This is a genomic window from Pseudomonas sp. R3.Fl, assembly GCF_023516765.1.
Taxonomy (GTDB): Bacteria; Pseudomonadota; Gammaproteobacteria; order Pseudomonadales; family Pseudomonadaceae; genus Pseudomonas; species Pseudomonas citronellolis.
In genome coordinates this window covers 5,743,206-5,798,441 of sequence record NZ_JAMGSO010000001.1, presented here as the reverse complement: position 1 = coordinate 5,798,441, position 55,236 = coordinate 5,743,206, and the positions used below count along the sequence as shown (strand labels likewise).

Annotated in this window: 56 protein-coding genes (1 of these 56 cut by a window edge); 10 read left to right on the top strand and 46 right to left on the bottom strand. The window is 67.4% G+C overall.

The genetic code is table 11. The features are described 5' to 3' along the window. Positions 1-193 precede the first annotated feature (193 nt). A complete protein-coding gene (locus M8R19_RS25630; protein WP_249919294.1) occupies positions 194-2,020 on the top strand; it encodes a long-chain-acyl-CoA synthetase in 1,827 nt (608 codons plus the stop codon). 317 nt (positions 2,021-2,337) lie between these two features. Here the strand turns inward: M8R19_RS25630 and M8R19_RS25625 are convergent, their stop codons facing one another. From M8R19_RS25625 to M8R19_RS25585, 9 genes are all read right to left on the bottom strand, one after another. Then, entirely contained in the window at positions 2,338-2,871 is a 534-nt protein-coding gene (locus M8R19_RS25625; protein ID WP_249919293.1) for a hypothetical protein, read from the bottom strand. A 108-nt stretch (positions 2,872-2,979) separates the two neighbouring features. Next, complete coding sequence (locus M8R19_RS25620) at positions 2,980-3,612, bottom strand: hypothetical protein (RefSeq protein ID WP_249919292.1); 633 nt, start codon at positions 3,610-3,612, stop codon at positions 2,980-2,982. Continuing rightward, on the bottom strand, positions 3,609-4,193 hold the full coding sequence (locus M8R19_RS25615; protein ID WP_249919291.1) for an RNA polymerase sigma factor: 585 nt from the start codon (positions 4,191-4,193) through the stop codon (positions 3,609-3,611). Before M8R19_RS25615 ends, M8R19_RS25620 begins: the two co-directional genes overlap by 4 nt. 1 nt (position 4,194) lies before the next feature. Further along, complete coding sequence (locus tag M8R19_RS25610) at positions 4,195-5,847, bottom strand: vWA domain-containing protein (RefSeq protein WP_249919290.1); 1,653 nt, start codon at positions 5,845-5,847, stop codon at positions 4,195-4,197. A gap of 206 nt (positions 5,848-6,053) precedes the next feature. Beyond that, entirely contained in the window at positions 6,054-7,493 is a 1,440-nt protein-coding gene (locus M8R19_RS25605) for an aminotransferase-like domain-containing protein (RefSeq protein ID WP_043267229.1), read from the bottom strand. A 129-nt stretch (positions 7,494-7,622) separates the two neighbouring features. Continuing rightward, positions 7,623-8,258, bottom strand: a complete 636-nt coding sequence (locus tag M8R19_RS25600) for a response regulator (RefSeq protein ID WP_074979806.1) — start codon at positions 8,256-8,258, stop codon at positions 7,623-7,625. 140 nt (positions 8,259-8,398) lie between these two features. Further along, positions 8,399-9,211 carry an OmpA family protein gene (locus M8R19_RS25595; RefSeq protein WP_074979808.1) on the bottom strand — a complete coding sequence of 271 codons (813 nt, stop codon included), beginning with the start codon at positions 9,209-9,211 and terminating at the stop codon, positions 8,399-8,401. Then, a complete protein-coding gene (locus M8R19_RS25590; RefSeq protein WP_074979810.1) occupies positions 9,208-9,549 on the bottom strand; it encodes a DUF4398 domain-containing protein in 342 nt (113 codons plus the stop codon). The genes M8R19_RS25595 and M8R19_RS25590 overlap by 4 nt, the downstream gene beginning before the upstream one ends. A 25-nt stretch (positions 9,550-9,574) precedes the next feature. Continuing rightward, a complete protein-coding gene (locus M8R19_RS25585) occupies positions 9,575-10,393 on the bottom strand; it encodes a substrate-binding periplasmic protein (RefSeq protein ID WP_116424851.1) in 819 nt (272 codons plus the stop codon). A 212-nt stretch (positions 10,394-10,605) separates the two neighbouring features. Here M8R19_RS25585 and M8R19_RS25580 point away from each other — a divergent pair, with 212 nt between their 5' ends. Beyond that, positions 10,606-11,556, top strand: coding sequence for an alpha/beta fold hydrolase (locus tag M8R19_RS25580; RefSeq protein ID WP_249919289.1), 951 nt, complete (start codon positions 10,606-10,608; stop codon positions 11,554-11,556). A 58-nt stretch (positions 11,557-11,614) separates the two neighbouring features. Here M8R19_RS25580 and fabV read toward each other — a convergent pair whose 3' ends face one another. From fabV to M8R19_RS25565, 3 genes are all read right to left on the bottom strand, one after another. Continuing rightward, on the bottom strand, positions 11,615-12,811 hold the full coding sequence (gene fabV / locus M8R19_RS25575; protein WP_249919288.1) for an enoyl-ACP reductase FabV: 1,197 nt from the start codon (positions 12,809-12,811) through the stop codon (positions 11,615-11,617). A 203-nt stretch (positions 12,812-13,014) separates the two neighbouring features. After that, positions 13,015-13,944 carry an electron transfer flavoprotein subunit alpha/FixB family protein gene (locus M8R19_RS25570; protein WP_058071006.1) on the bottom strand — a complete coding sequence of 310 codons (930 nt, stop codon included), beginning with the start codon at positions 13,942-13,944 and terminating at the stop codon, positions 13,015-13,017. Next, on the bottom strand, positions 13,944-14,693 hold the full coding sequence (locus M8R19_RS25565; protein WP_249919287.1) for an electron transfer flavoprotein subunit beta/FixA family protein: 750 nt from the start codon (positions 14,691-14,693) through the stop codon (positions 13,944-13,946). The genes M8R19_RS25570 and M8R19_RS25565 overlap by 1 nt, the downstream gene beginning before the upstream one ends. A gap of 346 nt (positions 14,694-15,039) precedes the next feature. Here M8R19_RS25565 and M8R19_RS25560 point away from each other — a divergent pair, with 346 nt between their 5' ends. Continuing rightward, entirely contained in the window at positions 15,040-16,695 is a 1,656-nt protein-coding gene (locus tag M8R19_RS25560; RefSeq protein ID WP_249919286.1) for an electron transfer flavoprotein-ubiquinone oxidoreductase, read from the top strand. 361 nt (positions 16,696-17,056) lie between these two features. On the opposite strand, the gene M8R19_RS25555 is transcribed toward M8R19_RS25560, so the two are convergent. The 5 genes from M8R19_RS25555 to M8R19_RS25535 form a co-directional block, all read right to left on the bottom strand. After that, positions 17,057-17,617, bottom strand: a complete 561-nt coding sequence (locus M8R19_RS25555) for a DUF1285 domain-containing protein (protein WP_249919285.1) — start codon at positions 17,615-17,617, stop codon at positions 17,057-17,059. Continuing rightward, positions 17,614-18,225, bottom strand: a complete 612-nt coding sequence (locus M8R19_RS25550; RefSeq protein ID WP_058071007.1) for a DUF4823 domain-containing protein — start codon at positions 18,223-18,225, stop codon at positions 17,614-17,616. The genes M8R19_RS25555 and M8R19_RS25550 overlap by 4 nt, the downstream gene beginning before the upstream one ends. A 64-nt stretch (positions 18,226-18,289) precedes the next feature. Then, positions 18,290-19,180 (bottom strand): radical SAM protein, encoded by an 891-nt coding sequence (locus M8R19_RS25545; protein ID WP_249919284.1) that lies wholly within the window; start codon positions 19,178-19,180, stop codon positions 18,290-18,292. Positions 19,181-19,209: 29 nt separating this feature from the next. Continuing rightward, positions 19,210-20,178 carry a GTP 3',8-cyclase MoaA gene (locus M8R19_RS25540; RefSeq protein ID WP_116424858.1) on the bottom strand — a complete coding sequence of 323 codons (969 nt, stop codon included), beginning with the start codon at positions 20,176-20,178 and terminating at the stop codon, positions 19,210-19,212. An 83-nt stretch (positions 20,179-20,261) separates the two neighbouring features. Then, positions 20,262-20,900, bottom strand: coding sequence for a TetR/AcrR family transcriptional regulator (locus M8R19_RS25535; RefSeq protein WP_009621451.1), 639 nt, complete (start codon positions 20,898-20,900; stop codon positions 20,262-20,264). Positions 20,901-20,984: 84 nt separating this feature from the next. Between M8R19_RS25535 and M8R19_RS25530 the strand changes: the two genes are divergently transcribed. Beyond that, the gene (locus M8R19_RS25530; protein ID WP_249919283.1) at positions 20,985-22,118 is read left to right on the top strand and encodes an aminotransferase class V-fold PLP-dependent enzyme; all 1,134 of its coding nucleotides are present in this window, start codon (positions 20,985-20,987) and stop codon (positions 22,116-22,118) included. Between the two features lie 575 nt (positions 22,119-22,693). Here M8R19_RS25530 and M8R19_RS25525 read toward each other — a convergent pair. The 13 genes from M8R19_RS25525 to M8R19_RS25465 form a co-directional block, all read right to left on the bottom strand. Continuing rightward, positions 22,694-23,470 (bottom strand): TatD family hydrolase, encoded by a 777-nt coding sequence (locus tag M8R19_RS25525; protein ID WP_074979834.1) that lies wholly within the window; start codon positions 23,468-23,470, stop codon positions 22,694-22,696. Between the two features lie 73 nt (positions 23,471-23,543). Next, a complete protein-coding gene (locus tag M8R19_RS25520; protein ID WP_009621447.1) occupies positions 23,544-23,900 on the bottom strand; it encodes a PilZ domain-containing protein in 357 nt (118 codons plus the stop codon). 34 nt (positions 23,901-23,934) lie between these two features. Beyond that, positions 23,935-24,921, bottom strand: a complete 987-nt coding sequence (locus tag M8R19_RS25515) for a DNA polymerase III subunit delta' (RefSeq protein WP_249919282.1) — start codon at positions 24,919-24,921, stop codon at positions 23,935-23,937. Further along, a complete protein-coding gene (gene tmk, locus M8R19_RS25510) occupies positions 24,914-25,546 on the bottom strand; it encodes a dTMP kinase (RefSeq protein WP_249919281.1) in 633 nt (210 codons plus the stop codon). Before tmk ends, M8R19_RS25515 begins: the two co-directional genes overlap by 8 nt. 21 nt (positions 25,547-25,567) lie before the next feature. After that, the gene (mltG, locus tag M8R19_RS25505; RefSeq protein WP_249919280.1) at positions 25,568-26,650 is read right to left on the bottom strand and encodes an endolytic transglycosylase MltG; all 1,083 of its coding nucleotides are present in this window, start codon (positions 26,648-26,650) and stop codon (positions 25,568-25,570) included. Positions 26,651-26,656: 6 nt separating this feature from the next. Next, on the bottom strand, positions 26,657-27,472 hold the full coding sequence (gene pabC, locus M8R19_RS25500; RefSeq protein WP_074979844.1) for an aminodeoxychorismate lyase: 816 nt from the start codon (positions 27,470-27,472) through the stop codon (positions 26,657-26,659). After that, complete coding sequence (gene fabF, locus M8R19_RS25495; RefSeq protein ID WP_074979846.1) at positions 27,472-28,716, bottom strand: beta-ketoacyl-ACP synthase II; 1,245 nt, start codon at positions 28,714-28,716, stop codon at positions 27,472-27,474. The genes pabC and fabF overlap by 1 nt, the downstream gene beginning before the upstream one ends. Before the next feature lie 128 nt (positions 28,717-28,844). Next, positions 28,845-29,081, bottom strand: coding sequence for an acyl carrier protein (gene acpP / locus M8R19_RS25490; RefSeq protein ID WP_007160597.1), 237 nt, complete (start codon positions 29,079-29,081; stop codon positions 28,845-28,847). A 194-nt stretch (positions 29,082-29,275) separates the two neighbouring features. Further along, positions 29,276-30,019, bottom strand: a complete 744-nt coding sequence (gene fabG / locus M8R19_RS25485; protein ID WP_009621431.1) for a 3-oxoacyl-ACP reductase FabG — start codon at positions 30,017-30,019, stop codon at positions 29,276-29,278. 15 nt (positions 30,020-30,034) lie between these two features. Then, positions 30,035-30,973 carry an ACP S-malonyltransferase gene (gene fabD, locus M8R19_RS25480; RefSeq protein WP_249919279.1) on the bottom strand — a complete coding sequence of 313 codons (939 nt, stop codon included), beginning with the start codon at positions 30,971-30,973 and terminating at the stop codon, positions 30,035-30,037. A gap of 205 nt (positions 30,974-31,178) precedes the next feature. Next, positions 31,179-32,186 carry a phosphate acyltransferase PlsX gene (gene plsX / locus M8R19_RS25475; protein WP_283939503.1) on the bottom strand — a complete coding sequence of 336 codons (1,008 nt, stop codon included), beginning with the start codon at positions 32,184-32,186 and terminating at the stop codon, positions 31,179-31,181. 3 nt (positions 32,187-32,189) lie between these two features. Then, on the bottom strand, positions 32,190-32,372 hold the full coding sequence (gene rpmF / locus M8R19_RS25470; protein WP_009621425.1) for a 50S ribosomal protein L32: 183 nt from the start codon (positions 32,370-32,372) through the stop codon (positions 32,190-32,192). A gap of 13 nt (positions 32,373-32,385) precedes the next feature. Then, a complete protein-coding gene (locus M8R19_RS25465; RefSeq protein ID WP_058488940.1) occupies positions 32,386-32,916 on the bottom strand; it encodes a YceD family protein in 531 nt (176 codons plus the stop codon). Positions 32,917-33,026: 110 nt separating this feature from the next. On the opposite strand from M8R19_RS25465, the gene M8R19_RS25460 reads away from it, so the two are divergent. Next, positions 33,027-33,605 carry a Maf family protein gene (locus M8R19_RS25460; RefSeq protein ID WP_074979855.1) on the top strand — a complete coding sequence of 193 codons (579 nt, stop codon included), beginning with the start codon at positions 33,027-33,029 and terminating at the stop codon, positions 33,603-33,605. Between the two features lie 195 nt (positions 33,606-33,800). On the opposite strand, the gene sppA is transcribed toward M8R19_RS25460, so the two are convergent. The 3 genes from sppA to rluC are packed head-to-tail and all read right to left on the bottom strand — an operon-like array spanning position 33,801 to position 36,415. Next, positions 33,801-34,781 (bottom strand): signal peptide peptidase SppA, encoded by a 981-nt coding sequence (gene sppA, locus M8R19_RS25455; RefSeq protein WP_061561118.1) that lies wholly within the window; start codon positions 34,779-34,781, stop codon positions 33,801-33,803. Beyond that, complete coding sequence (locus tag M8R19_RS25450; protein ID WP_249919277.1) at positions 34,771-35,466, bottom strand: HAD-IA family hydrolase; 696 nt, start codon at positions 35,464-35,466, stop codon at positions 34,771-34,773. The genes sppA and M8R19_RS25450 overlap by 11 nt, the downstream gene beginning before the upstream one ends. Beyond that, positions 35,459-36,415: a 23S rRNA pseudouridine(955/2504/2580) synthase RluC gene (rluC, locus tag M8R19_RS25445; protein ID WP_074979860.1), complete on the bottom strand. Its 957-nt coding sequence runs from the start codon at positions 36,413-36,415 to the stop codon at positions 35,459-35,461. The genes M8R19_RS25450 and rluC overlap by 8 nt, the downstream gene beginning before the upstream one ends. A 579-nt stretch (positions 36,416-36,994) precedes the next feature. On the opposite strand from rluC, the gene rne reads away from it, so the two are divergent. Further along, entirely contained in the window at positions 36,995-40,267 is a 3,273-nt protein-coding gene (rne, locus tag M8R19_RS25440) for a ribonuclease E (RefSeq protein ID WP_249919276.1), read from the top strand. 238 nt (positions 40,268-40,505) lie between these two features. Here the strand turns inward: rne and M8R19_RS25435 are convergent, their stop codons facing one another. From M8R19_RS25435 to M8R19_RS25395, 9 genes are all read right to left on the bottom strand, one after another. Beyond that, positions 40,506-41,708 carry an ISL3 family transposase gene (locus tag M8R19_RS25435; protein WP_249916914.1) on the bottom strand — a complete coding sequence of 401 codons (1,203 nt, stop codon included), beginning with the start codon at positions 41,706-41,708 and terminating at the stop codon, positions 40,506-40,508. Between the two features lie 152 nt (positions 41,709-41,860). Further along, positions 41,861-42,880 (bottom strand): UDP-N-acetylmuramate dehydrogenase, encoded by a 1,020-nt coding sequence (murB, locus tag M8R19_RS25430; protein WP_249919275.1) that lies wholly within the window; start codon positions 42,878-42,880, stop codon positions 41,861-41,863. After that, positions 42,877-43,338 (bottom strand): low molecular weight protein-tyrosine-phosphatase, encoded by a 462-nt coding sequence (locus tag M8R19_RS25425; protein WP_074979864.1) that lies wholly within the window; start codon positions 43,336-43,338, stop codon positions 42,877-42,879. Before M8R19_RS25425 ends, murB begins: the two co-directional genes overlap by 4 nt. Continuing rightward, positions 43,338-44,102: a 3-deoxy-manno-octulosonate cytidylyltransferase gene (kdsB, locus tag M8R19_RS25420; RefSeq protein ID WP_074979865.1), complete on the bottom strand. Its 765-nt coding sequence runs from the start codon at positions 44,100-44,102 to the stop codon at positions 43,338-43,340. Before kdsB ends, M8R19_RS25425 begins: the two co-directional genes overlap by 1 nt. Positions 44,103-44,115: 13 nt before the next feature. Beyond that, complete coding sequence (locus tag M8R19_RS25415; protein ID WP_009621404.1) at positions 44,116-44,301, bottom strand: Trm112 family protein; 186 nt, start codon at positions 44,299-44,301, stop codon at positions 44,116-44,118. A gap of 40 nt (positions 44,302-44,341) precedes the next feature. Next, positions 44,342-45,340, bottom strand: a complete 999-nt coding sequence (gene lpxK / locus M8R19_RS25410; protein WP_249919274.1) for a tetraacyldisaccharide 4'-kinase — start codon at positions 45,338-45,340, stop codon at positions 44,342-44,344. Continuing rightward, a complete protein-coding gene (pocB, locus tag M8R19_RS25405) occupies positions 45,340-45,786 on the bottom strand; it encodes a flagellar polar localization protein PocB (RefSeq protein WP_249919273.1) in 447 nt (148 codons plus the stop codon). Before pocB ends, lpxK begins: the two co-directional genes overlap by 1 nt. Further along, positions 45,783-46,418: a flagellar polar localization protein PocA gene (gene pocA / locus M8R19_RS25400; protein ID WP_074979868.1), complete on the bottom strand. Its 636-nt coding sequence runs from the start codon at positions 46,416-46,418 to the stop codon at positions 45,783-45,785. Before pocA ends, pocB begins: the two co-directional genes overlap by 4 nt. Positions 46,419-46,490: 72 nt before the next feature. Next, the gene (locus M8R19_RS25395; protein WP_249920227.1) at positions 46,491-48,698 is read right to left on the bottom strand and encodes a DNA internalization-related competence protein ComEC/Rec2; all 2,208 of its coding nucleotides are present in this window, start codon (positions 48,696-48,698) and stop codon (positions 46,491-46,493) included. A gap of 136 nt (positions 48,699-48,834) precedes the next feature. On the opposite strand from M8R19_RS25395, the gene M8R19_RS25390 reads away from it, so the two are divergent. Further along, a complete protein-coding gene (locus M8R19_RS25390; RefSeq protein ID WP_249919272.1) occupies positions 48,835-49,365 on the top strand; it encodes a DUF2062 domain-containing protein in 531 nt (176 codons plus the stop codon). A gap of 432 nt (positions 49,366-49,797) precedes the next feature. Here M8R19_RS25390 and M8R19_RS25385 read toward each other — a convergent pair whose 3' ends face one another. The 3 genes from M8R19_RS25385 to M8R19_RS25375 are packed head-to-tail and all read right to left on the bottom strand — an operon-like array spanning position 49,798 to position 52,994. Beyond that, positions 49,798-51,048: a lipoprotein-releasing ABC transporter permease subunit gene (locus M8R19_RS25385; protein WP_249919271.1), complete on the bottom strand. Its 1,251-nt coding sequence runs from the start codon at positions 51,046-51,048 to the stop codon at positions 49,798-49,800. 16 nt (positions 51,049-51,064) lie between these two features. Beyond that, positions 51,065-51,748, bottom strand: a complete 684-nt coding sequence (gene lolD / locus M8R19_RS25380; protein WP_064582523.1) for a lipoprotein-releasing ABC transporter ATP-binding protein LolD — start codon at positions 51,746-51,748, stop codon at positions 51,065-51,067. Further along, positions 51,741-52,994 (bottom strand): lipoprotein-releasing ABC transporter permease subunit, encoded by a 1,254-nt coding sequence (locus tag M8R19_RS25375; protein ID WP_249919270.1) that lies wholly within the window; start codon positions 52,992-52,994, stop codon positions 51,741-51,743. Before M8R19_RS25375 ends, lolD begins: the two co-directional genes overlap by 8 nt. Before the next feature lie 135 nt (positions 52,995-53,129). Here M8R19_RS25375 and M8R19_RS25370 point away from each other — a divergent pair, with 135 nt between their 5' ends. From M8R19_RS25370 to M8R19_RS25360, 3 genes are read left to right on the top strand one after another with little or no spacing between them, the layout of a single operon-like run. Next, positions 53,130-53,708: a PilZ domain-containing protein gene (locus M8R19_RS25370; protein ID WP_249919269.1), complete on the top strand. Its 579-nt coding sequence runs from the start codon at positions 53,130-53,132 to the stop codon at positions 53,706-53,708. After that, positions 53,705-54,022 carry a phosphodiesterase gene (locus M8R19_RS25365; RefSeq protein ID WP_249919268.1) on the top strand — a complete coding sequence of 106 codons (318 nt, stop codon included), beginning with the start codon at positions 53,705-53,707 and terminating at the stop codon, positions 54,020-54,022. Before M8R19_RS25370 ends, M8R19_RS25365 begins: the two co-directional genes overlap by 4 nt. Continuing rightward, complete coding sequence (locus M8R19_RS25360; protein ID WP_009621382.1) at positions 54,019-54,741, top strand: glycerophosphodiester phosphodiesterase; 723 nt, start codon at positions 54,019-54,021, stop codon at positions 54,739-54,741. Before M8R19_RS25365 ends, M8R19_RS25360 begins: the two co-directional genes overlap by 4 nt. Positions 54,742-54,783: 42 nt before the next feature. Here the strand turns inward: M8R19_RS25360 and sthA are convergent, their stop codons facing one another. Further along, positions 54,784-55,236: the 3' portion of a Si-specific NAD(P)(+) transhydrogenase gene (gene sthA, locus M8R19_RS25355; protein ID WP_074979879.1), read on the bottom strand. The gene runs 942 nt beyond the window's last position; the window shows 453 of its 1,395 coding nt (coding positions 943-1,395); the start codon falls outside the window, past its right edge; its stop codon occupies positions 54,784-54,786.

The window sequence follows — 55,236 nt, the reverse complement described above, 5'->3', positions numbered from 1 at the left end:
GCGAGCTTGCTCGCGAACCCATTCCGCAGCGGGGCTTGTTCGCGAGCAAGCTCGCTCCTACGAAGAGCCCTGCCCGGTTTGCCGAACTGCCCGGCCGTGCGCGCGCCAAGGTCATAGCCCCAGCCTCGCCAGCGTCCTAGAGTCGAACGGGCGTGCACACGCCAGACAACAACGACAACAAGGGCCCGCGTCAATGAGCCATGCCGACCTGATCACCCCCACCCGCTTCATCGCCCACCTGCCCGCCACCCTCGGGCGCGTGCCGCGTATGCTGCGCGGGCTCTACTACACCGGCATCCGCAACCGCGAGAAGAACCTGTCCCTGGGCTGGGCCCTGGAGCGCGCGGCGCGCCTGTACCCGGACGCCCCGGCCCTGCTGGAAGGCCCGCGGCGCCTGTCCTACGCCCTGTTCAACGGCTGGGCCAACCGCCTGGCGCGCGCCTTCCAGGCCGAGGGCGTGAAGCACGGCAGCGTGGTCGCGGTGATGCTGGAGAACCGCGCCGAACTGCTGGTGACCCTCGCCGCCCTGGCCAAGCTCGGCGCCGTGGGCGCGCTGATCAACACCACCCAGCGCGGCCAGGTGCTGGCCCACAGCCTGAACCTGGTCAGCCCCGGCCACTTCGTGGTCGGCGAGGAACTGCGCGAGGCCTTCGACGAAGTCCGCGCCAGCCTGCAGGGCGGCGCCGAACGCCTGTACTGGGTGGCCGACGACGACACCCTGCGCGACCCCGGCCAGGCCCCGGCGGGCTGGGCCAACCTGATGCGCCTGGCGCAGTCCCAGGCCTCCGACAACCTGGCCGAGACCACCCAGGTGCGCCTGAAGGACGCCTGCTTCTACATCTACACCTCCGGCACCACCGGCCTGCCGAAGGCCTCGATCATGAGCCACGGGCGCTGGATCAAGGCCTACGGCGGCTTCGGCCACTCCGGCCTGGGCCTGGGCCGCGACGACGTGCTCTACCTGACCCTGCCCTGCTACCACAACAACGCCGTCACCGTGTGCTGGAGCGCGGTGCTGGCCGGCGGCGCGGCCATCGCCCTGCGCCGCAAGTTCTCCGCCAAGGCCTTCTGGAAGGACGTACGCCATTACAACGCGACCTGCTTCGGCTATATCGGCGAACTGTGCCGCTACCTGCTCAACCAGCCGGCCTGCGAGGAAGAGCGCGACAACAGCCTGACCTGCATGATCGGCAACGGCCTGCGCCCGTCCATCTGGGGCGAGTTCAAGGCGCGCTTCGGCATCGAGCGGATCACCGAGTTCTATGCCGCAAGCGAAGGCAACATCGGCTTCACCAACGTCTTCAATTTCGACAACACCGTGGGCTTCTCCCCGGCCACCTACGCCATCGTCCGCTACGACCTGGAGAACGACCACCCGCTGCGCGACGCCAAGGGCTTCATGGAGAAGGTCGGCAAGGGCGAGTCGGGCCTGCTGATCAGCGAGATCAGCGACAAGTGGCCGTTCGACGGCTACACCGACCCGGCCAAGACCCAGGCGGTGATCTACCGCGACGTGTTCAAGCAGGGCGACGCCTGGTTCAACACCGGCGACCTGATGCGCGACCTGGGCTTCAAGCACACCCAGTTCGTCGACCGCCTGGGCGACACCTTCCGCTGGAAGGGCGAGAACGTCTCCACCACCGAGGTGGAAAACGTCCTCGGCGCCTTCCCCGGCGTGGAAGACGCGGTGGTCTACGGCGTGGAGATCCCCGGCACCGACGGCCGCTGCGGCATGGCCGCGCTACGCCTGGCCCCCGGCCAGGCGCTGGACGGCCAGGCCCTGGCCGAACACCTGGACCGCGAACTACCGGCCTACGCCGTGCCGCTGTTCCTGCGGCTGCTGCAGCAGGTGGAGACCACGGGGACCTTCAAGTACAAGAAGGCCGACCTGAAGAGCGCCGGGTTCGATCCGCGGCAGGTTGGCGAGGCGCTGTTCGTGCGGTTGCCGGGGGAAGTGGATTATCGGCTGCTGGATGAGGGGGTGTTCGGGGCGATCCAGCGCGGGGAACATCGGTTCTGACGGTCTTTTCTTTCGTAGGAGCGAGCTTGCTCGCGAACAACCGAGTCAAGCCCGACTCCGGAGCGATGTCGAAGTCCGTCCCCTCTCCCCAACCCTCTCCCTGAAGGGAGAGGGGGCTAGTCCGTGCCGAGAGGAGGCCAGGTTTCAGCCAGTAACTTTCAATGCTGCCGGCTGACTCCAGAACATCAGCCTCTGCCCAACGGTCCCCTCTCCCTTCAGGGAGAGGGTTAGGGAGAGGGCGCTCTCCAGGCCCAGCACCAGAACCGCCGGGAAACACCATTCGCGAGCAAGCTCGCTCCTACGAAAAGCCCCCCGACTCAATTCCGAAACTGAAACTGCACCTCCGCCCCACGAATCTCCGAATGCCAGCTGTCATCACTGGGATCGCTACGCTCCCCCCGCTCCCGCTGGATCAACCGGCCACCCACCTGGAACGGGCTCTCCTTCTCCTCGAACATCGGCGGCAGCAGCGGCTTGTCCAGGTCCTCGCGCAGGGCACGGCCCGGCTCCAGGCCGTGCAGCACGTCCCTGGGCAGGCGCAGGTCGAGCTTGGAGGGCGGCAGCGGCTTGTTCACGCTGGGTTCGGCGGCTTTCTTCGGCTTGGCGTCGGCCACCGGCAGGCGCTCGGGGGCCAGGGGCTTGCCCAGTTCCGCCTTGGGCGCAACTGGCTTCGCGCTGGCGGCGGGCGCCGGCCTGGGCTGCGCCGCGGGTTCGGGCGGCGGGGCCTTTTCCGCCGGGGCGGCAGGCGCCACCGCGGGCGCCTCGGCCTTGGCCCGTGGCGTCTTGTCGGCATCGCCGCAGGCGCTCAGCAACAGCGGCAGGAGGGTCAGCAGAACGAAGCGTCGCAACATCACGGGGCAGGCAAATGGCCAGGGGCGCGTCATCCTCGCCTTAGTTGATCTGTAAGACAAGAGGCTCAGATCAATCCGAAGGCAATTCCGATAGACGCGCTCAGGCTCTCAAGGGCGGGCCTCCAGGCGCCGCAGCTCGGCGTCGATATCCAGTCGCGGATAGCGCCGCTGCAGGTCCTCGCGCAGCCTCGTGGCGGCCGCCTGGTCGCCCTGCCGCCGCAGCTCGGCCAGGCGCCGCAGGCTGGCCTGCGGTTCCGCCGGGACCGGCTCGGCGCTGCGCTTGGCCATGGGCGCGGCCGCGTCGGCTGCTACCGCGCTTTCCGCCATCTGCTTGCGTTGCTCCAGTTGCGGAGCCGGCGCCGCGGCGGGGGCGGCCGGCGCCGAGTACAGCGCCGGGGCGGCCTGGCGGGCGGAGCGGGCCATGGATTCGGCCTTGGGCGCCGGGGCCATGGCCGGTGCGACGGCATCGTAGTGCGGGGCTTCTTCGAAGGTGCGCAAGGTCAGGCTCAGGCCGATGCCCAGGGTCGCCACCCCGGCCAGGGCCACCGACCAGCGCTGTGGCCGGCCGAACAGCCAGCGGCCCAGGCGTTGCCAGGCACTCGCGCGCGGCTGCACGGCGGCGCGGGCCGCAGCCAGGATGCGGGCGTCCAGCTGCGCCGGGGGCTGCTCGCCACCGTGCCGGCGGAAATGTTCGAGCAGCTCGGCTTCCTCGGCGTCCGGCCGCTGCGGATGGCGGGTCATGGGGCTACCTCCTGGGTCGCCGCCGGGTCGGCGAGCAACCGGCGCAGTTTCTGCAACGCGTAGCGCAGGCGGCTCTTCACCGTCTCGGCGGGCGTGCGGGTCAGTTCGGCGATCTCCTGCAGCTCCAGGTCACCGTGGGCGCGCAGCAGGAACACTTCGCGCTGCTCGCCGGGCAATGCCTCCAGGGCCTGTTGCAGACGCTCGCGGTCGCGGCTCAGGCTCAGTTGCCGCAGCGGGTCCTCGGCCTCGCCGGGTAGAGCCTCGCCGTGCAACTGCTCGTCGAAGGCCTCGTGCTGCGCGCTGCGCCGGCCGTTGCGCCGCCAGTGGTCGATCAGCCGGTTGCGGGCGATCCGGTACAGCCAGGTGCGGAAGCTGGCCCGGCCCTCGGGCTCGCTGTCGCTGCGGATCAGGCTCAGCCAGGTTTCCTGGAACACTTCCTCGGCCTGCGCGATGTCGCCGCCCAGGCCGCAGAGGAAGCGGTACAAGCCCAGGCGATGGCGCGCGTAGAGCGTGGCGAAGGCCTCGGCATCGCCTTTGCGGTAGCGCCGCAGCAGCGCGGCGTCGTCTTCGTCCGTGGTCAAGTCAGGGGTTCCGTGCCAAAGGGGTTTGCAGGCTGCGCGCCAGCTCGACGAGCTGGAGGAATTCGCCGCGCAGGCCGAACGGGTCCTCGCCGCGCGCGCTTCGGGCCAGGGCCAGAGTATCGCCCAGGTCGAAGCCGCCGGTGTAGCGCGCGCCGTCGAGTTGCTGGGCGAAGGCCGCCACCGCCGCGGCGAAGCGCAGGTCGTCGCTGGCCCGGGCCAGATCGGTAGCGCCGGTTGTGGCTATCGGGCGTTCGACGAGCTGGCTGGGCCCGCCCTCCGGCTTCTGCCAGCGCACCCGCAGCCAGGCCAGTTCGTCGCCCTTGCCGGCGGGCTTGGCCTCGGCCTGGTAGCGCAGCGGCTCGAGCCAGCCCCTCTGCCCTTTCGGGACGATCTCGTAGAGCGCGGTGACCGTATGCCCGGCGCCGATCTCGCCGGCGTCGACCTGGTCGTTGTTGAAGTCCTCGCGCTTCAGCGCGCGGTTCTCGCAGCCCAGCAGGCGGTACTCGCTGACCTGCGCGGGATTGAATTCCAACTGGAGCTTCACGTTCTTCGCCAGCACCGCGAGGGTCGAGCTGAGCTGTTCCACTAGCACCTTGCGCGCCTCGCGCAGGTTGTCGATGTAGGCGTAGTTGCCGTCGCCGGCGTCGGCCAGCTGCTCCATCAGGCGCTCGTTGTAGTTGTCCACGCCAAAGCCCAGGGTGGTCAGCGACACCCCGCTGCGGCGCTTCTCGGCGGCCATGGCCTTGAGCGTCTCGAAGTCGCTGACGCCGACGTTGAAGTCACCGTCGGTGGCCAGCAGGATGCGGTTGATGCCCTTGTCGATGAAGCCCTGCTGCGCCATGCGGTAGGCCAGTTCGATGCCTGCCGCGCCAGCGGTGGAGCCACCGGCCTGCAATTGCTCGATGGCGGCGCGGATCTTCGCCTTGTCCTTGCCGGAAGTGGGTTCCAGCACCACCCGCGAGTCGCCGGCATAGACCACCAGCGACACCTTGTCCTGCGGCCGCAACTGGTCCACCAGCAGCTTGAGGGTGCCCTTCACCAGCGGCAGGCCTTCGCGGCGGTCCATGGAGCCGGAGACGTCCACCAGGAACACCAGGTTGGCCGGCGGCAGTTGCTCGACGCTGCGCTCCGAAGCCTTGATGCCGATGCGCAGCAGCCGGGTGTGCGGGTTCCACGGCGACGGCGCCAGCTCGGTGGTGATGCCGAAGGGGCTGTCGTCGCTGGGCGGCGCGTAGGCATAGGGGAAGTAGTTGAGCATCTCTTCCAGGCGCACCGCACCCTGGGGCGGCAGGCGGCCCTCGTTGAGCAGGCGGCGGACGTTGGCGTAGCTGCCGGTGTCCACGTCGATGCTGAAGGTCGATACCGGCGCCTCGGCGACGCTGTGCACCGGGTTCTGCGCCAGCTTCTGGTACTGCTCGCGGTCCTGGTCGCGGTAGCCGGCCGGCAGCGGCTCGGGCGCCACCGGCAAGGCGTAGCTTTCCAGCATCGGCGTGGCAGCACGGCGGGCCTCGCTCTTGGCGGCCAGGTCGGCGAGCGGCGCCTGTTTCGTCATCGAAGGCTGGGCGGCCTGTTGCTGGGTGGACTGGCCACAACCGCCCACGGCCAGCAGCAGGCCGATGGCGACGGGACGGAAGGCGGAAGCGGGAAGGGACATGACGGCGGCCTCGGTGAAGGAGTCAAACCTTCAGACGAGGCCGTCAGCCAAAACGGGTTAAGCATCAACGTAGGGCGTACAACCGTTCGCGGTTGTACGCCGTTACACCCAGGTTGCAGCCAACGCCCGGGTTGACCTCGGAGTCGTCTGGGATCGAGGCCAGGCGGCGTATAACCGCGAACGGTTATACGCCCTACGCCCTTGTTTCAGGCAGCGATCTGCTCCTCCTGGCACAGCTGGCAGGCCAGCATGCCGAGGGTCATGATCGCCCGCTCCGCCTCACGGTTCCACGGGATGCCGCAGGTCAGGCGCAGGCAGTTGTTGAACTGCTCGGTGTTGCTGAAGATCAGCCCCGGGGCGATGCTGATGCCCTGCTCCAGCGCGCGCACGTGCAGTTCCTTGGTGTTCACCTTGGCCGGCAGGCTGACCCAGAGGATGAAGCCGCCCTTGGGCCGGGTCATCTGCGTGCCCTCCGGGAAGTACTGCTGCACCGCCAGCTGGTAGGCGGTCATGTTCTTGCGGTACTCCTGGCGGATGTAGCGCAGGTGGCGGTCGTAGCCGCCGTTCTCCAGGTAGGCGGCCACGCCCATCTGCGTCACCGTGCACGCCGAATGGGTGGTGAAGGTCTGCAGGCGGCGGATTTCCTCCTGGTAGCGCTCGGCGATGATCCAGCCGATGCGCACCCCCGGCGAGATGGTCTTGGAGAAGCTCGAGCAGTACACCACCCTGCCCTCGCGGTCGTGGGCCTTGAGTGACTTGGTCTGGCCCTCGTCGAACATCAGCTCGCCGTAGATGTCGTCCTCGATCACCCCGATGTTGTGCTCGGAGGTGAGCTTGAGCAGTTGCTTCTGGCGCTCCTCGGGGATGGTCCCGCCCAGCGGGTTGGACAGCCGCGCGGTCAGCACCAGGGCCTTGATCGGCCACTGGTTGGCGGCCAGCTGCAGGGCTTCCAGGCTGATGCCGGTGAGCGGGTCGCTGGGGATCTCGATGACCTTCAGGCCGAGGATGTCGGCCAGTTGCAGCAGGCCGTAGTAGCTGGGCGACTCGGTGGCGATCAGGTCGCCGGGGCGGGTCATCACCCGCAGCGCCATGTGGATGGCATCCACGCAGCCGTGGGTGATGGTCACCTGGCTGGGATCGACCACCACGCCGGCGTCGCGCATGCGGATCGCCACCTGACGGCGCAGCGGCTCGTAGCCGGGGCTGAACATGTAGCTGAAGGCCCGCGGGCTGGAGAAGCGGGTGACCTTGGCCAGTTGCTGGTGCAGCGCGCGCACCGGCAGGTAGTCCACGTGCGGCACCGCCGCGCCCAGGGGGAACACGCCCTCGCGGCGCGCCTCGGCCAGCACCTGGTTGATGATGCTGCTGCGGGTCACCAGGCCGGGGCGCTCGACCCGCGCGATGTCCGGGGTCGAGGCGGTCAGCGCCGGGGTGTGGTGCACGTAGAAGCCGGACTGCGGGCGCGCGCGGATCAGCCCCTGGTCCTCCAGGGTGGCGTAGGCCTGCAGCACGGTGGCGTGGCTGACGTTGAGCTGGGTGCTCAGCTTGCGTACCGAGGGCACGCGCTCGCCCGGCTGGTAGACGCCGCGGCGGATGTCCTCGGCGAGTTGCTGGGCGATGCGTTGGTACAGAAGCAGATTGCTCATGGCGGCGATCCCTCGGGCATTGGACCGAAACAGTAGCCAAAAACTCGAAACTGTTCCAGAACAGTAGCAGGGAAACATACCGATACAGCCCGCCGCCGATGATCGGCGCAGGCCGCGCGCCAGAGCGCCTCAGAACTCGCCGAGCCAGTCCAGCATGCCGGCGATCACCAGTTGCGCGTCGTTGGTCACGCCCAGCTTCCTCATGGCGTTGCGCTTGTGGGTGCTGATGGTGGAAACGCTGCGGCTGGTGCGCTCGGCGATCTCGCCTACCGTGGCGCCATGGGACAGGCGGAGCAGGATGTCGATCTCGGTGGGGCTCAGCGGCTGGCCGGTATGGCGCTGCGGGCGCAGGGTGGGGTCGGTGTAGGTCAGCCCCTGGCGAATCCGCGTCACCGCCTCGTCCAGTACCGACAACGGGCTGCGCTTGCAGACATAGGCGCTGGCGCCGCACTTGAGCGAGGCCCGCGCCATCAGCGGCGCCCCCGACACCGAGTAGACCAGCACCTTGAGCTGCGGGTAGTTGCGCTGCAGCCATTCGAGCAAGTGCACGCCATCGCGCCCGCGCGAGCCGGGCAAGGCCATCTCGGTGATCAGCAGATCGAGGTCGGGGCGTTCGCTCAACTGGCGCAGCAGCGAATCTGTATCGGTGACCCAGTCCAGCACCTGCACCTGGCCCTGGTCGGCCAGGTAGCGCTGCAACCCCCAGCCGGTCAGCGGCTGGGCATCGGCGACGAGGGCTTTGAGAGTTTCACGTTTGAAGGGCATTGCGGGTTCCTGCTGGCGGACGCCCCGGAGTGGGGTGGTCCCATCGGCGTATTTTCGCCAAGGCGACCCTCGAACAGCTTCGAGATGCCGCCCTGCCAACAGGTTAGCAGCGCCGGGCCTGCCTGCCCGGCGCCGGGGGCTCAGCGCTGGGCGCCGAGCTGGCCCTTGTCGTCGGAGAAGACGATTTCCACGCGGCGGTTCTGCGCGCGGCCCAGGGACGAGGCGTTGTCCGCCACCGGGTAGGCCTCGCCGAAGCCCTGCACCTGGATGCGCTTGGCGTCCACGCCGAGGTCGGTGAGCACGTCGGCCACCGCCTGGGCGCGGTCCCGGGACAACTGCTGGTTCTCCTGCTCGTCGCCCTGGTTGTCGGTGTAGCCCTCGATGCGGATCACCCGCCGCGGGTTGAGCTGGAGGAACTGCACCAGCTTGAGCACGGTGCGGTTGGCGGCGGGCTTGAGGTCGGACTCGCCGCTGTCGAACAGCACGTCGCCGAGGGTCAGCACCAGGCCGCGCTCGGTCTGGTCGGTGGCCAGGCTGACCATCTGCTCTTCCAGCCACTTGCTCTGCTCCTGCACGCTGGCCAGCTTGGCCTCGCGCAGGGCCAGCTGCAGGCGCTCGCGGTCGAGCTGCTGGCGGGCCAGGCGCTCCTGGTTCAGCGTCAGGTTGCTGCGCTCGCGGGCGATCTCGCTGTAGCGCTGGCTGAGGTAGGCGTACTGCAGCACGTCGTCGTTGCTGCCCCAGTAGCTGGACAGGCGCTCGGCGCGGGCCAGCGACTCGCCGGCGCGGATCACGTCGCGCGGCGCGCTGTGCAGCACGCCGGTGTCGTCCTTGACCGCCTGGAACTCGCTGCGCGCGCGCTCCAGGGACTGCTCGGCGAGCTGCCCGTGGGTGCAGCCCGCCAGGGCCAGGGCGGCGGCGACCAGGCCGCATGGCATCAACTGGCGCGGGCTCATTTCACTTCCCCCAGTTGGCGGCGCAGGCGCTGGATGCTCTTGCCCTGCTCGGCCAGTTGCGCGGCGCTCTTGCCGGTCAGCACCTTGGCCTCGGCCAGGCGCGCGTCCAGCTCGGCCTGCTCGGCGAGCTGCCGGGCGCGCTTGTTGGCGGCGCCGGCCATGGCTTCGCGGGCAGCCTGGTACTTGTCCTCGGCCAGCTTGAACTCGGCCACCTCGTCCGTGGCGCCGACCGCCCGGGCCTGGTCCAGGGCCTGCTCGGTGAGGCGCATCTGCTCGTTGGGAAGCGGGTCGTTGGCGCATCCCGCCAGGGCGCACAGCAACAGCCCGGGGAGGGTCATGCTTGGCTTGCTCACGAAATCTTCTCTACTGCGTGGGAGAGGCGGCGGACCGCGCTTGCTCGGCCTGCCAGCGCTGCAGGTTGCGCTGCAACAGGCGCTGCGGTACGCCGGCGGCGATCAATTCTGTCATCTTTTCCTGCAGTTGTCCGCGCAGTTCCGGGCCGTAGCAGGGCGAGGCGTGGGCCAGGGTCAGGTACAGCCCTTCGCTGGAGATCGGCGGTTCCAGCGGCTGCAGGCGCTGCTGCAGGCCCAGCCGGGCCGCCGTGGCCAGGCCGGGGAAGCGCTCGTAGAGCACGTAGTCGGTGCGCCCCAGGGCCAGCTTCTGGAAGGCCTGGGCCACGCTGGGCACCTCTTCCAGGGTCAGCTGCTGCTCGGCGAAGTCGTCGAAGGCGGCGCCGAAGCTGTTGTTCACCAGGGTGCCGCCCTTGTGGCCGCGCAGGTCTTCCCAGCGGGCGTAGGGGAAGCCTTCGCCCTTGTGCACCCAGACCACGTTGTCGGTGCTGAGGAAGGCCGGGCGGATGTAGTCCATGATCGCCTCGCGCTCGGGCGTGAGGAAGGCGCCAGCGAGCAGGTCGACGCGGCCCAGGCGCGCCTCTTCCTGGGCGCGGGCCCAGGAGCCGGTGTAGCGCACGCGGATGCTCACGCCCATGGACTTGCCCAGTTGCTCCAGCAGCTCGGCGCTGGCCCCGACCAGGCGCTCCGGCTGGGCGGGGTCGCGCCAGAGGAACGGCGGGTATTCCGGGTTGCCGCTGGCCACCAGCACCGAACACTGGCTGCTCTGGGCGTGGGCATGCAGCGCCAGCAGGCCGACCATGGCCAGCAGGACGCGGCTGCGCCTGATCATGCGCGGTCCTCGCGAACCGGCGAAAGGGAGGGCGATGCGTATGACGACGGCATGCTAGCTTCTGTAAGAAAAAGTTCTGAGCGAAGGGTCAGACTAGGCGAATTCGGACGCCAGTGCAGCATGTCACTGTTCAGGTGGATACGCCATGCCGGGAACCGTCGCGTTCCCGTCCCGACTCTGAATTTCCGTTACCCCGGTCACAAGGATCACCGATGAAGAAAGTCCTGCTCGCCCTCGTCCTGCTGCTGGCCGCCGGCGCCGGCGTGCTCTACGCCTTCCCTTCCACCCTGCTGGCCAGCGCCCAGTTCGTCGAGCGCACCCGCGCCGGACTGGACGAGCAGAGCGTGCGCGTCGACGGCCTGGACATCCGCTACTACGAGGGCGGCCCGCGCGAGGCGGAGACTGTCCTGCTGGTCCACGGCTTCGGCGCCGACAAGGACAACTGGCCGCGCTTCGCCCGCTACCTGACCTCGCGCTACCACGTGCTCATCCCCGACCTGCCCGGTTTCGGCGAAAGCAGCCAGCCCCAGGCCATCAGCTACGACGTCGGCACCCAGGCCGAGCGCCTGGTGGACTTCGCCAAGGCCCTGGACATCGGCCGCCTGCACCTGGTGGGCAATTCCATGGGCGGGCAGATAGTCGCGCTGATGGCCGCGCGGCATCCGGACATGGCCTTCTCCGTGGGCCTGTTCGACAACGCCGGGATCATGGCCCCGCAACAGAGCGAGCTGTTCAAGCGCCTGCTCGGCGGGCAGCCCAACCCGCTGGTGCTGAGCCGCCCCGAGGACTTTTCCGGGCTGATGGACTTCGTCTTCTACCAGCGCCCGCCGATGCCCGAGCGCCTGCAACTGTACCTGGGCGAGCGCGGCGTGCAGCGCAGCCAGCTCAACGCCTACATCTTCGGCCAGCTGCGCGAGCGCTACATCCCGCTGGAGCCGGAGCTGCCGAAGATCACCGCGCCCACCCTGCTGCTGTGGGGCGACCGCGACCGCGTGCTGGACGTTTCCAGCATCGAGGTGATGAAGCCGCTGCTCAGGCATCCCAGCGTGGCCATCCTGCGCGACTGCGGCCACGTGCCGATGATCGAGCGCCCGGAAGAGACCGCCAGCCACTACCTGGACTTCCTCGAACAGGCCAAGGCCCAGCGCACCGCGGCTCGCTGAGACACAAATGCAGAACCGGCGCCTGGGCGCCGGTTCTGTGCGGAGCGAAGATCAGCGCTTAAAGCTGGATCAGACCGGGAATCTGCACGTCCGGATTGACGTCCTGCTCGTAGTCCACGCCGGCGATCTCGAAGCCGAACAGGCGCAGGAACTCGGTCTTGTAGCCGGTGAAGTCGGTCAGCTGGTACAGGTTCTCGTTGGTCACCTGGTTCCACAGCGTCTTCACCTTGTCCTGCACGTCCGGCTGCAGCTCCTTGTAGTCGGCGCGCAGGCGGCCGTCGGCGTCCAGGTGCGGCTGGCTGCCGTAGAGGCTGTCGCGGAACAGGCCGTCGACCTGCTCGATGCAACCCTCGTGGGTGCCCTTCTCCTTCATCACCTTGAACAGCAGCGACAGGTACAGCGGCATCATCGGGATGGCCGAGCTGGCCTGGGTGACCACGGCCTTGAGCACCGACACGCGGGCGTCACCGCCGGTGGCGGCCAGCTTCTCGCGAATGCCCAGGACCTTCTGGTCCAGGTCCTTCTTGGCCGCGCCGATGGAGCCGTTCCAGTACAGGTCGTGGGTGATCTCTTCGCCCAGGTAGGTGAAGGCGGTGGTCTTCACGCCATCGGCCAGTACGCCGGCCTCCTGCAGCGCGTCCATCCACATCTGCCAGTCTTCGCCACCCATCACCGCGACGGTGTTGGCGATCTCCTCGGGGGTCGCCGGCTCCATCACGCTTTCCTTGATCACTTCCTTGTCGGTATCCAGGCCGCGGAAGTTGACGGCCTTGCCCACCGGCTTGAGCACCGAGTTGAAGACTTCGCCGGTCTTCGGATGGGTGCGGCGCGGGGCAGCCAGGCTGTAGACCACCAGGTCGACCTTGCCCAGGTCCTGCCTGATGGTTTCGATGGTGGCTTTCTTCACCGCGTCGGAGAAGGCGTCGCCATTGATGCTGCGGGCGTACAGGCCCTTGGCGTGGGCGAACTTCTCGAAGGCCGCCGAGTTGTACCAGCCGGCGGTGCCAGCCTTGGTCTCGCTGCCCGGGCGCTCGAAGAACACGCCCAGGGTGGCGGCGCCGGCGCCGAAGGCGGCGCTGATGCGCGCGGCCAGGCCGTAGCCGGTGGACGAGCCGATCACCAGGACCTTCTTCGGACCGTTGGCGATGGGGCCATGCGCCTCGACGTACTCGATCTGTTCCTTGACGTTGGCTTCGCAGCCGGTCGGATGGGTAGTGACGCAGATGAAGCCACGCACGCGCGGTTTGATGATCATGAAAACCTCGTTTGCCAGGTGCCGTTAGAACAGGTTCAGGTACTGAAGACGTTGCGCATTGTAGATGAGACACCTTCTCTTGGGCGCAACCGGGAGAAGATTCGTGACCAGTGGGTCATCCCCTGCGGCGAACACGGGAAACCAGGGGCCCGAAATGAAAGAACCCGCTCCTGGGAGCGGGTTCCTTCGTCAGCGGTTCAGGCTCAGACGGCCTTTTCCAGCTCCGGTACGAGCTCGAACAGATCGCCCACCAGGCCGTAGTCGGCGACCTGGAAGATCGGCGCCTCTTCGTCCTTGTTGATGGCGACGATGACTTTCGAGTCCTTCATGCCCGCCAGGTGCTGGATGGCACCGGAGATGCCCACGGCGATGTACAGCTGCGGGGCGACGATCTTGCCGGTCTGGCCGACCTGCATGTCGTTCGGCACGAAACCGGCGTCGACGGCGGCGCGGGAAGCACCGACGGCGGCGCCCAGCTTGTCGGCCAGGGCGTAGAGGATCTTGAAGTTGTCGCCGTTGCCCATGCCGCGGCCACCGGAGACCACGATCTTGGCGGCGGTCAGTTCCGGACGGTCGGACTTGGCCAGCTCTTCGCCGACGAAGGCGGACTTGCCGGCATCGGCTGGGCCGGAAACCTGCTCGACGGCAGCCGAACCGCCTTCGGCGGCGACGGCGTCGAAGCCGGTGGTGCGCACGGTGATGACCTTGACCGGGGCCGAGGACTGCACGGTGGCGATGGCGTTGCCGGCGTAGATCGGGCGCTTGAAGGTGTCGGCGCTGACCACGTCGATGATCTCGGAGATCTGGTCGACGTCCAGCAGCGCGGCGACGCGCGGCAGGTAGTTCTTGCCGTTGGTGGTGGCGGCGGCCAGGATGTGGCTGTAGCCCTTGCCGAGGTCGGCCACCAGCGGAGCGACGTTCTCCGGCAGTTGGTGGGCGTAGGCGGCGTTGTCGGCGACCAGCACCTTGGCAACGCCCGCGATCTTGGCGGCGGCTTCGGCCACGGCGCCGACGTTCTGGCCGGCGACCAGCACGGCGACATCGCCACCGATCTTCTGTGCGGCAGCGACGGTGTTCAGGGTGGCAGCGCCCAGGACGCCGTTGTTGTGCTCAGCGATTACCAGGATAGCCATCAGATTACTTTCGCCTCGTTCTTCAGTTTCTCGACCAGTTCAGCCACGGACTTGACCTTGATGCCGGCGCTGCGGGCAGCCGGAGCTTCCACTTTCAGGGTCTTCACGGTGGAAGCGGTGGAAACGCCGAGGGCGTCCGGGGTCACCACGTCCAGCGGCTTCTTCTTCGCTTTCATGATGTTCGGCAGCGACGCGTAGCGCGGCTCGTTCAGGCGCAGGTCGGTGGTGACGATCGCCGGCAGGTTCAGCGCAACGGTCTGCAGACCGCCGTCGATTTCACGGGTGACGTTGACCTTGTCGCCAGCCACTTCGACCTTGGAGGCGAAGGTGCCCTGGGCGTAGCCGGTCAGCGCGGCGAGCATCTGGCCGGTCTGGTTGTTGTCGCTGTCGATAGCCTGCTTGCCGAGGATGACCAGCTGCGGCTGCTCTTTGTCGACCACGGCTTTCAGCGCCTTGGCGATGGCCAGGGAGCTCAGTTCTTCGTTGGTCTCGACCAGGATGGCGCGATCGGAGCCCAGAGCCAGGGCGGTGCGCAGTTGTTCCTGGGCCGCGGTCGGGCCGACGGAGACGGCGACGATTTCAGTGGCGACGCCTTTTTCCTTCAGACGCACGGCCTCTTCCACGGCGATTTCGCAGAAGGGGTTCATGGACATTTTCACGTTGGCGAGATCGACGCCGGAGTTGTCCGCCTTGACGCGGACCTTGACGTTATAGTCAACCACTCGTTTGACAGCTACAAGAACCTTCATGGATTCCTCGTTTTTCTCCGGTGAATAGGAATGTCGCCAGACAGGCCTGGCCGGTAGTGCACGCCATCTGCGACTACATCCAGCGAGACCGCGACCGCAAAACCGTGGCTATCTTGACCGCATCGCCCTGTCGGGTCAATACGCGTGAATGCCCGTTCATAAGGCGCGGAAGCCGATTCTATCAGGCTTCCGCGCATTTCAAACAAACGTTTGTATTGCCCAAAACGGGGGGTATAACTATGCTGGGCCCTGTCGCTATAATTGCGCCCCGCTCTGTCCGGGGTAGCGCCCCCGGCCCCATACCAACAAATAGCCTGTAGAGCCTTGAGTTAGGAGAGATCGAGAAGTGGAACGCGAATACATGGAATTCGACGTCGTCATCGTCGGCGCCGGCCCTGCCGGTCTGTCCGCCGCATGCCGACTGAAGCAGAAGGCCGCCGACGCGGGTCAGGAAATCAGCGTCTGCGTGGTCGAGAAGGGTTCCGAAGTAGGCGCCCACATCCTCTCCGGCGCCGTGTTCGAGCCCCGCGCGCTGAACGAGCTGTTCCCCAACTGGAAGGAACTCGAAGCCCCGCTGAACACTCCGGTCAAGCGCGACGACATCTACGTCCTGAAGAACGACCAGGCCGCCACCAAGGTGCCGAACTTCTTCGTGCCCAAGACCATGCACAACGAGGGCAACTACATCATCTCCCTGGGCAACCTGTGCCGCTGGCTGGCCCAGCAGGCCGAGGGCCTGGGCGTCGAGATCTACCCGGGCTTCGCCGCCCAGGAAGCGCTGATCGACGAGAACGGCGTGGTCCGTGGCATCGTCACCGGCGACCTGGGCGTCGACCGTGAGGGCAATCCGAAAGAAGGGTACTACACCCCGGGTATGGAGCTGCGCGCCAAGTACACCCTGTTCGCCGAAGGCTGCCGTGGCCACATCGGCAAACAGTTGATCAGGAAGTACAAGCTCGACAGCGAAGCCGACGCCCAGCACTACGGCATCGGCATCAAGGAAATCTGGGACATCGACCCGGCCAAGCACGACCAGGGCCTGGTGGTGCACACCGCCGGCTGGCCGCTGAACGACGACAACCCGGGCGGCTCCTTCCTCTATCACCTGGAGAACAACCAGGTGGTGGTCGGCCTGATCATCGACCTGTCCTACAGCAACCCGCACCTGTCGCCCTTCGACGAGTTCCAGCGCTACAAGCACCACCCGGTGATCAAGCAGTACCTCGAAGGCGGCAAGCGCGTGGCCTACGGCGCCCGCGCCATCTGCAAGGGCGGCCTGAACTCGCTGCCGAAGATGGTCTTCCCCGGCGGCGCGCTGATCGGCTGCGACCTGGGCACCCTGAACTTCGCCAAGATCAAGGGCAGCCACACCGCCATGAAGTCCGGCATGCTGGCCGCCGAGGCCATCGCCGAAGCCCTGGCCGCCGGCCGTGAAGGCGGCGACGAGCTGAGCAACTACGTGGACGCCTTCAAGGCCAGCTGGCTGTACGACGAGCTGTTCCGCAGCCGCAACTTCGGCGCGGCCATCCACAAGTTCGGCGCCATCGGCGGCGGTGCCTTCAACTTCATCGACCAGAACTTCTTCGGCGGCAAGATCCCGGTCACCCTGCACGACACCACCCCGGACTACGCCAGCCTGAAGAAGGCCAGCGAAGCGCCGAAGATCGACTACCCGAAACCGGACGGCAAGCTCAGCTTCGACAAGCTCTCCTCGGTGTTCCTCTCCAACACCAACCACGAGGAAGACCAGCCGATCCACCTCAAGCTGACCGACCCGAGCGTGCCGATCGCCAAGAACCTGCCGCTCTACGACGAGCCCGCGCAGCGCTACTGCCCGGCCGGCGTGTACGAAGTGGTGAGCAACGACGACGGCAGCAAGCGCTTCCAGATCAACGCGCAGAACTGCGTGCACTGCAAGACCTGCGACATCAAGGACCCGGCGCAGAACATCACCTGGATCGCCCCGGAAGGCACCGGCGGGCCGAACTATCCCAACATGTAAGGCCGCCGTGTAATGAAGAACGCCGTTTCCCTCACAGGAAACGGCGTTTTTTGTGCCTGTCGTAAGAGCAAACCTGGCGCGGCCGGAGTCCGCTCCTACATTGCAGGCGAGCACGGCTTTTCGTAGGAGCGAGCTTGCTCGCGAACAGACTCCGTTGCAGGGCTCATTCGCGAGCAAGCTCGCTCCTACGAAGAGCACCTCGGCGCAGCCGGCAAGACAGTTGCTGGACTGTAGGAGCGGGCCCTGCCCGCGAATCGCGCGCAGGGCGCGCTCCTACAAGGAGTGCGGGCGCAGGGGCTTGAGGCCCCAACCGCTGTAGCGACACCTTCCGCGAACTACCGGCCGCTCCGGGACCCACCGGTCACGGCTGCGGGCCGATGGCGAAGAACTCGCCGCCACTCCACACGCCCAGCCATTCCCGGCCATCGATCAGGCGCGGCACGGCCAGTTCGACCAGTTGGTAGAAGACGTTGCGGTGGATCAGCGCCTCCAGGTTGCTGCGCACCAGCACGTAGGGCGCCGGTTCCTGGGTCTGCGGGTCGATGTCGACGCGGATCGGGTGTTCGGGGCCGGCGACGAACTCGTCCTCGACGTTGCTGGTGAAGCGCAGTTGCTGAGCCTCGCCCTGCCCTTCCACGCTCAGCGTCACGGCGACGAAAGGCGCGTCGTCGACGCGGATGCCGCACTTCTCCACCGGGGTGATCAGGAAGTAGTCGTCGCCATCGCGGCGGATGATGCTGGAGAACAGCCTGACCATCGGCTTGCGCCCGATGGGCGTGCCCAGGTAGTACCAGGTGCCATCGCGGGCGATGCGCATATCGATGTCGCCGCAGAACGGCGGGTTCCACAGGTGCACGGGCGGCAGGCCCTTGCTGGCGGGAATCTGCGCCAGCAGGTCGCCGGCCTTGCCTGTATCGGTCATTGGAACTCCTCGGTCGCCTTCACCCCCAGCAGGCTGCGGGCGTAGTCTTCCAGCGGCGGCCCGATCAGGTCCTCGGGCCGGGCGTCGTAGAACGTCAGGAAACCGCCGCGGCTGCGGATGGTGGCGCTGTCCAGCAGGAAGCGGTTGCCGGTGTCGATCAGCATCACCTGGATCACGCTGCGGTCACGTCCGACGTCATTGTCGGTGTCTTCGTACTCTTCCCAGTTTCCCACATTGTCCTCGCCACGGGCGAAGCGCGTGTACAGCAGGTAGTCGGCGCCGGCCGCCCGCGCCTCCTGCATGGCCTCGTCCAGGCCCTCCGGGGCCTTGGCCCGGCGCACCTGCGGGAAGTATTCGACGAAGCCCTTGAAGGCCTCCTCCGCCACCACGTTGGGCCGCGCATAGGGATGCCCCGGCGGCACGAAGTGCCCCTGGGCGATGTAGATGAAGGAATCCGGCTGCACCCGCCAGTTCCCCGTGCGGCGGGTGTGGCTGTGGTCGAGGAAGCCGGCATCGCCCATGTAGTAGCCGGTGCGTTCGGCCATGTCGCTGGGCTTCATGCAGCCGGCCAGCGCAGCCAGGGCCAGGGTCAACAACAGGTAGCGCATTCGATCTCTCCGCGGCCGGCGTCGAAAAACCGGCGTTGGCCGGACGGATGCAGCTTCCGCGCCATCACAGGCCGCGCTGCCATTCCTGGCGCAGCTTCGCCTGCTGCGGCCGTTCGATGGCCTCTCGCACCTGGGCCAGCAGGCGCGGCTTGTCGGCGCCGAGCACACCCTTGAGCACCAGGTAGTTGGAGGCGTGGTCGCTGCGGAACACGGTGTCGCGCAGCTCCAGGCCCTGCAGCAGGCGCTCGACCTCGGCGAACAGCTGGGCCTGGCCCAACGGCTGGAAGTCGGGGAAGCCTTCGCGGAAACGCTGCTCGCCGGTGGGGAAGCTGACCACCAGGGTGGAGAGGAACTCCGGCTGCGCGGCGTTCATCAGGCGCGCCGAGTTGTCCGCGTGCTGCTCGCTCAGGCCCTGGCCGCCGAGGCCGTTGAGGATCATCACCGAGCGCTTGATGCCGGCCTGGCCGAGCTTGTCCAGGGCATCGAGGGTCGAGGCGTAGGTCTCGCCCTTGTTCACCCGCGCCAGCACCTCGTCGTCGCCGGACTCGGCGCCGACGTAGGCCATGCCCAGCCCGGCGTCGGCCAGTTCCTTCAGCTCCGCCACCGACTTCTTGCGCAGGTTGCGCGGCAGGCAATAGCTGGACACCCGCCGCACCTCCGGCAGGTGCTCGCGGATCGCCCGCAGGACGTTCAGCAGGCGCCGCGTCGGCAGCACCAGGGCATCGCCGTCGGCGAGGAACACGCGCTGGACGATCAGGCGCTCGCCGCAGCGGCGGATCTCCTCCAGCACTTCGGCCTCGTCGCGGGCGCGGAACTTCTTCTGCGGCTGCGTATACATCTCGCAGAACCCGCACTGGTTCCAGGAACAGCCGTTGGTCACCGGCAGGATCAGCGAATGCGCCTCGCTCGGCGGGCGGAACACCGGTTCGATATAGGAAATGGGGAAGTCGTGCATGGATCGCTTGGCTTGGGGAATGTCGGGTTTCAGCCGCCGATGATCTTCATCACCGTGACGCCGCCGGAGAAGGCCACTTCCTGCTTGTCCGCCAGGGCCTTCACCAGCAGCCGCTGCAGTGCCGGCAGGGCCTGGTGGCGCGGCTTGTCGAGCAGGTCGCCGACGTAGTGGCGGTTGCTGGAGGACAGGCAGCCGTGCAGCCAGCCGGTGGAGGACAGGCGCAGGCGCGAGCAGGTGCGGCAGAAGGGTACGCTTTCGTTGGCGATCACGCCGAAGAAGCCCTGCCCAGGCACTTCGTAGCGCAGCGCGGTGGCGTCCACCGGGGCGTCGGCCTGGATGTAGGGATGGTCGCGGCCGATCAGTTCGAGCAGTTCCCGCAGGCCGACGAACTGGCTGGCGAAGGCGTTGCCGTCGCGGGCCAGGTGGCCCATGCGCATCAGCTCGATGAAGCGCAGTTCGAAGCCGCGCGCCAGGCAGTAGTCCAGTAGCGGGACGACCTGGTCGAGGTTCTGCCCGCGCAGCGGCACCATGTTGACCTTGACCTTCATGCCCGCGGCGCTGGCTTCGTCCAACCCCTTGAGCACCGTGGCCAGGTCGCCGCCGCGGGCGATGCCGCGGAAGGCCGCGGCGTCCAGGGTGTCGAGGGAGACGTTCAGCCGGCGGATGCCGCATTCCAGCAGCAGCGGCAGCTTGCGCGAAAGCAGCTGGCCGTTGCTGGTCAGGCTGATGTCCTTCAGGCCCAGGCGGCTGACGCCATGCAGGAATTCGTCGAGCTTGGGGCTGACCAGGGGTTCGCCGCCGGTGACGCGCAGGCGTTCGATGCCGGCGGCCTCGATCAGGTAGGCCACGCCGCGCACCAGGCTCTGCGCGGACAGCTCGTCCTGCGCGGCGACCAGGCGCTTGCCGTCCGGCACGCAATAGGTGCAGGCGTAGTTGCAGGCGGCGGTAAGGCTGACGCGCAGGTTGCGGAAGCGCCTGCCCTGGCGGTCGACGATCATCGATCGACTCCGGCGGAGAGTGGTTCTGTCAGTATATCCCCGCCGGGCCGCGGCGGCGGCCCGAAAGCGCCGCCGGCATTGGCTCAGGCGGCAGGGGTGTCGCCGTCGCGCTTGCGCTTGTTGCCCATGCGCACGCCGATGTCCATGAGGAACTGGAAGAAGCCCTCCTGGTCCTCCAGCACCTCGCGCCAGAACGGCGAGTGGTACAGCGCCACGGCGCCGTGCACCAGGGCCCAGGCCGCGCAGTAGTGGAAGTACGCGGGAACGTCCTCCAGCTTGCCGGCGGCGATGCGCTCCTTGATCAACTGACTCAAGCGCTCGAAGTTGGATTCGCGGATCTTGTGCAGTTCCTCGACCATCTCCGGCACCTGGCTGTTCTTCACCACCTTCTCTTCCAGGCGGTCGAACAGGCGGTAGCGCTGCGGATCGCGCATGCGGAACTCGAAGTAGGCGCGCGACAGGCGTTCCTTGTCGCGGGCGACGTCCTCGGAGTGGAACAGCGCCGCCAGGTCGCGCTCGTAGTCGAGCATCAGGCGCAGGTAGATCTCCGCCTTCGACTTGAAGTGCTTGTAGATGGTGCCTTTGCCGATACCCACGGCATCGGCGATCATCTCGACCGTGACACTGTCTTCGCCCTGCTCAAGGAACAGCTTGAGGGCGGTGTCGAGGATCTCCTGTTCGCGACGACGGAATTCGCGAACCTTGCGTGGCTCTTTCTGCATAAAAAGACTGTTCGGTCAAAAATAGTCAAAATCCGGAGCCGCGTATTATGCCTATTCAGCGACAAAATGCACGGAACATCCGCCATGAATCCGCTTTCTTTCGAGTTTCCCCAGGAACCCGGCCTGCGCTACCTGAACCACGCCGCCGTGGCGCCCTGGCCCAAGCGTAGCGCCGACGCCGTCGCCGCCTTCGCCAGCGAGAACATCCGCCTGGGAGCGCGCGACTATCCGCAGTGGCTGCAGGTGGAGAACCGCCTGCGCCAGCGCCTTGCGCAGCTGGTCGGCGCCGCCACCACGGGCGACGTCGCCCTGGTGAAGAATACGTCCGAAGCCCTTTCCTTCGTGGCCTTCGGACTCGACTGGCGCCCCGGCGACCAGGTGGTGATCAGCGACCAGGAATTCCCCTCCAACCGCGTCGTCTGGGAAGCCCTGAAACCCCGCGGGGTGGAGGTCATCCAGGTGAGCCTGGAAGGCGCCGATCCCGAGGCCGACCTGCTGGCCGCCTGCGGGCCGCGCACGCGCCTGCTGTCGATCAGCGCCGTGCAGTACGCCAGCGGCCTGCGCATGGACCTGGAGCGCCTCGGCGCCGGCTGCCGCCAGCGTGGTGTGCTGTTCTGCATCGATGCCATCCAGCAACTGGGCGCCCTGCCCTTCGACGCCCAGGCCTACGACTGCGCCTTCGCCATGGCCGACGGCCACAAGTGGATGCTCGGCCCCGAGGGCCTGGGGGTGTTCTACTGCCGCGCCGCCGAGCGCGACCTACTGTCGCTGCAGGAATACGGCTGGCACATGCTGGAGAACGCCGGCAACTACAACCAGACCGATTGGCAGCCGGCGCGCAGCGCACGGCGCTTCGAATGCGGCAGCCCGAACATGCTCGGTGCCGTGGCCCTGGACGCCAGCCTGGGGCTGCTGGAGGAATTCGGCATGCCGGCGGTCGGCGCAGCCCTGGCCGAACGGGTACAGGCCTTGCAAGATGGCCTGAAAGGCATCCCCGGAGCGCGCCTGCACAGCCCGCTGCAACCCGAGCGCCGGGCCGGCATCCTGACCTTCAGCCTCGACGGCTGGGACAACGCCCGCCTGCACGAGCGGCTGAAGGCCGAACAGGTAGTCTGCATCCAGCGCGGCGCCGGGGTGCGCTTCTCGCCGCACTTCTACACGCCGGAAAACGTGATAGAGGACACATTGGCCATCATCTCGGCCCTGGCCCGGGAATAAGCCGCAACCCGCGAGCCAGGGGGCCTGGCCCCGCTGGCAAGCGGCAAATGGCAGGCCATGGGCCCGGCAGTATTCCAAATCTGTTTAAAAAACCGCCGGGTGGTTGTGGAAGCTCTGCCATCTTGGCCAATACTTCAACTTACTGGTGTGCGGCATCTCCCCCCAAGTGCCCCGCCAGTGAAGGTACCGAGGATCGCGTACCTTATTGTTACACTCCTAATGGTCTTGACCCGGATTCATCCCCCAGAACCCGGGTTTTTTTTATGTGCGTGAAATAATTGGGGTTGTGTGCCCTCTTTCTGTAAAGCCGTAGGGCGTTATCCGCCGAATCGCGGACGGAGTCCGCTCCTACACCTTCCGGCAAATATGACACCCCGTAGGATGGGTTGAGCGAAGCGATACCCATCACCACGACCGCATGGGTTTCGCCAAGGCTCAACCCATCCTACGAAGAGCGCCTCGGCGCCCCGGAGACGTCCGCAGAGGGTCCAGGAAAGCACGGTCGTAGGAGCGGACTCCGTCCGCGATTGGGCTCGCCGTGCATGGAGCTAGCCGGTGGCACGAACCACCGAGCATCACGCCGCCAACGGGAACAACCGCCTGAAATTAGCCGTAGTCTGCTCAGCCAACACCTCGAAACTCACCCCCCGCAGCACAGCCAGGTACTCAGCCACCTCGCGCACATACTCCGGCAGGTTCGGCTTGCCGCGGTGCGGTACCGGCGCCAGGTACGGCGAATCGGTTTCCACCAGCAGGCGGTCGGCCGGTACCTGGCGGGCCACTTCGCGCAGGGCTTCGGCGTTGCGGAAGGTGACTATGCCCGACAGCGAGATGTAGAAACCGATGTCCAGGGCCGCCTTGGCCATTTCCCAGTCCTCGGTGAAGCAGTGCAGCACGCCGGCCTGGGGCAGCGCCGCCTCGCGCAGCAGCGCCAGGGTGTCGGCGCGGGCCTCGCGGGTGTGGACGATGACCGGCTTGCCGGTGAGCTTCGCCGCTTCCAGGTGCAGGCGGAAGGCTTCCTGCTGCAGTTCGGCGGCTTCGGGTTCGTAGTGGTAGTCCAGGCCGGTTTCGCCGATGGCCACCACCCGTGGGTGATTCAGTTCGGCCAGCAGCCAGTCCAGGGCCGGGGCTGCGCCGGGTTCCAGGTCCAGCGGGTGGACGCCCACCGAGCAGTGCACGTCGGCGTAGCGCTCGGCCAGGTCCTTGACCGCCCTGGCGTTGTCGGCGCTGACGCCGATGCACAGGAACTGCCCGACGCCCCGGGCGCGCGCGGCGTCCAGGGCGGCGTCGAGCGAGCCGCCGTGGGCGGCCAGGTCGAGGCGGTCGAGGTGGCAATGGGAATCGACGAGCATGGAAAGGCTACTCCGGAAATGACGAAGCGCCCCTTCGGGCGCCTCCTGCGTTCGACGGTACGTCTGCCGCGGATTACATGGTGTGGGTCGGCCTGTCGGACTTCAGCGCCCCGGCCAGGTAGGTCTCGATCTTGTTGCGCGCGGTGTTGTCGCCGTCGTTGAACTGCACGCCGATGCCCGCGGCGCGGTTGCCCTGGGCGCCCTTCGGGGTAATCCAGACCACCTTGCCGGCCACCGGGATCTTCTCCGGCTCGTCCATCAGGTTGAGCAGCATGAAGACCTCGTCGCCCAGCTTGTAGGTCTTGTTGGTCGGGATGAACAGCCCGCCGTTGCGGATGAACGGCATGTACGCGGCATAGAGTACGGACTTGTCCTTGATGGTCAGGGACAGGATACCGTTACGCGGTCCCAGGTTCGGTGGCAAGCTCATGCGGCTGTCCTAGCGATGATCCGATTGGCCGATTCTAGCCCGGCCCCGGCAGGCTTGCCCACTGCGCGAGCAGGGCTTCGAGAAGCAGGGCACGGTTGAGGTTGGCCTTGTTCAGGACTTTCTGCCGGTGCTCCAGCAACCAGTCCTGGATCGCCATGACCTTGGGCTGCGTGGACTTCTCCGCCAGGTACTGCACCACCTTGCGCATGTCCGCCAGGCCCAGCCCCGCTTCGTCGCGGGTCAGCTGGTAGCGCAGGATGCCCAGCGCCCAGTCGCAGAACCAGTCGAACAGCAGCGGCAGCGGCACGGCGTTCCAGCTCTCCGCCAACTGGCCGGGGGCGATCTGCTGCTTGAGCAGCTTCTTCACGCCCTCCACCACCAGCGCGCGCTGTTCGCGCACGCCCTGGCCGTACAGGCGCTGGGCGGTCAGCGGCGAGCCGCCGGCCAGGACCAGCAGTTCGTCGAGCGCGGCGGCGTCCTCGCCGGGCAGCACGCTGGCCAGGTAGGCGCGGCTCTGCTCGGCGCTCGGCTGCGGGCAGGCCTGCTGCACGCAGCGGCTCTTGATGGTCGGCAGCAGGCGGCTGGGCTGGTGGCTGATCAGCAGCAGCACGGTATCGCCGGAGGGCTCCTCCAGGCTCTTGAGCAGGGCGTTGGCGGAGTTGAGGTTCATCGCCTCGGCCGGTTCCAGCAGCACCACCTTGCGCCCGCCCAGCTGCGCAGTCTGCACCACGAAGTCCACCAGTTCGCGGACCTGGTCGACGCGGATCGGCTTCTCCGGCTCTTCCGGCTCCAGCAGGAAGAAGTCCGGATGGGTGCCGGCGGCCAGCAGCTGGCAGCCCTTGCACTGGCCACAGGCGCGGCCGCCGGCGGGGTGCTGACAGAGCAGCAGGGCCACCAGGTTGTCAGCCAGGGCACGCTTGCCGATGCCGGCCGGGCCGTGCAGCAGGTAGGCGTGGGCATGCCGCGGGCGGCCGCTGAGCTGCTGCCAGAGCGTGGCCTGCCAGGGATAGGTCTCAGCCATGCAGGCGCTCCAGCAGGTTCGGCAGCAGGGCCTCGATGTCGGCCTGCACGCGCGCCAGTGGCTGCGCGGCGTCGAGCACCTGGTAGCGCCGCGGCTCGGCGGCGGCGCGACGCAGGTAGGTCTGGCGCACCGCCTCGAAGAATTCACGGCCTTCCTGCTCGAAGCGGTCCAGGCGGCCACGGGCGGCCGCGCGGGCCAGGCCGACTTCCACCGGCAGGTCGAAGACCAGCGTCAGGTCCGGGCGCAGGTCGCCCTGGACGAAGCGTTCCAGCTCGGCGATGCGCGACTCCGGCAGGCCGCGGCCGCCACCCTGGTAGGCGTAGGTGGCGTCGGTGAAGCGGTCGCAGAGCACCACGGCGCCGCGGGCCAGGGCCGGGCGGATGACCTGGGCGATGTGCTGGGCGCGGGCGGCGAACATCAGCAGCAGCTCGGTATCCACCGCCATCGGCTCGTCACTGGGGGCCAGCAGCAGGTCGCGGATGCGCTCGGCCAGCGGCGTGCCGCCGGGCTCGCGGGTCAGCTGCACTTCCACGCCGCGTTCGCGCAGGCGCTCGGCCAGGTACTCGCGGTTGGTGGTCTTGCCCGCGCCTTCGGGGCCTTCCAGGGTGACGAACAGGCCGCTCACTCGGCTCTCCTTCTGTCTGTGCTACTGCTGCGCCGGCGGTTGCTCGGGAGCCTCCGCCGGCGCCGGTGCGGGAATCGGCGCAGGGCTGGACCGGTAGTCCGCGCGCCGCTTCATCTGGTATTCCTGCACCGCCTTGTTGTGGTCGTCGAGGTTGTCGGAAAACACGTGGCTGCCATCGCCACGGGCGACGAAATACAGGCTCTGGCCATTGGCCGGGTTGAGCGCGGCGTGGATCGCCTCGCGCCCGGGCATGGCGATCGGCGTCGGCGGCAGGCCGGCGATCAGATAGGTGTTGTAGGGGGTGGGCTCGCGCAGGTCGGCGCGGCTGATCTTGCCGTTGTAGCGCTCGCCCATGCCGTAGATCACGGTCGGGTCGGTCTGCAGCAGCATGTTCTTCTGCAGGCGGCGCACGAAGACCCCGGCGATCTGCTGGCGCTCCTGGGGCACACCGGTTTCCTTCTCGATCAGCGAAGCCATGATCAGCGCCTGGTACGGGTCCTTGTAGGGCAGGTCGCCGCTGCGGGCCTGCCACTCCTGGTCGAGGATGCGCTCCATGCGCTGGTAGGCCAGCTTGAGCAGGTCGATGTCGCGCATGCCGCGGACGTAGCGGTAGGTGTCCGGGAAGAACTGCCCCTCGGGCACGACGCCGGCCTTGCCCAGGCGCGTCATCACCTCTTCGTCGCTCAGGCCGGCCAGGGTGGCTTCCAGCTTGGGCTGGCGCGCCAGCAGTTCGCGGAACTGGTGGAAGGTCCAGCCCTCGACCAGGGTCAGGCTGTACTGCACCACCTCGCCTTCGCGCCACAGTTCCAGCAGGTCATCGCCGCTCATCCCCGGCTTGAGCCGGTATTCGCCACTGTGCAGGGCCTGCCCGGCCAGGTTGAAGCGCCAGTACAGGCGCAGCCAGAAGGCGCCGTGCAGCACTTCCTCGTCCTGCAGGCGCGTCAGCAGCGCCCCCGGGGTGGCGCCGGAAGGGACGTCCAGCAGGCGTTCTTCGGTCAGCTGCAGCGGCTGCTGCAGGGCCCGGCGCTGCTCCCAGCCGGCCAGGCCGAGCAACAGCCCGGCCAACAGCAGGCCGCTTTCCAGCAGCACCAGCAATTTGCGCATCACAGGTCAGGAATCCAGGCGTTCGCGGAAGTGGGCTTGCAGTTTACGGGTGATCGCCCCGACCGGCCAGGCATGGGCTTCGAGTCGACGCACCGGCCAGACACCATAGAGGCTGTTGCAGAGAAAGACCTCATCGGCCTGCAACAGTTCGGCGTAGGCAACATCCCGAACCGCAGTGGGAATGCCCTGCCCCGCCGCCCATTCCAGCAGTTCGGCGCGCATCACCCCGGCCACTCCGCAGCGGCTCAGTTCGGGCGTGATCAATTGGCCGTCGCGGACCAGGAACAGGTTGCTGAATACGCCTTCGACCACGCGCCCGCCCTGGTCGCGCATCAGCCCCTCGGCGAAGGCCGGGTCGCTCCACTCGCTGCGGGCCAGGACCTGCTCCAGGCGGTTGAGGTGCTTGAGGCCGGCCAGCAACGGCTGCTCGGCCAGGCGGGTGGCGCAGGGGAAAAGTGCGATGCCCTCGTCGAAATTGGCCGCCGGGTAGGCCGGCGCCGGCGAGCCGATGAGGATGCGCCGCACCTGGGCATCGGCCGGCGCGGCATAACCGCGCAGGCCTTCGCCGCGGGTCAGCATCAGCTTGGCCACGCCTTCGCCCAGTTGCGCGGCGAAGGCCAGCAGTTCCTGCTCGACCTGGGCCAGCGACACCGGCAGGAACAGGCGCCGCGCGCCCTCTTCCAGGCGCGCCAGGTGCCGCGCCAGCAGGCGCGGCCGGCCGGCGCGCACGGCGATGGTCTCGAACAGGCCATCGCCGTAGGCCAGCCCGCGATCGCGCACGGACAGGGCCTCGGCGGGCCGGCCGTCGACCCAGGCGGACATCAGCCGTTGAACCGGCGGAACACCAGGGAACCGTTGGTGCCGCCGAAGCCGAAGGAGTTGGACACCGCCACTTCGATGCTGCGCTCCTTGAGCCGGTTCGCCACCAGGTCGAGGTCGCAGCCTTCGTCCGGGTTGTCCAGGTTGATGGTCGGCGGCGCCACCTGGTCGCGCAGCGCCAGGATGCAGAAGATGGCTTCCACCGCGCCGGCGGCACCGAGCAGGTGGCCGGTCATGGACTTGGTCGAGCTCATCGACAGCTTGTAGGCGTGCTCGCCGAAGATCGACTTCACCGCGGAGATCTCGGCGATGTCGCCGGCCGGGGTGGAGGTGCCGTGGGCGTTGATGTAGTCGACCTGCTCCGGGTTCAGGCCGGCGTCGCGCAGGGCGTTCTTCATGCAACGGGCAGCGCCGGCGCCATCTTCCGGCGGCGCGGTCATGTGGAAGGCGTCGCCGCTCATGCCGAAGCCGACCAGCTCGGCGTAGATGCGCGCGCCGCGGGCCTTGGCGTGCTCCAGCTCTTCCAGCACCACGGCGCCGGCGCCGTCGGAGAGCACGAAACCGTCGCGGTCCCTGTCCCACGGGCGGCTGGCCCTGGCCGGCTCGTCGTTGCGGGTGGACAGCGCGCGGGCTGCGCCGAAACCGCCGATGCCCAGGCCGCAGGTGGCCATTTCCGAACCGCCGGCGACCATCACGTCAGCCTCGCCGTAGGCGATGTTGCGCGCGGCCATGCCGATGTTGTGGGTGCCGGTGGTGCAGGCGGTGGTGATGGCGTAGTTGGGGCCCTGCAGACCGAGGTTGATCGACAGGAACCCGGAAACCATGTTGATGACCGAGCCGGGCACGAAGAACGGCGAAATGCGCCGCGGCCCCTGCTCGAACAGAGAACGGCAGGTGTTCTCGATGTTGGTCAGGCCGCCGATGCCGGAGCCGATGGCGACGCCGATGCGCTCGCGGTTGGCGTCGCTGACTTCCAGGCCGGAATCGCGCACCGCCTGGTAGCTGGCGGCCAGGCCGTACTGGATGAACAGGTCGAGTTTGCGGGCTTCCTTGGCGGACATGTACTGCTCGACGTCGAACCCCCTCACCGAACCGCCGAAGCGGGTGGAAAAGGCGGAAAGGTCCATGTGCTCGATCGGGGCGATACCGCTGCGGCCGGCCAGGATACCCTGCCAGGAACTCGGCACGTCCACGCCCAGCGGCGAGAGCATACCCATGCCAGTGATGACGACGCGTCTGCGCGACACTACGACTTCCTCATTTTGCGAATACACGGCATAGGCGCCGGACCGCGACCAGGGCTGTCCAGCGCCATGCTAAAGAAAAGCCGCACGCCTTTGCAGGCCGTGCGGCTTCTTCCGTCGGAAACGGCTACTTATTGCTGGTGGGCAACGATGTAGTCGATGGCTTCCTGCACGGTGGTGATCTTTTCGGCTTGCTCGTCGGGGATTTCGGTCTCGAATTCCTCTTCCAGAGCCATCACCAGCTCAACGGTGTCAAGGGAGTCGGCGCCCAGGTCTTCGACGAAGGAAGCGCTGTTGGTGACTTCTTCTTCCTTAACGCCGAGTTGCTCAGCAACGATCTTCTTGACGCGTTCTTCGATGGTGCTCATACCTTGTTTTCACTCCTATGGACAATCCGTACAGCTGGGCTGCGGGTAAGTGTATAGAAAGGGTTTTCTGCATTTCAAGCTGAACGCCGACGCCCCTTCGCGACCACCACGATGTTCTGTCTATAACCCAGTTGCATCTATATAACGGATTTTAGACAGCGCATATGACACATCCGCGAAGAGTAAGGTCACATTCAGCTCATGTACATTCCGCCATTCACCGGTACCGTGGCGCCGGTCACATAGGCGGCACCATCGGAGGCGAGGAATCCTACCACCTTGGCGATCTCTTCGGCTTGGCCGAGACGCCCGAGCGGAATCTGGCCGAGCAGCGCTTCGCGCTGGGCTTCGGGCAGCTCGCGGGTCATGTCGGTGTCGATGAAGCCCGGGGCCACCGCGTTGACGGTGATGGCACGGGAGCCCACTTCGCGCGCCAGGGCGCGGGTGAAGCCCTCTAGACCGGCCTTCGCCGCGGCGTAGTTGGTCTGCCCGGCATTGCCCATGGCGCCGACCACCGAGCCGATGTTGATGATGCGACCCCAGCGAGCCTTGGTCATGCCGCGCAGCACGGCTTTCGACAGACGGTAGAGGCTGTTGAGGTTGGTGTTGACCACGTCGAACCACTCGTCGTCCTTCATCCGCATCAGCAGGTTGTCACGGGTGATGCCGGCGTTGTTGACCACGATCAGCGGCTGACCGAGGTGCTGCTGGATGTGTTCGAGGGTGGAGGCGACGGACTCGTCGCTGGAAACGTCCAGGACCAGGCCGGCGCCTTCGATGCCGTTGGCCTTGAGGTATTCGGCGATCTTCTCGGCGCCCGAGGCGCTGGTGGCGGTGCCGATGACGATGGCGCCCAGGCGGCCCAGTTCCAGGGCGATGGCCTGGCCGATGCCGCGGCTCGCGCCGGTGACCAGGGCAACCTTACCTTGCAGACTCATGCTCTTATCTCCTGTTCAAGCCAGAGCCGCACGAGCCGCCGCGAAGGCGTCCGCCGAATCCAGATTGTGGGTGTTCACGCCCTTGGCGCAACGCTTGTTCAGGCCGGCCAGGACCTTGCCAGGGCCGCACTCTACCAGATCGCTCACGCCCTTGGCGGCGAGCAGTTGCACGGTCTCGACCCAGCGCACCGGGCTGTACAGCTGCGCCAGAAGGTCGCGCTTGAGGGTATCGAGGTCCGCCGGCACCTGGGCGCTGACGTTCTGCACCAGGGCGATCTGCGGAACCTGCCAGGCGATGGCTTCCACCGACTCGGCGAAGCGCTCGGCGGCCGGACGCATCAGCGCGCAGTGCGACGGCACGCTGACCGGCAGCGCCACGGCGCGCTTGGCGCCACGCGCCTTGCAAGCCTCGATGGCGCGCTCGACCGCGGCGGCGGCACCGGCGATCACCACCTGGCCGGGAGCGTTGAAGTTCACGGCGCTGACTACGTCACCCTGCGCAGCTTCGGCGCAGGCGGCCAGCACGTCGGCGTCTTCCAGGCCGAGGATCGCGGCCATGCCGCCGGTACCGGCGGGCACCGCTTCCTGCATCAATTGGCCGCGGCGCTCGACCAGTTTCACCGCATCGGCGAAGCCCAGGCTGCCGGCGGCGACCAGGGCCGAGTACTCGCCCAGGCTGTGGCCAGCGACGTAGGCCGGCGCGGCGCCACCCTCGGCCTGCCACAGGCGCCACAGCGCGATGGAGGCGGTGAGGATGGCGGGCTGGGTCTTGTCGGTCTGGTTCAGGCGCTCTTCCGGGCCTTCCTGCACCAGCGCCCAGAGGTCGTAGCCCAGGGCCGCGGAGGCTTCGGCGAAGGTGTCACGCACCAGTGCGTGCTGCGCGCCCAGCTCGGCCAGCATGCCGAGGGATTGCGAGCCCTGGCCGGGGAAAACGAATGCGAGGGATGCGGACATTGCAACGGGTCCCTTGTGTCTGTTTCGTCGAAGGGTAACGCCAGCAGCAGCCTGGCGCATGGAACTGACAGTTGGATGACGGCCTCGACCGCGCGGTCACATCGCCAGGGCGAAGACATCATCTCGCCGGGCGGCCTTGCGAGCGCGGTGCGCAAGCATACTTCCATTACCGCCAGAAATCTCTATTTCCTTTCTATTCAGCTACTTAGAGAAGGCTTTCAAGCCGCCCATGGAGCCGCTGCGGCAGGTTCTCGCGGATTTCCACCAGGGCCCGGCGCAGAGCGCTCTGGATGCCCTCCTCGGCCGCGCTGCCGTGGCTCTTCACCACGATGCCCTGCAGCCCCAGGAAGCTCGCGCCGTTGTGCCGGGCCGGCGTCAGGTCGCTGCGCAGGCGGCGCAGCAGCGGCATGGCCACCAGGCCAATGGCTTTCGCCGACAGGCTGGACGCGAACAGTTGCTCCAGGCGGCTGACCACCATGGCCGCCAGCCCCTCGCTGGCCTTCAGCAGGATGTTGCCAACGAAACCGTCGCACACCACCACGTCGGCCAGGCCACGGTACAGGCCATCGCCTTCTATGTAGCCGATGTAGTTGATGCCGCGCGCCTGCTCCAGCAGGGTCGAGGCCAGCTTGACCTGCTGGTTGCCCTTGATTTCCTCGGTGCCGACGTTGAGCAGCGCCACCCTCGGGTTGGCCTTGCCCAGCGCCTCGGCCGCCACCGCGCCCATCACGGCGAACTGGTAGAGGTGCTCGGCGCTGCAATCGACGTTCGCTCCCAGGTCCAGCAGGTGGCAATGCCCGGTCTGGGTCGGCACGGCGGTGACCATGGCCGGCCGGTCGATGCCCGGCAAGGTCTTGAGCAGATAGCGCGACAGGGCCATCAGCGCGCCGGTGTTGCCGGCACTGACGCAGGCATGGGCCGTACCGTCGCGGACCAGTTCCAGGGCGACGCGCATGGAGGAGTCGGGCTTGCTGCGCAGGGCCTGGGACGGGCGTTCGTCCATGCCGATGACTTCGCTGGCGTGCTGGATGTGCAGGCGCGGGCGGTCGACCGCGGGAACGCGGGTGCAGAGTTCTTCGAGGAGGGGAGCCTGGCCGACGAGGACCAGTTGCAGAGCGGGGTGCTGGGCCAGGAAGGAAATGCTGGCCGGAACAATGCAGTGGGGACCGAAGTCCCCACCCATTGCATCAATCGCGATGATTGGTGCGGACAAGGATTACTCGTCAGAGCCCTTGTCTACGACCTTGCGGCCGCGATAGAAGCCGTCCGGGGAGACGTGGTGGCGCAGGTGGACTTCACCGGTGCTCTTTTCCACGGACAGAGCGTTCGCATCGAGCGCATCGTGGGAACGACGCATGTCACGAGCGGAACGGGATTTTTTGTTCTGCTGAACAGCCATGATTGATTAACTCCTAAACGTTTGGGTCACGCTTCAACTGCGCCAGTACGCTGAACGGGTTGGGACGTTCTTCCACGTTCTCGCTCGGCTCGGGCGCTGCTGCAAATCCCGCCGGATGCTGGCATTCTTCAGGGTCATGGGCCGGAACGATGGGCAAGGCGAGCAACAGCTCGTCCTCGACCAGAGGCGGCAGGTCGAGGGGTTCCTCCCCCACTTCCAGCGCATCGTACCCCTTCGGCAGCCCTTCGGCAGACTGGCCTTCCCAGAGGATGGCGAAGTCGGACTCGCTGGTGACCTGGAAGGTCGCCGGCTCGAGGCAGCGTTGGCATACCATGCTCACCTGCGCGTCGACTTCGACATGCATGACCGCCAGCTTCTGCTCGTCGCGGTGGAAGAAAAACTTCGCCCGGACGTTGCCTTCGCTGCTGGTCAGCTGTTCGCAAACCCGCGGCATACTGGCGAGCGGCAGCACACCCTCGAGGGTGGCTTCGCGCTCTACCAATTTGCGCGGATCGACGTGAGGTGGTATCGGCCCATTCAACATAAGCGCGCCATTATAGGGATGCCCCCGTCCCTGTCAAAGGAAATTAGGCATAAACCGCTGTATGGACAGCCTTTTCGCTAGAATCGCGGACTTCGCCCAGGAGACTCCCGATGCGCCCACTGATTCTCGCCTCAAGCTCGCCCTACCGCCGCGAATTGCTGCAACGCCTGCGCCTGCCCTTCGAATGCGCAAGCCCGGATATAGATGAAAGCCCGCTGCCCGGCGAAAGCGCCGAACAACTGGTGCGCCGCCTCGCCGAAGCCAAGGCGCGGGCGCTGGCGGCGCGCTTTCCCGAGCACCTGATCATCGGCTCGGACCAGGCCGCCGTCCAGGGCCAGGCGATCCTCGGCAAGCCGCACACCCTGGAGCGGGCCATGGAGCAACTCAAGGCCTCCAGCGGCAGCAGCGTCAGCTTCCTCACCGGCCTGGCCCTGCTGGACAGCGCCAGCGGCCGCTGCCAGGTGGATTGCATCCCCTTCCGCGTGCACTTCCGCGAACTGGACGAGGCGCGCATCCACCGCTACCTGGAAGCCGAACAACCCTTCGATTGCGCCGGCAGCTTCAAGGCCGAGGGCCTGGGCGTCAGCCTGTTCCGCGCGACAGAGGGCGAGGATGGCACCAGCCTGGTCGGCCTGCCGCTGATTCGCCTGGTGGATATGCTGCTGGCGGAAGGCGTACAGGTTCCCTGACCGCTCCTACGCTGCAGGCGAGCACGGCTTTTCGTAGGAGCGAGCTTGCTCGCGAACGGATTCCGCCACGAGGCTATTCGCGAGCAAGCTCGCTCCTACGAAGAGCACGAAGAGCATCCCGATACCTGTCGCCCCGGAAACGAAAAAGCCGCCGCCTCATATATAAGGCAGCGGCTCGTTTCGAGCGCCAGGGCCTCAGCGCAACGCCGGCCCCTGCCAGCCCATCCACAGCGCCAAACGCTCGGCGACGCTGGCGCCGATCTTCTTGGCGAAGCGGTCGAACGGCGTTTCCTGCACGGTGTAGTCGACGATTTCCTTTTCCTTGATCACGTCGCGCGCCACGTAGCTGGTGCTGCCCAGGCCATCGATCAGGCCGAGTTGCAGCGCCTGCTCGCCGGACCAGATCAGCCCGGAGAACAGCTCGGGATGATCCTTGTCCTTCAGGCGATCGCCGCGCCCTTTCTTCACGCTGTCGATGAACTGCTTGTGGGTGGTGTCCAGCACGCCCTGCCAGAACTGCGTCTCTTCGGCCTTGGGCGGCTGGAAGGGATCGAGAAAGGCCTTGTGCTCGCCGGAGGTGTAGACGCGGCGATCGACGCCGAGCTTCTCCATGGTGCCGACGAAGCCGAAGGTGGCGGCGGTCACGCCGATGGAGCCGACCAGGCTGGCCTTGTCGGCATAGATCTCATCGGCGGCGCTGGCGATGTAGTAGGCGCCGGACGCCCCCAGGTCGCTGATCACCGCGTAGACCTTCACGTCCGGGTGCAGGCCGCGCTGGCGCTTGATCTCGTCATATATATAGCCGGACTGCACCGGACTGCCGCCCGGGCTGTTGATGCGCAGGACGATGCCCTTGGTGCCGCTGTCCTCGAAGGCCGCCTTCAGCGCCCCGACGACATTGTCGGCGCTGGCCGGCTCGTCGTCGGCGATCATGCCCTTCACCTCGATCAGGGCGGTATGGCTGCCGCTGCGCGAGGCGGACTTGGACAGGCCGCTCAAGGGGGTGAACAGCGCCAGGGCGCCGAACAGGTAGATGAAGGTCAGCAGCTTGAAGAAGATGCCCCAGCGACGAGCCCGGCGCTGTTCCTGAACGCCCGCCAGCACTGCCTTCTCCAGCAGTTTCCAGCTCTTCGCGTCTTCCTTGCCGGGCTCCTCGGCCTTCCACTCATCCGACATGCTCGTTCACCTCGATCCGTAGGTCCTGCGCCCGGCCATCCAGCCAGGCGCGCAATTCGTTGAAATGCCCGATCTCCAGGCGCGGGCCGTATTCGCGCAGCACGGACAGCGGCTGCGCCCCGTAGGACACCGCCACCGAATCCATGCCCGCCCGGCGCGCCATCTCCAGGTCGAAGGGCGCATCCCCGACCATCAGCGCGCGGCCCGGCTCGACCAGGCAATGCGCGAGGATTTCATGCAGCATGCGCGGATCGGGCTTGCTCGCCGACTCATCGGCGGCACGGGTGATATCGAAGAAGCCTTCCCAGCCCTGCCCCTTCAGCACCCGGTCCAGGCCGCGGCGACTCTTGCCGGTGGCGACCGCCAGACGGTAGCCGGACTGGCGGAAATGCTCCAGCGCGTCGGCCACGCAGGGGAACAAAGGAGAAGGCTCGACCTCCAGCATCAGATAATGCTCGGCGTAGTCGCCACGAAAGACTGTCAGCGCCGCTTCGTCGTCGACTTCCGGGTACAGCGTCTGGATCGCCTCCGGCAGCCCCAGGCCGATGATGCCTTTTATGGCTTCGTCGCTGCGCCGCGGCAGGCCGGAACGCTCGGCCGCCACCCGCATCGACTCGACGATGCGGCCGACGGAGTCGACCAGGGTGCCGTCCCAGTCGAAGACCAGCAGCGCGTAATCAGGCATCCAGGCGCTCCAGCGTGCTGCGCCAGATGTCGTCCACCTCGGCGTCCAGCTCCAGGGTGGAGCCGTCAGGCATGGGCACACGCAGCTGCGCAGAATGCAGGAACAGGCGCTTGCCGCCCAGCTCGCGGATCTCGCGGGAGAACTCGTCGTCGCCGTACTTGGCGTCGCCGGCGATGGAATGCCCGGCGTGCTTGGCATGCACGCGGATCTGATGGGTGCGCCCGGTGATCGGCCGCGCCTCCACCAGGGTGGCGAAATCGCCGAAGCGGCGCAGCACCTTGAACTCGGTGAGCGCGTCCTTGCCTTCGACGTTGACTTCCACCATGCGCTCGCCGGAACGCAGGTTGTTCTTCAGCAGCGGCGCGCGGATCTGCTTCTTCGCCGCCGGCCAGCTGCCGCGCACCAGGGCGTGGTAGCGCTTGTCCACCACGTGCTCGTTGCGCAGCGCATCATGCAGGTGGCGCAGCATGCTGCGCTTCTTGGCGATCATCAGCAGGCCGGAAGTGTCGCGATCCAGACGGTGCACCAGCTCCAGGTCCTTGGCCTCCGGGCGCAGCTGGCGGAAGGCCTCGATCACGCCATAGCTGAGGCCGCTGCCGCCGTGCACGGCGATGCCGGCGGGCTTGTTGATCACGATCAGCGCCTTGTCCTCGTAGACGATGGCGGCCTCCAGGCGCTCGAGCAGCCCCTGGGCCAGCGGCGCCGGCTCGTCGCGCTCGGCCAGGCGCAGCGGCGGCACGCGCACCACGTCCCCGGCCTGCAGCTTGTACTCGGGCTTGATCCGCCCCTTGTTCACCCGCACCTCGCCCTTGCGCAGGATGCGATAGATCAAGGTCTTGGGTACGCCTTTGAGCTGGGTTCTGAGGAAATTGTCGATGCGCTGGCCGGCATATTCCGGCGCGACTTCAAGCAGCTGGACGCCGGAAGTCGGAGGGGTGGAAGTCGTCATCCGCCCATCATAGCAATTTTTCATTCAATTGAAGCACTTAATCATTGCTGCTATATTCGGGAGGCCGCCAAAAGTGGCCGGGCCCGCGGATGTCAGCGAAATCGCCATCCCCGCTGCCTGCAAGCACATTGAACGGACGTGAGGCAGTCCTGCGAAGCGTTGCCGTGACGGACCCATGAATCCCTCGCCGCAACGATTCGGAACCCGAGCCTTGAGACATGACGCACGGCTGCCTCGGTAGCCGTGAAAAGCCAACCCGCTCCCGGATTCTGCGAGCGGCACCCGCTTCTTCAATAGGAAACGTGCAGGGTGGAGATGCACAACTGTCGGACCGCGTAGCTGGCACAGCCTTGTTTCAGACGCACTCTTTCGTCCGCCTCCGACAGCTGATTCCTCCTCCTGTTGATTGCTTGTTCGCAGGACAAGCAGGAGACGTAGTCGCGACCCGGCCCGTTGTTGGCCGGACGTCGCTGGACACGGGAATGGTCCGCCGTTCCTGAGTACGCGCCTGAGCACCGACCGTGAGAGTCGTGGGTGCCGATTGCCGTTTCCGGTGGCCCCGGAAACCATTGGTACTACATGAAAAGAATGCTGATCAACGCAACTCAACCCGAAGAGTTGCGTGTAGCGCTGGTAGATGGCCAGCGTCTGTTCGACCTGGACATCGAGTCCGGCGCGCGCGAACAGAAGAAGGCCAACATCTACAAGGGCCGCATCACCCGCGTCGAGCCCAGCCTGGAAGCCGCCTTCGTCGACTTCGGCGCCGAGCGCCACGGTTTCCTCCCCCTCAAGGAAATTTCCCGCGAGTACTTCAAGAAGAGCCCCGAAGGGCGCATCAACATCAAGGAAGTGCTCAGCGAAGGCCAGGAAGTCATCGTCCAGGTCGAGAAGGAAGAGCGCGGCAACAAGGGCGCGGCCCTGACCACCTTCATCAGCCTGGCCGGCCGTTACCTGGTGCTGATGCCGAACAACCCCCGCGCCGGCGGTATCTCCCGCCGCATCGAAGGCGAAGAGCGCAACGAACTGCGCGAAGCCCTGAACGGCCTCAACGCTCCCGCCGACATGGGCCTGATCGTCCGCACCGCGGGCCTGGGCCGCAGCTCCGAAGAGCTGCAGTGGGACCTGGACTACCTGCTGCAACTGTGGGGCGCCATCAAGGAAGCCTCCGGCGAGCGCGGCGCGCCCTTCCTGATCTACCAGGAAAGCAACGTCATCATCCGCGCCATCCGCGACTACCTGCGCCAGGACATCGGCGAAGTGCTGATCGACAGCATCGACGCCCAGGAAGAAGCCCTGAACTTCATCCGCCAGGTGATGCCGCAGTACGCCAGCAAGGTCAAGCTGTACCAGGACAGCGTTCCGCTGTTCAACCGCTTCCAGATCGAGAGCCAGATCGAGACCGCCTTCCAGCGCGAAGTGAAGCTGCCCTCCGGCGGTTCCATCGTCATCGACCCGACCGAGGCCCTGGTCTCCATCGACATCAACTCGGCGCGCGCCACCAAAGGCGGCGACATCGAGGAAACCGCCCTGCAGACCAACCTGGAAGCGGCCGAGGAAATCGCCCGCCAGCTGCGCCTGCGTGACATCGGCGGCCTGATCGTCATCGACTTCATCGACATGACCCCGGCGAAGAACCAGCGCGCCGTGGAAGAGCGCGTGCGCGAAGCCCTCGAGGCCGACCGTGCGCGCGTGCAGGTCGGGCGCATCTCGCGCTTCGGCCTGCTGGAGATGTCCCGCCAGCGCCTGCGTCCATCCCTCGGCGAGACCAGCGGCATCGTCTGCCCGCGTTGCAACGGCCAGGGCATCATCCGCGACGTGGAATCCCTGTCGCTGGCCATCCTGCGCCTGATCGAGGAAGAAGCGCTGAAGGACCGCACCGCGGAAGTCCGCGCCCGCGTGCCCTTCCAGGTCGCCGCCTTCCTGCTCAACGAGAAGCGCAACGCCATCACCAAGATCGAGCTGCGCACCCGCGCGCGCATCTTCATCCTGCCGGACGAGCATCTGGAGACCCCGCACTTCGAAGTGCAGCGCCTGCGTGACGACAACCCGGACCTGCTGGTCGGCCACACCAGCTACGAGATGGCCCAGGTCGAGCACGAGGAAGTCCAGCCGGTCAGCGCCACCCGCACCCTGGTACGCCAGGAAGCCGCGGTGAAGACCGTCTCCCCGCAGACTCCTGCCCCGCAACAAGCCGAGCAGGCTGCCGCCGCGCCGCAACCGGTGGAAGCCGCCAAGCCGATGCCGCAGCCGAGCCTGTTCCAGGGCCTGGTCAAGTCGCTGGTGAGCCTGTTCGCCGGCAAGGAAGAACAGGCCAAGCCGGCCGTCAGCGCGGAGAAGCCCGCCAACGAGCGCAGCTCGACCCCGGACGAGCGCCGCAATGGCCGCCAGCAGAACCGTCGCCGTGATGGCGGCCGTCGCGACGATGACCGCAAGCCCCGCGAGGAGCGCGGCGAGCGCAACGAGCGCCGTCGCGAAGAACGCGCCGAGCGTCCGGCCCGCGAAGAACGCCAGCCCCGTGAAGAACGCGCCGAACGCCAGCCGCGCGAGGAGCGTCAACCGCGTGAAGAACGTGCCGAGCGCCAGCCGCGCGAGGAACGTCAACCGCGTGAAGAGCGTGCCGAGCGTCAGCCCCGCGAGGAACGCCAGCCGCGTGAAGAACGCGCCGAGCGCCAGCCCCGCGAGGAGCGTCAACCGCGTGAAGAACGCGCCGAGCGCCAACCCCGCGAGGAGCGTCAACCGCGTGAAGAGCGCGCCGAGCGTCAGCCCCGCGAGGAACGTCAGCCGCGCGAAGAACGTGCCGAGCGCCAGCCGGGCGAAGAGCGTCAGCCCCGTGAAGAACGCCAGCCGCGCGAAGAGCGTGGTGAGCGTCGCGAACGTGGCGAACGCCAGCCCCGCGAGGAGCGCCAGGCCCGCGAAGCCGCGCTGGAAGCCGAAGAGCTGCCGAACAACGAGGAACTGCTGGAGCAGGACGACCAGGAAGGCAGCGATGACGATCGTCCGCGCCGCCGCTCCCGTGGCCAGCGCCGCCGCAGCAACCGCCGCGAGCGTCAGCGCGAAGTCGGCGTGGAAGGCCCGGAGGCCGGTGAGCAGCCGCAAGGCAGCGAGTCGCCGTCCGTCCCGGCCCTGGCCGCAACCGGCGTTGCCGCGGTAGCCGTGGTCGCCGAGCAGGTCGTCGAAGCCGCCAGCGAGCAAACCGCCGAGCCGGTCGCTGCCGTCGAAGCCAGCGCCGAAGCCGTGGTAGTCACCGAGACCCACGAGGAAAGCGCCGGCGAGCAGATCGTCGAGTTCAGCCTGCAGCCGAGCGAATCCGCCCCGGCCGCCGCCGAGCCGGTCGAGCAGCCTGCCGCGGAAGCCGTGGTCGAGGCCGCTCCGGTCGTCGAAAGCGCCCCCGTCGAGCCCCAGGTGGTCGAAGCCCCGGTCGCCGAGGCCGAGCCTGATGTCGCCGCGCCGAGCCAGGACGAAGCCCAGCCGGCAGCCAACGCCAGCGGCCGCGCCCTGAACGACCCGCGCGAGCGCCGTCGCCTGCAGCGCGAAGCCGAGCGCCTGGCCCGTGAAGCCGCGGAAGCCGCCGCTGCCGCTCCGGCCGTAGTGGAAACCGCCGTGGTCGAGCAGGCCGCCGAGGTGGAAGTCGTCGCCGAGCAACAAGTCGAGGCCGCGGAAGAAAGCGTCGTGGAAGCGGCCCAGGAGACTGTCGAAGCGTCCGCCACCACCGAGGCCGTCGAAGCACCCGCTGCCGAAGCTGCCGAAGCTGCCGAAGCTGCCGAAGGCGAGCAGGCCATCCAGGCCGTCGAGGAGCAAGTCGAGGCCGACAAGGCCGAGCACCGCGACGAGGTGGAAAAGCACCACGGCTGATCGCCCGCGTGTTGAAAAAGGGGATGCCTAGGCATCCCCTTTTTTTATGGTTCCTGGGTTGCGTGGGGAAGATAGCCATGCCTCCTACAGGGGAATGGTGCGGGTGGGGCGGAGTAGGAGCGGATCTCATCCGCGAATCGCGCCGGGATGTCCGGCTATCGCGGACAAGGTCCGCTCCTACACCCATACCGGTGGGCACGGCTCGCTCCTACGAAAAGCACCACGGACAAAAAAGGGTTCATCGCGCTTTCCCGGGGAAGGCGGCCTTGATTTTCAGGAAAAAGTAGGCGGAGTCCCTGAAGCCATAGGCCATGCGCTTGATCACCTTGATGCGGTTGTTTACCCCTTCCAGCAGGCTGGTGTGCATGGGGAAGCGAGCGCTGGCCAGGATGCCTCGGACGTATTTGCGCAGATTGCGAGCGAAGCGTTGCAGCGGGGCCAGGCCACTGTCCCTGGCGTGGCGCAACCAGTCCCGCCAGCGGCGCCAACCCTCCCGCACGCTGGGGGCGTACCAGATTTCCTTGAGCGTATCCTTGAGCACGTAGACCGTGGCCAGTGGCTGGTTGGCCTCGAGGATTTCCTGCAACTGCACGGCTTGCTGATCCTTGAGGTTTTCGCGATTGCGCAGCAGCAACCAACGACTCTGCTTGATTACCTTGCGTGCCGCTTTGTCCTGGCGTAGCGCGTTGGCCTGATCGACACGGATGCGGTCGATCACCTCCCGGCCATAGCGAGCCACCACGTGGAATAGGTCGTAGACCACTTCGGCACGGGGGCAATGCTGTTTTACTTCCAGATCGAAGGCGGTGTTCATGTCCATCGCCACGGCCTCGATTTGCTGGCAGCGCTCACCGAGCAGTTCGAAGAACGGCTGAATCGCCTCGCGGCTGTTGCCATGCCCGACCCACAGCACGCGTGTCCGCTGCGCATCCATGATCACGGTGGCGTAACGATGTCCTTTGTGAAGAGCGAACTCGTCCATCACCAGACGGCGAACGTCACCCGGCTCGAAAGCACCGACTGCGGCCTCTAGACGACGTTTGTCGAGCTGCTTGAGCGTGTGCCAATGCAGACCGACGAGGCGACTGACGTGACTGATGGGCAGTAATTGCAGCAAAGCCTCGAGCCAGATGCGCAAGCGCTGGGTCAAGCGCGACGCTGGCTCCAGCCAGTCGATCCGCTCGGTCACCCGACCACAGCGCAGGCAGTCGACGCGGCGCACCGGCAGTTGGAGCAGGACGCGCTGGTCGAACAGATCGCGATCACGCACCCGGCGAATCCGCCGTTCGTGGATTAATGGACTGGCCTGACCGCAGCGCCCGCATTTGGGGACAGCGCTGGCGTGAGGCTTGAGCTCGATCAGCAGGGTGCTGTCGGCAGATGGGTGGCAGGCGATGACTTCGTAGCCTGGCCAGAAAGCAGCAAGATCAATAGGATGCACGGCGACAGCAGGGGGTGGGGGTTGGTTCGTTTGGCGACTGCCAATCTACCCGCTTCCCTGACTGTCAATCCGCTCTTTCCCCAGACTCCGCGAAGAACCCAAAAAAGGCGCTTGCCGTTGCCGGCAAGCGCCTTTTTTCAAGCCTGCAAACCTCAGTAGAGGTTGGGCTCCATCTCCAGCTCCACTCCGAATCGCTGCCGAATGTCCTCGCGGATGCGCTCGGCCAGTGCCTGGATCTGCGCCCCGCTGGCGCCACCGTAGTTGACCAGCACCAGCGCCTGCTGGGCATGCACGCCGGCGGCGCCATCGCGGAAGCCCTTCCAGCCGGCCTTGTCGATCAGCCAGCCGGCGGCCAGCTTGACCTGGCCGTCGGCCTGGGGATAGGCCACCAGGTCCGGGTATTCGCCACGCAAGCGCTCGGCCACGGCGGCGGACACCAGCGGGTTCTTGAAGAAGCTGCCGGCATTGCCCAGCACTGCCGGGTCGGGCAGCTTCTCGCGGCGGATGGCGCAGATCACCCGCGCCACGTCGGCGGGGCCAGGGGCGTCTATGCCCTCCTCCACCAGGCGCTGACGCACCGGACCATAGTCCAGATGCAGGCTGGCCCGGCGCGCGAGCTTCAGGCGCACGCGCAGGATCACCCAGCGCCCCGGCTCGCGCTTGAACAGGCTCTCGCGGTAGGCGAAGGCGCAATCGTCCAGGTGGAATTCGCGCAGACCGCCGCTATGGCGGTCCAGCGCCACCAGGCTGTCGAACACGTCCTTCAGCTCCACGCCGTAGGCGCCGATGTTCTGCATGGGCGCGGCGCCGACGGTACCGGGGATCAGGCTGAGGTTCTCCAGGCCGGCGAAGCCCTGCTCCAGGCTCCAGCGCACCAGGTCGTCCCAGACCTCGCCGGCCTCGGCTTCGATGCGCACCCGATCACCGTCGTCTTCGAGGATGCGCACGCCACGGCTGGCCATGCGCAGTACCAGGGCCTCGACGTCACGGGTCAGCAGCAGGTTGCTGCCGCCGCCGAGCACCAGCAGCGGCAGGTCGTGCTCCACCGCCAGGGCAAGGCCCTGCATCACTTCCTGGTCGTCGTGGGCTTCGGCGAACAGCTGCGCGTGCGCTTCGATGCCGAAGGTATTGAAGGCTTTCAGGGAAACGTCTCTCTGCAAAACCAGGCTCACAGGCGCCCCTTCACTTCCAGCAGCAGGGCGTCGCAGGCCAGCTCGATCAGGTCCAGCACCTGTTCGAAACCGGCCTCGCCGCCGTAATAGGGATCGGGCACCTCGTCCAGCGCGCCGGCGTAGCGGCGCAGGAACAGGTCCAGCTCAGCCGGGCCACTTCCCCGCAGGCATTCGAGATGAGCCAGGTTGCTCAGGTCCATGGCCAGGATCAGGTCGAAGTCGGCGAAATCGGCAGTGCTCACCTGGCGCGCACGCAGCGCCGACAGGTCATAGCCACGACGCATGGCGGCAACGCGGGTGCGGGCATCCGGCGCCTTGCCCACGTGCCAGTCGCCGGTGCCGGCGGAATCGACGGTCACCCGCGCCTCCAGCCCGGCCTCGCGCAGCTTGTGGCGGAACACGCCCTCGGCGGTGGGCGAACGGCAGATGTTGCCCAGGCAGACGAAGAGAACCCGCATCAGCCCCCCAGGATGCGCCTGACGCGCTCCAGGTCCTCGACAGTGTCCACCCCGGCCTGCGGCGCCTCCAGGGCGTCGGCGACGTGGATGCGCACGCCGTGCCAGAGCGCGCGCAGCTGCTCCAGGCACTCGGTGTCTTCCAGCCAGCACGGGCCCCAGGCGACGAAGTCGCGGAGGAAGCGCGCGCGGTAGGCGTAGATGCCGATGTGGCGGCGGTAGGGCACACCCTGCGGCAGGCCGTCCGGCTCCTTGGCGAAGGCGTCGCGGGCCCAGGGCAGCGGCGCGCGGCTGAAGGTCAGCGCCAGGCCGTTGAGGTCGGTCACCACCTTCACCACGTTCGGGTTGAACAGCGCGGCCAGCTCGTGGATCGGCTCGGCCAGGGTGGCGATGCCGGCTTCCGGGTGGGCCGCCAGGTTGGCCGCCACCTGGTCGATGATGGCCGGCGGGATCAGCGGCTCGTCGCCCTGCACGTTGACCACAATGGCGTCGTCGGCCAGGCCCAGGGCATCGGCCACCTCGGCCAGGCGGTCGGTGCCGGAGTTGTGGTCGACGCGGGTCAGCAGCGCCTCGGCGCCGAAGACGTTGGCCGCCTCGAGGATGTGCGCATCGTCGGTGGCGATCACCACGCGGTTGGCGGCGCTCTTGCGCGCCTGCTCCCAGACGTGCTGGACCATGGGCTTGCCGCAGATGTCCTGCAGCGGCTTGCCGGGCAGGCGGGTGGAGGCGAAGCGGGCCGGGATGACGACGGTGAAGGCTTGGCTCATCGCTGCGTCTCAGTCACTTGTCCAGGCGTTCATCGACGTTCAGGGTGCGGGCCTCACCCTCGAGCATCACCGGGATGCCGTCGCGCACCGGGTAGGCCAGGCCGTCGGCCTTGCAGATCAGTTCGGACTTGTCGTCGGTGAGCTTCAGCGGCCCCTTGCACAGCGGGCAGGCGAGGATGTCGAGGAGTTTCGGGTCCATGGCGGAATCCTTGGAAAGCAATGGGTGGCGGCGCCACCCGTCAGCGCGCGATCAGACGCTCGAGCTGGGCGTCGAACCAGGCGACGAAGGCCGGGGATGGCTGCGCGTCGACCGCGAGGTACCACCAGTCGGCGGCGGCGAAGGCCCGGCATTTCACCGCGTCCTTCTCGGTCATCAGCAGCGGCAGCGGCGGGCTGAATTGCAGCTGCTCGGCGCTGTAGGCGGCGTGGTCCGGGAAGGCGTGCGGAACAGGCCACCAGTGTAGCGCCTCGAGCGTCGCGAAGAAACGCCGGGGGTTGCCGATGCCGGCCAGGGCGTGGACCTGCTGGCCCGGCGGGAAGTGCGTCAGGTCGCCGCGCTCGCCGCTGCGCAGGTTGACCAGCGCGCTCGGCCGCAGGACGAAGGAAAAGGCACCGGCCGGATCGCTGCTGGCGCCGTTGTAGAGCACCGCGTCCACCGACTCCAGGCGTTCGGCCGGCTCGCGCAGGGGGCCGGCCGGCAGGCAGCGGCGGTTGCCCAGGCCGCGCGCGGCGTCGATCAGCACCAGCTCCAGGTCACGGGCCAGGCGGTAGTGCTGCAGGCCGTCGTCGCAGAGGATCAGGTCCACCGGCTCCTCGGCCAGCAGCGCGCGCACTGCGGCCGGGCGGTCCGGGTCGATGACCAGGGGCACGCCGCTGCGCTGGACGATCATCAGCGGCTCGTCGCCGGCCTGCGCCGCGTTCTGTTCGGCGCGCACCCGCCAGGGCAGGCTCGGCGGCTTGGCGCCGTAGCCGCGGCTGACCACGCCGACCTTGAGGCCACGGGCGCGGCAGTGATCGATCAGCCAGAGGATCATCGGCGTCTTGCCGGTGCCGCCGACGGTGACGTTGCCGACCACGATGACCGGCACCGGCGCGCGGTAGGCCTGGCGGCGGCCTTCCAGGTAGTCGGCGCGCTTGCGCAGGGCGATCCGCCGGTACAGCGCCTCCAGCGGACGCAGCAGGCCGAGGGCCGGGTGGCCCTGGTACCAGGCCTGCAGCAGGCGCTCGGAAAACGCCATCAGGGCTTGGCCGCCGGCTGCGCCTCGACGGTGGTGATGCGCAGGTGACTGAAGCCGAGCTTGCCGGCGGCGTCCATGGCGGTGACCACCGACTGATGGGTGGCCTTGCCGTCGGCGGTGATCACCAGCGGCAGGTTGCTGTCGCCGCCGGATTCCTTCTGCATCGCCGCCATCAGGGTGGCGATGTCGCCGTTGACCAGGCTCTGGCCGTTCAGCGCGTAGTGGCCGGCGGCGTCGATGTCCAGCTCCAGCGGCTTGATGTCGGTGGCTTCCGGCGGCGTGCCGCTGACCGCCTCGGGCAGCTCGACCTTCAGCTGCGTCGGCCGGCTGAAGGTGGTGGTGACCACGAAGAACAGCAGCAGGACGAAGATCACGTCGATCAGCGACGCCAGGTTGATGAACACGTCATCGCGGGCGGCGCTGCCGTTTCTGCGGCGGAATTTCACGCTTTGCCATCCTCGGAGAGGTCGACCTCGCGGTCGCCCTGGACCATTTCCACCAGCTTGATCGCTTCCTGCTCCATGGCCACCACCAGCTCATCGACGCGGCGCAGCAGGTAGCGGTGGAAGAACACCGCCGGGATGGCCACGATCAGGCCGGAGGCGGTGGTCACCAGGGCCTTGGAGATGCCGCCGGCGAGTTGCGGGGCGTTGGCCATGCCGTCGCCCATGAAGGCGTTGAAGATCTGGATCATGCCGAACACCGTGCCCAGCAGGCCGAGCAGCGGGGCCATGGCGGCGATGGTGCCGAGGGCGTTGAGGTAGCGCTCCATCTCGTGGATCACCCGGCCGGCGGCTTCTTCGATGCACTCCTTCATGATCTCGCGGCCATGCTTGGAGTTGACCAGGCCGGCGGCGAGCACCTCGCCCAGCGGGGAAGACGCCTTGAGCTCCTTGAGCGCCTGACTGTTCAGCTTCTTGTCCTTGATCTGCTTCCACACCTGGCCCAGCAACTGCGGCGGGGCGATGCGGCTGCGGCGCAGGGTCCAGAGTCGTTCGGCGACGATGGCGGTGGCGGCGATGGAGCTCAGAATGATCGGCAGCATCATCCAGCCGCCGGCTTTGACCAGTTCCCACACAGTGGCGAATCCCCTGAAAAAAAGTGGCGACACTCTAGCACAGGGCCCCTGCCCCGCCGACCGTCGCCGTTCTCATTTTTCCCTCCAGAATCCGGCATTTTCGCGCACGCCGCGCAGCGTTCCGCGCTGCCCCAGGAGCAGGCGCAGGGCGCCCTCCCGGGCCACATCGTGCACCTTCGTCCCCTGCTCGGCAAAGCGTTGCAGCACCTCGCTGGACGGATGGCCATGGGCATTGTGCCGCGAACGGGAAACCAGCGCCGCGCGGGGCGCCAGCTGCCTGACGAAGGCCTCGGAAGAGGCGCTGCGGCTGCCATGGTGGCCGGCCAGCAGCCAGTCGGCACCAAGCCCTGGATGGCTGGCCAGCCAGGCGGCCTCGCCTGCGGCCGGCAGGTCGCCGGTGAGCAGCAGGCTCTCGCCGCCGGCCTCGACGTGCAGCACGCAGGAGCGGCCATTGCTGTCCATCGCGCCGGACCACTGCCAGGTGGAGAAGCGCACGCCGTCCAGCTGCCACGCTTCGTTGCCGCAAGGATCGGCAGGTAGGCTGCCCGGCAGGCGCCCGGGCTCGCCGCTGATGATCCGCGTCACCGGCATGGCCGCCGACACCGAGCGGGCACCGCCGGCGTGGTCGTTGTCGGCATGGCTGAGCAGCAGCACGTCCAGGCGTTCGACGCCCAGGCCACGGAGGGTCGGCAGCACCGCCACCTCGCCGAGGTCGAAATCGCCCCGGCGCGGCCCGGCATCGTACAGCCAGGCGTGGTGACGGGTGCGGATCAGCACGGACAGCCCCTGGCCCACGTCCAGCACCCGCACTTCGGCATGACCGTGGGGCGGCGCACTGGAATGCGGCCAGAACATCGGCAGCAGCGACGCCAGGCCCAGCGGACGCAGCGGCAGCCCGGCCGGCGCCAGGCACAGCAGCGCGCCGAACAGGGCCAGGGCGATGCTCCAGGGCGGCGGCGCCATGGGGTGCCAGGCCGGCGAGTACAGCGACAGGCGCCCGAGCAGGCCCAGCAGCACGTCGAGCACGCCACCCGCCAGCCACAGCAGCCCCTCGCCCACCACCGGCAGCCATAGCAGCAGGCTACCGATCAGTGCCAGCGGCACCACCAGCAGTTCGACGCAGGGCACCGCCACCAGGTTCGCCAGGGCGCCGGCGGGGCTCAGCGGCAGACCCAGGGCCAGCAGCACCGGGGCCAGGCCAAGGGCCATGAGCCACTGCGCGCGTACCCAGGCCAGCCAGCCGGCCCCGCGTCCCAGACGCCCGGCGAAGCCGTAGACGAGCAGCGCCACGGCGGCGAAGGACAGCCAGAAGCCGGGCGTCAGGCTGACCAATGGATCGACCAGCAGCACCACCAGCAGAGCGCCGAGCAGCGGTAGCCAGACGCCCTGGCGACGAAAGTGCAGGCGCCACAGCAGCACCATGCTGAGCATCAGGCAGGCGCGCAATGCCGGCACCTGCAGCCCGGCGATCCAGCCATAGCCCCAGGCGCCGGCGAGCGCGATGGCACAGGCGCAGGGCAGCCAGGGGATGCGCGCCGGCCAGGCCCCCAGGCGCGCCAGGCCCGCCACCAGGGCGTAGAGCAAGCCGCCCAGCAGGGAGATATGCGAGCCGGAGATCACCATCAGGTGCAGGGTGCCGGTGTCCTGCAGAATGTCCCAGTCTTCCCGGCCCAGGCCGCTGCCGTCGCCGAGGACCAGGGCCACCAGGTAGGCGTTGCGCCCCCGGGCATCCACGGCCAGCAGCCGGTCCTTCCAGGCCTCGCGCCAGGCCATGGGGCCCGCGGCCTCGGCCAGGCGCCGGCCATCCTTGACGCTGCCGGTGGCGCCTATGCCGTCGGCCGCCAGCCAGGCCTCGTAGTCGAAGCCGAAATCGTTGGCCAGGCCATGGGGACGGCGCAGGGTCACGGCCAGGCGCCAGCGCTCCCCGGCCCGCACCTCCGGGCCGCCATACCAGGACACACGGATGCGCCCGGGCAGGTCCAGGCGCGCCTGGACGTCCTCCAGCTCGAAGCGGACGATGCCGCCCGTGGCCGACGGCAGGCCGGCGACCTGCCCTTCCAGCCACAGCGTCCGCCCATCCAGCTCGGGCGCCAGCCGTCCTTCCCATGAATAGTGGGCGAACAGGCAGGCCCAGGCGAAGCCGAGCAGGAAGAGCGCCACCGCGTGATGCCGCCGATACAGGCACAGCAGCGCCATTCCGACCAACGGCAGCAGGGCCGCCAGGGGTGGCAGCTGGGGCAGGAAACGCAGCAGCAACAGGCCGCAGGCCAGCGCCATCATCCCTGTGCGCACGGGTTGCCTCCCTGGCAGCGAAGTCCGGTGCACCGCACCCGGTTACACATGGACATAGTTGGTGAACAGAAGCTGTCATCTAGCTAGGCATAATGACCGGTGTTCGTCTGCCAGAGATTTCCCCATGCCGCGCCGACTTTTCCAGCGCTACATGCCGGACCCCGAGCTGATCAGGAACCACAAGTCCCTGCGCTGCTTCGGGACCCTGCTGCACTCGCCCAACCTCTGGCACCTGAATCGAAGGTCGGTATCCCGCGCCATGGGCATGGGCCTGTTCGCCGCCTTCGTGCCCATCCCCCTGCAGATGCTGCTGGCCGCCACGCTGGCGGTGTGGGTACGGGCCAACCTGCCGATCTCGGTGGGCCTGGTCTGGCTGACCAACCCCATCACCATGCCGCCGGTGTTCTATTGCACCTACAAGCTGGGGGCCTGGGTCATGGGCGTGCCGGCGCGCACGCTGCCGGAGAACCTCACCTGGGAATGGATCAGCGGCGAGCTGACGCTGCTCTGGCAGCCGTTCCTGCTCGGTTCGATCATCTGCGGTCTGCTGGTGGGCGTGCTCGGCTACCTGGCCACCCAGGCCTACTGGCGCTGGTGGATAGGCCGCAGCTGGCGACGGCGCCAGGCGTTGCGCAATTTGCGGCAGGGGTTGTGAGCCCCCTTGTCCGCGATAGCCGGAGGTATCGGCGCGGTTCGCGGATGAGATCCGCTCCTACGCTGCCCCACCCATGCCATTCCCCTGTAGGAGCGCGCCCTGCGCGTGAAATCGCGGACGGAGTCCGCTCCTACAGTTCGCGGGGAGCCACGGTATTCCTCCCCGTAGGAGCGGACCTTGTCCGCGATGGCCGGAGGTATCGGCGCGGTTCGCGGATGAGATCCGCTCCTACGCTGCCCCACCCATGCCATTCCCCTGTAGGAGCGCGCCCTGCGCGCGATTTCGCGGGCAGGGCCCGCTCCTACCCCCTTCGGCAAACACGCCTCCGTAGGATGGGTTGAGCGAAGCGATACCCATCACCATGGCCCGATGGGTTTCGCAAGCTCAACCCATCCTACGAAAAGAAGAAGCCGCCCCTCGGGGCGGCTTCGTTCATTCGTAGCGCAGCGCTTCGGCCGGCTGCGTCCTGGCGGCGCGCCAGGCCGGATACAGCGTGGCGAGGAAGCTCATCAACAGGGCCGCGCAGCACACCAGCACCACGTCCGTCACCTGGACGTCGGAGGGCAGGTAGTTGATGAAGTAGACATCGGAGCTGAACACGTGGGTGCCCAGGGCCTTCTCCATGGCCGAGACGATGGCGGTGACGTTGAACGCCGCCAGCACGCCCAGGGTGCCGCCGACCAGGGTACCGATCACCCCGATCACCGTGCCCTGGACCATGAAGATGGTCATGATCTGCCCCGGCGTCGCGCCCAGGGTGCGGAGGATGGCGATGTCGGTGCGCTTGTCGGCCACCACCATGATCAGCGTGGCGATGATGTTGAAGGCCGCCACCGCGACGATCAGCAGCAGCAGCAGGCCGATCATGGTCTTCTCCATCTTCATGGCGCCGAACAGGCTGCCCTGGGTGTGCGTCCAGTCCACCGAACGGAAGCCCGGCCCCAGGTCGGCGGCGATGCGCTGTCCCACTTCCGGCGCCTGGAACAGGTCCTTCAGGGCGATGCGCACGCTCTGCACCTGGCCCGGCTCCCAGCGCAGCAGGTGCGCGGCGTCGTCGACGTGGACCAGCGCCAGGGTGCCGTCCAGCTCGGCGCCGACCTTGAACACCCCGACCACATTCAACCGCTGCATGCGCGGCGTCACGCCGCCGGCGGCGGAGGTGGACTCGGGGACGATCAGCAGCAGGCTGTCGCCGACGTTGACGCGGAAGCGCCGCGCGGTGATTTGGCCGATCACCACCCCGGACTCGCCGGACTTCAGCGCGTCCAGGCTGCCCTGGACCATGTGCGAGCCGATGATCGAGACCTTCGGCTCCAGGGCCGGGTCGACGCCGTCCACCTCGATCGGCTGCATCATGCCCTTGAACGAGAGCATGCCGTCCAGCTCGGTGTAGGGCACCGCACCAACCACCTCGCGCTGCTTCGAGGCCGCGGCGGCCACCGCCTGCCAGTCGGCCAGCGGCTTGCCGTCGGCGTTCTGCAGTACGGCGTGGGGCACCATGCCGAGGATGCGCGAGCGCATTTCCTTCTGGAAGCCGTTCATCACCGAGAGCACCACGATCATCGCCAGCACCCCGAGGGTCAGGCCGATCATCGAGGTCAGGGAGATGAAGGAAATGTAGTGGTTGCGCTTCTTGGCCCGGGTGTAGCGGGTGCCGACGAAGATCGATAAGGGTCTGAACATGGCGTCTGCGGCTCGATCAGGCAGCGATCAGGCGGCCGTCCTCCAGGCGCAGCACGCGGTCCATCTGCTGCGCCAGGTGCGGGTCGTGGGTTACCACCAGGAAGGCCGTCTGCAGCGACTGCGACAGTTCGAGCATCAGCTCCTGGATGGAATGCGCGGTGTGCTGGTCGAGGTTGCCGGTGGGTTCGTCGAGCAGCACCAGCTGAGGGCGGTTGACCAGGGCGCGGGCGATGGCCACGCGCTGGCGCTCGCCGCCGGACAGCTCGGACGGCTTGTGCTGCAGGCGCGGTTTCAGGCCCACCCGCTCCAGCAGCGCGGCGGCGCGCTCGCGGGCCTCAGGGATCGGCATGCGGCCGATCAGCAGCGGCATGCAGACGTTCTCCAGGGCGGTGAATTCCGGCAGCAGGTGGTGGAACTGGTAGACGAAGCCCAGCGCGCGGTTGCGCAGCAGGCCGCGCTGCTTCTCGTTGAGCGCCGACAGCTCCTCGCCGGCCAGCCAGACGCTGCCGCTGCTGGGGATGTCGAGGCCGCCGAGCATGTTCAGCAGGGTGCTCTTGCCGGAGCCGGAGCTGCCGACGATGGCCACGCGCTCGCCGGGGAACAGCTCCAGTTGCACGTCGACCAGCACCTCGACCGACTGCGGGCCCTCCTCGTAGCTCTTGCGCAGGTTGCGGCAGCTCAGGACGGTCTTGTCACTCATAACGCAGGGCCTCCGCGGGCTGGGTGCGGGCGGCACGCCAGGCCGGATACAGGGTGGCGAAGAAACTCAGGATCAGCGCGGCGGCGCACACCAGGATCACGTCCTCGCGCATCAGCTGCGAGGGCAGGTAATCGATGAAGTAGACGTCCGAGCTGAGGAACTTGTGGCCGATCAGCTTCTCCAGCAGGGCGATGGCGTCGCTCACCTTGAGCGCCGCGAGCACGCCGAGCACGCCGCCGATCAGGGTGCCGATCACGCCGATCACGCTGCCCTGGACCATGAAGATGGCCATGATCTGCCCCGGCGTGGCGCCCAGGGTGCGGAGGATGGCGATGTCCGACTTCTTGTCGGTGACCACCATGACCAGGGTGGAGATGATGTTGAAGGCGGCCACCGCGACTATCAGCAGCAGCAGCAGGCCGATCATGGATTTCTCCATCTGGATGGCCTGGTAGAGGTTGCCGTGGGTGCGCGTCCAGTCGCGGGCGTAGAAGTCGTTGCCCTTCAGCGTCTGGGCGATTTCCCAGGCGGTGCGCGGCGCCTGGAACAGGTCGTCGAGCTTCAGGCGCAGGCCCTGGACCTCGCCGTCCTTGAAGCGCTGCATGCGCGCGGCGTCCTCGACGTGGGTCATGGCCACGTAGCCGTCCAGCTCGCCGGCGCCGACGTGGAAGATGCCGGCCACGGTGAAGCGCTTCATGCGCGGGAAGATGCCGGCGGGGGTCACCGAGACCTCGGGGGCGACGAAGGTGACCTTGTCGCCGACCTTCACTCCCAGGTTGGCCGCGGCCTTGTCGCCGATGATGATGCCGAACTCGCCGGGCTTGAGGCTGGCCAGGCTGCCTTGCCTGAAGAAGTCGCCGATGATCGAGACCTTGCCTTCCTCGGCCGGGTCCACGGCGTTGATCAGCACCTTCTGCACCACGCCGTTGTTGCTCAGCAGGCCCTGCATCTGGATGAAGGGCGCCACTTCCAGCACGTTGGGGTGCTGCGCCTTGATCTGCGTGGCCAGGCCGCGCCAGTCGTCGATCGGCTGGTAGGCCTCGACGGTGGCGTGCGGCACCATGCCCAGCACCCGGGTGCGCATCTCGTGGTCGAAGCCGTTCATCACCGAGAGCACCACGATCATCACCATGACGCCGAGCGCCAGGCCGATCATGGAAGTCAGGGAGATGAAGGAAACGAAGTGGCTGCGGCGCTTGGCGCGGGTGTAGCGCGTCCCGATATAGACGGAAAGAGGTCTGAACATGTGGGGCCGTTGTCAGGGGATTGGGGCGTCGGTCCGGCCGGCGTCCGCTACCGCGCAAGGGTTTGCGGAGGCCGTTGTGGCGAGCTACGGCGGGCGGCTTTACACTCAGACCATCACTGCCGCCGTGGGTTCGCCATGTCCACTCCAGACGCGGATGACCGCCGCGAATACTACCGTATCGAGGATCGCCTCGCACTGGAATTTCGCCCTCTTGCGGAGGACGCGGAGCAGGTGGCGCAAGCGTTACAGGATGATTCGCCGCTGTTCAACCTGCTCGGCGACCTGCACCTGTTGGAGGTGGAGGCGCAGCACCTGCTGCGGCAGATCGCCGAGCGCGACCGTTCCCTGGCCAGCTACCTGAAGCTGCTCGACAAGCGCCTGGACCTGGTGGCCGGCGCCCTCGCCCAGGGGCTGCTGGAGCAGGTCGGCCCGGCGCAGCCGGTGGTTCTCTCCGAGGGCGGCATCGCCTTCACCGCTCCCGAGCCCCTGCTCGCCGGCCAGCTGCTGGCGCTGAGGCTGGTGTTGCTGCCCCAGGCCCTGGGCCTGAGCCTGCGCGCGCGGGTCACCCATTGCGAGTCGCGCGGGCTGGGCGAATACGAGATCGGCACCCTGTTCGAGAACATCGAGGAGCCGCAGCGCCAGCTGCTGGCCCGGCACATCCTGCAGAAACAGGCGGCCGAACGGCGCCAGGCGAAGGACCGCGACGACTCATGAAAGCCCTGTACATCCCCTTCCTGCTGCTGTGCCTGGGCATGGCCCTGCCGGCCGCGGCCGACACCCGGGAAATCCCCGTCGGCGCCCAGGGCGACGCCCGCGTCGCCCTGCCCGCCCGTGGCGAGAGCCGGCGCGCCGTGCTGGAGCGCTTCGGCCTGCCCGACGAGGAGCACCCGGCCGTGGGCAGCCCGCCGATCACCCGCTGGGACTACCGCGAATTCAGCGTCTATTTCGAATACGATCACGTGGTCGACGCGGTTCGCGCGCATCGCCCGCAGAACCCGATCCTTCCCTCTCCCAAGGAGCCCCAGTGACTCTCATCTATGGCCATCGCGGCGCCAAAGGCGAAGCGCCGGAAAACACCCTGCCCAGCTTCCAGCGCTGCCTGGAACACGGCGTGACGCGTTGCGAACTGGACCTGCACCTGTCCCGCGACGGCGAACTGATGGTGATCCACGACCCGACGCTCAAGCGCACCACTGGGCGCCGCGGCAAGGTGTCCGAGCAACTGGCCGAGGACCTGGTCACCTACGACGCGCGCCAGGGCGGCCCGGGCTGGGTGCGCCCCTGCCCCATCCCGCGGCTGGCCGAGCTGTTCGAGCGCTGCGAGTTCGAGCATTGGCAGCTGGAAGTGAAGAGCGCTTCGCGCGAGCGCGCGGCGCGCACCGTGCAGGCCATCCACCAATTGGTCGGGCGCTTCGGCCTGCGCGAGCGCATCACCGTGACCTCCAGTTCGCGCACCGTGCTGCGCGCGCTGCAGCAACTGACGCCGGACCTCTCCCGCGGGCTGGTGGCCGAATACGCCTGGCTCGACCCGCTGAAGGTGGCGGCGAACTATGGCTGCGAGCTGCTGGCGCTGAACTGGACGCTGTGCACCCCGGAGCGGCTGCTCAAGGCGCAGAAGCAGGGACTGCACGTGTCGGTGTGGACGGTCAACGAACCGGCGCTGATGCGCCGGCTCGCCGACTTCGGCGTGGACAGCCTGATTACAGACTTTCCCGGTTTGGCCACTGCCACGCTCGGGAATCGCTGAGCGGGTCGCCCCCGGCCGGCTCAGGCCGCCGGTCGGGGTATTTCAGAAAAGCCGGTTGAGGCCGTCGAACGCCGCTACGCGGTAGGCTTCGGCCATGGTCGGGTAGTTGAAGGTGGTGTTGACGAAGTACTTCAGGGTGTTCAGCTCGCCCGGCTGGTTCATGATCGCCTGGCCGATGTGGACGATCTCCGAGGCCTGGTCGCCGAAGCAGTGCACGCCGAGGATTTCCAGTGTCTCGCGGTGGAAGAGAATCTTCAGCATGCCCACCGGCTCGTTGGAAATCTGCGCGCGGGCCATGCCCTTGAAGAACGCCTTGCCCACCTCGTAGGGAATCTTCGCCGCGGTCAGCTCGTGCTCGTTCTTGCCGATGGAGCTGATCTCCGGGATGGTGTAGATGCCGGTGGGCACGTCGTTGACGAAGCGCCAGCTGTCCTGCTCGACGATGTTGCCGGCGGCCGAGCGGCCCTGGTCATAGGCGGCGCTGGCCAGGCTCGG

Bases quoted from the DNA above. Each gene is read 5' to 3' on its own strand.
- M8R19_RS25630 (WP_249919294.1), top strand. From the start codon at position 194: ATGAGCCATGCCGACCTGATCACCCCCACCCGCTTCATCGCCCACCTG.
- M8R19_RS25625 (WP_249919293.1), bottom strand. From the start codon at position 2,871: ATGTTGCGACGCTTCGTTCTGCTGACCCTCCTGCCGCTGTTGCTGAGC.
- M8R19_RS25620 (WP_249919292.1), bottom strand. From the start codon at position 3,612: ATGACCCGCCATCCGCAGCGGCCGGACGCCGAGGAAGCCGAGCTGCTC.
- M8R19_RS25610 (WP_249919290.1), bottom strand. From the start codon at position 5,847: ATGTCCCTTCCCGCTTCCGCCTTCCGTCCCGTCGCCATCGGCCTGCTG.
- M8R19_RS25605 (WP_043267229.1), bottom strand. From the start codon at position 7,493: ATGAGCAATCTGCTTCTGTACCAACGCATCGCCCAGCAACTCGCCGAG.
- M8R19_RS25600 (WP_074979806.1), bottom strand. From the start codon at position 8,258: ATGCCCTTCAAACGTGAAACTCTCAAAGCCCTCGTCGCCGATGCCCAG.
- M8R19_RS25595 (WP_074979808.1), bottom strand. From the start codon at position 9,211: ATGAGCCCGCGCCAGTTGATGCCATGCGGCCTGGTCGCCGCCGCCCTG.
- M8R19_RS25590 (WP_074979810.1), bottom strand. From the start codon at position 9,549: ATGACCCTCCCCGGGCTGTTGCTGTGCGCCCTGGCGGGATGCGCCAAC.
- M8R19_RS25585 (WP_116424851.1), bottom strand. From the start codon at position 10,393: ATGATCAGGCGCAGCCGCGTCCTGCTGGCCATGGTCGGCCTGCTGGCG.
- M8R19_RS25580 (WP_249919289.1), top strand. From the start codon at position 10,606: ATGAAGAAAGTCCTGCTCGCCCTCGTCCTGCTGCTGGCCGCCGGCGCC.
- fabV (WP_249919288.1), bottom strand. From the start codon at position 12,811: ATGATCATCAAACCGCGCGTGCGTGGCTTCATCTGCGTCACTACCCAT.
- M8R19_RS25570 (WP_058071006.1), bottom strand. From the start codon at position 13,944: ATGGCTATCCTGGTAATCGCTGAGCACAACAACGGCGTCCTGGGCGCT.
- M8R19_RS25565 (WP_249919287.1), bottom strand. From the start codon at position 14,693: ATGAAGGTTCTTGTAGCTGTCAAACGAGTGGTTGACTATAACGTCAAG.
- M8R19_RS25555 (WP_249919285.1), bottom strand. From the start codon at position 17,617: ATGACCGATACAGGCAAGGCCGGCGACCTGCTGGCGCAGATTCCCGCC.
- M8R19_RS25550 (WP_058071007.1), bottom strand. From the start codon at position 18,225: ATGCGCTACCTGTTGTTGACCCTGGCCCTGGCTGCGCTGGCCGGCTGC.
- M8R19_RS25545 (WP_249919284.1), bottom strand. From the start codon at position 19,180: ATGCACGACTTCCCCATTTCCTATATCGAACCGGTGTTCCGCCCGCCG.
- M8R19_RS25540 (WP_116424858.1), bottom strand. From the start codon at position 20,178: ATGATCGTCGACCGCCAGGGCAGGCGCTTCCGCAACCTGCGCGTCAGC.
- M8R19_RS25535 (WP_009621451.1), bottom strand. From the start codon at position 20,900: ATGCAGAAAGAGCCACGCAAGGTTCGCGAATTCCGTCGTCGCGAACAG.
- M8R19_RS25530 (WP_249919283.1), top strand. From the start codon at position 20,985: ATGAATCCGCTTTCTTTCGAGTTTCCCCAGGAACCCGGCCTGCGCTAC.
- M8R19_RS25525 (WP_074979834.1), bottom strand. From the start codon at position 23,470: ATGCTCGTCGATTCCCATTGCCACCTCGACCGCCTCGACCTGGCCGCC.
- M8R19_RS25520 (WP_009621447.1), bottom strand. From the start codon at position 23,900: ATGAGCTTGCCACCGAACCTGGGACCGCGTAACGGTATCCTGTCCCTG.
- M8R19_RS25515 (WP_249919282.1), bottom strand. From the start codon at position 24,921: ATGGCTGAGACCTATCCCTGGCAGGCCACGCTCTGGCAGCAGCTCAGC.
- mltG (WP_249919280.1), bottom strand. From the start codon at position 26,650: ATGCGCAAATTGCTGGTGCTGCTGGAAAGCGGCCTGCTGTTGGCCGGG.
- pabC (WP_074979844.1), bottom strand. From the start codon at position 27,472: ATGTCCGCCTGGGTCGACGGCCGGCCCGCCGAGGCCCTGTCCGTGCGC.
- acpP (WP_007160597.1), bottom strand. From the start codon at position 29,081: ATGAGCACCATCGAAGAACGCGTCAAGAAGATCGTTGCTGAGCAACTC.
- fabG (WP_009621431.1), bottom strand. From the start codon at position 30,019: ATGAGTCTGCAAGGTAAGGTTGCCCTGGTCACCGGCGCGAGCCGCGGC.
- fabD (WP_249919279.1), bottom strand. From the start codon at position 30,973: ATGTCCGCATCCCTCGCATTCGTTTTCCCCGGCCAGGGCTCGCAATCC.
- rpmF (WP_009621425.1), bottom strand. From the start codon at position 32,372: ATGGCTGTTCAGCAGAACAAAAAATCCCGTTCCGCTCGTGACATGCGT.
- M8R19_RS25465 (WP_058488940.1), bottom strand. From the start codon at position 32,916: ATGTTGAATGGGCCGATACCACCTCACGTCGATCCGCGCAAATTGGTA.
- M8R19_RS25460 (WP_074979855.1), top strand. From the start codon at position 33,027: ATGCGCCCACTGATTCTCGCCTCAAGCTCGCCCTACCGCCGCGAATTG.
- sppA (WP_061561118.1), bottom strand. From the start codon at position 34,781: ATGTCGGATGAGTGGAAGGCCGAGGAGCCCGGCAAGGAAGACGCGAAG.
- M8R19_RS25450 (WP_249919277.1), bottom strand. From the start codon at position 35,466: ATGCCTGATTACGCGCTGCTGGTCTTCGACTGGGACGGCACCCTGGTC.
- rluC (WP_074979860.1), bottom strand. From the start codon at position 36,415: ATGACGACTTCCACCCCTCCGACTTCCGGCGTCCAGCTGCTTGAAGTC.
- rne (WP_249919276.1), top strand. From the start codon at position 36,995: ATGAAAAGAATGCTGATCAACGCAACTCAACCCGAAGAGTTGCGTGTA.
- M8R19_RS25425 (WP_074979864.1), bottom strand. From the start codon at position 43,338: ATGCGGGTTCTCTTCGTCTGCCTGGGCAACATCTGCCGTTCGCCCACC.
- kdsB (WP_074979865.1), bottom strand. From the start codon at position 44,102: ATGAGCCAAGCCTTCACCGTCGTCATCCCGGCCCGCTTCGCCTCCACC.
- M8R19_RS25415 (WP_009621404.1), bottom strand. From the start codon at position 44,301: ATGGACCCGAAACTCCTCGACATCCTCGCCTGCCCGCTGTGCAAGGGG.
- lpxK (WP_249919274.1), bottom strand. From the start codon at position 45,340: ATGGCGTTTTCCGAGCGCCTGCTGCAGGCCTGGTACCAGGGCCACCCG.
- M8R19_RS25395 (WP_249920227.1), bottom strand. From the start codon at position 48,698: ATGATGGCGCTGGCCTGCGGCCTGTTGCTGCTGCGTTTCCTGCCCCAG.
- M8R19_RS25390 (WP_249919272.1), top strand. From the start codon at position 48,835: ATGCCGCGCCGACTTTTCCAGCGCTACATGCCGGACCCCGAGCTGATC.
- M8R19_RS25385 (WP_249919271.1), bottom strand. From the start codon at position 51,048: ATGTTCAGACCCTTATCGATCTTCGTCGGCACCCGCTACACCCGGGCC.
- lolD (WP_064582523.1), bottom strand. From the start codon at position 51,748: ATGAGTGACAAGACCGTCCTGAGCTGCCGCAACCTGCGCAAGAGCTAC.
- M8R19_RS25375 (WP_249919270.1), bottom strand. From the start codon at position 52,994: ATGTTCAGACCTCTTTCCGTCTATATCGGGACGCGCTACACCCGCGCC.
- M8R19_RS25370 (WP_249919269.1), top strand. From the start codon at position 53,130: ATGTCCACTCCAGACGCGGATGACCGCCGCGAATACTACCGTATCGAG.
- M8R19_RS25365 (WP_249919268.1), top strand. From the start codon at position 53,705: ATGAAAGCCCTGTACATCCCCTTCCTGCTGCTGTGCCTGGGCATGGCC.